This is a genomic window from Acidimicrobiales bacterium (genome assembly GCA_041394265.1).
Lineage (GTDB): Bacteria > Actinomycetota > Acidimicrobiia > Acidimicrobiales > SZUA-35 > JBBQUN01.
This window is the reverse complement of the sequence record JAWKIO010000005.1, coordinates 4,187,564-4,245,234: the sequence shown is the minus strand read 5'-3', so window position 1 is coordinate 4,245,234 and position 57,671 is coordinate 4,187,564. Positions and strand designations below refer to the sequence as shown.

The following is a 57,671-nucleotide window of genomic DNA, read 5'->3' as shown; positions in this document are numbered from 1 at the left end:
GGTGACGGGAGCTCGCCGGAGATCGCTGCGGCCGAGCGAGGGTCGATGAGCGGGTCGGGCACCGGGATGGCCGACAGCAGCACCTGGGTGTAGGGGTGGCGGGGTCGGGCGTACAACTCGTCGGGGTGACCGACCTCGCACACCTTGCCCAGATACATGACCGCCACACGATCGGAGACGTTCTTGACCACGGCGAGGTCGTGGGCGATGAACACCAGCGAGATGCCGTAGCGGTCCTTGAGGTCTTCGAGCAAGTTCAAGACCTGCGCCTGCACCGACACGTCGAGTGCCGAGACCGGCTCGTCGCAGATGATCACCTTGGGCTCGAGGATGAGCGCCCGGGCGATCGAAATGCGCTGGGCCTGGCCGCCGGAGAACTCGTGCGGATGCTTCGGCATGGCCGTGTCAGCGTCGACGCCGACGTCGTTGAGCACCTTGCGAACTCGCTCCATGGCGTCAGCCTCGAAGGCCTCCCGCTGGCCGCGGATCTTCAACATGCGAGGGATGGCGAAGAACGGCATGGCGATCACCAACGCCAACCAGATCGCCGACGTGATCAGGATGAGCGCAGCAGCCGGCGCCATGATCACGAGGCCGGCGACCATGCCGATGGTCCCGAGCGAACTCAGCGCATTGCCATCGCCGTCGGAGGTGACGGTGCCGAAGACGTAGGCGAACATGCCGACGAAGAAGGCGATCAGACCGATCCTCACGCTGAGACCGACAAGCCGCTGCTTCCACCGATCGGTGCCCTGGCGCTGAACTTCGGACGCTTCCAGGATCCGGTCATCGACGCTGCCCTCATCACCCAGCGGGCCACCGATGATCCCGACGTTCGCCGCCAGGCGGCCGAGGACATCAACCGCTCGTTCGGTGAGAACGTGTGGAACCTGTGGAGCACCTGGACCCTGTGGGGCATCGTGTCCAACCACAACGTCCAGGGCGTGACCGACGAGACCACCCCCGATGGCGACACCCGCCGCCCGGTCATCTCGGGTTCGCACCCGATGGTCGGCATCTGGTGTGTCGACGGCAACTGCAACCCCTGATCGGGTTGAGGTCGCCCGACTGACTTCCGTCAGTCGCACACACCGCCATCGTTAGCAGTACGTCGAGGTGCCCGGGCTCATCGAGCCCGGGCACCTCCGCGCTCTGCCACCTCCGAATTCGGTACCTCCGCGTTCGGGCACCTCCGAATTCGGGCACCGCTGCGTCCAGGCACCTCCGTGCTCTGGTACCTCCGGATTCGGCCGGTCCTCGCACGAGCTCCGGCTCTCGAGCCCGCAGGGATCCATCTCTCGGCTCTCGAGCCCACTTCCGGGCTCCACAGCCGACAGTTGATCAGCGGTGGGCTCCACAGCCGACAGTTCGTCGACGGGAGGGTCCCCGGCCGACCGATCGCCCCGAACCGTCGAGGCTGAAGCCCAGTTTTGCCATCTGTCGACACTGAAGCTCAGAAGCGGGCTCCAGTGTCGACAGTTCACCCAGTTGGGCTTCAGCGTGGACAGTTCAGGCGCTCGGCCGATGCTCGCGGTCGGCGAACGTGGAGTGGATGAAGAAGTCGTAAGGGCGCCGCCGGACCTTGTGCTGCCACCCTCGCTCGACCGCCTGGAGTCGCTTGAGGAGCGGCCAGAGCTTCCGATCCTCGTCGTAGATCGCCTGAGCTTCGCCCGCCTCGATCGGTGCCTCCCACTGCCAGCGGCGGTTCATGGCATCGATGGTCGGCTCGACCCATTCGGGCATTTGCTCCCGATAGAGGTTGGCGACGATGTCGACCGCCACGGTCCGAGGTTCGCGCCACCGCTGCACGGTCTTGTGCATCTCCCGAGCGACGATCGGCCGGAGCGGCGCCGACAGCATGCGCAAGAACGGCCCGAGGTCGAACTGGAGTGATCCGGTGTCATCCCACAGAAACGGGGTGCCGACGTCGACGAGCGTGAGTCGCTCGCCATCGAAGGAGAAGTTGGTGACCTGCGCGTCGACACTGAGGTGAGGGGTGACGATCGACAGGACCTCGGCGAGCGCTCGAAGGTAGGGATGGTCGGGGTCGGGCGTCGCGCCGCCGAGCACCCGCTCCCCCAGCGTCGACGGGTCGAGCATCGGCTGCACCAAGTAGGCATGCACGCGACTGCCGTGCTCGATCGATCGGACCGATGTGTCGACGACGTCGAGACCCGCTGCTCGGAGTCGATCGACGTACTCGACGACCGTGTCTCGGTAGGCAGCGAACTGCGGCGGTGTGAACGGCGGTGTCCGCTTGCACACGAACCGAGGTTCGTCGACCGGCCAACCCAACGCCACCGACAGCTCCCCGAACCCAAGCACCGCCAGCCCCGAGAGGTCGCCCGAGGCGAGCGCCCCACGAACCGCAAGATCCAGGGCCTCGAGCTCGTCGTCGGCAATCACGTCGTCGCGCATCCGACCATCCTCCCACGCCATGCCCCCACCCGCTCCCATGCACAGCCCACATCAGCGCCCCAGGGTCCAGCGGCGCGAGTTGGGAGCGCAGCGAGCAACTCCGTAAGTGCCGAGGCCCCCAAGGCCGAGGAACGACAGCGAGCAACTCGATAAGTGCCGAGGCCCCCAGGGCCCGACCTCATCACCCGCAGCGGCGCGAGTTCGGGCGCCCAGCACCCCGATACCTACGGGGAGTTTGCGGAGCAAACTCCAAGGAACTCCCGAGGCCCCCTGGGGCCGAAGAGTTCCAGTGGGCCCGGAGGGGATCGAACCCTCGACCAAGCGATTATGAGTCGCATGCTCTGACCACTGAGCTACGGGCCCCGATGACGGCCCGAGGGCCTCGGGCAAGGGTAGTGGCCGCCGGGCGAGGTCGGATCCCTCGGCAACTTTGGAGACTTCATGCCGCTCACCGGTGTGAAACCGCCAAAGTTGCGGTGGGTGGTGGGGAGTGAGACCTCGAGCGGCGGGTCAGATGCCGAGGTGGTCGTGGAAGCCGATCTGGCGCATTTGTTCGGCGTGGCGGGAGGCCATGGCGACGAACATGGCGTCGCCGCGCTCGGTCTGCTCCACGATCTGCGAGGCGGTGACGGCCATCAGGTAGCCGCTGAACGCACCGAGCACATAGCGATGCCAGATCGAGTCGAAGGAGACATCGACACCGTGACCCGCGAGGCCGTCGACGTAGCGCCGCACGAGTCGTTCGTCGTGCTCGACCCGGGTCTCGGGCAGCAGCCCCGAGCCCAGCATGTAGGCGAGGTCAGTCGGGCCGGAGCCGAGGCTGACCGTCTGCCAGTCGACGATCGTGAGCGGCGCAGCGCCGGGCTCGACCCCGAACAGCATGTTGTCGAGCCGGTAGTCGTTGTGCGCAAGGCAGAGGGCGTGCGCCGGATCGCCGTCGTCGGACAGCGACGCTTCGGCCAGCAGCATGATCTTGTCAGACATGGCTCGACCGAGTTCGATGTCGTCGGCGCTGAGCGCAGTGGCGTAGCGAGTGGCAAAGCCGTCGAACACCATGGCGTAGAGGTCGGCTCGTCCCTGCACCCGATCGAGGGTCGGCGGGATGATCCAATCGAGCTCGGCCAGACGCTCGGCCGCACCCCACGTGGGACCGTGGAGCGCGGCCGCCTGGTCGACGGCGAGCTCGGCCTGTTCGACCGTGCACCCAGCGAGCTGATCGCCCTGAACGGCACCACGGATGTCTTGCATGATGAGCACGAAGTCGTTGGCCTCGGGGTCGCCGGCCACATAGTGAACGGTGGGCACGCACATCGACACCGTCGACGCCAGGTCTCGGTAGAAGCCGACTTCGTGCACATACGTGCCGGTGAGTGCGGCTGTCGATCGGCTGATCTCACTCTGCGACGGGAACTTGCCAACGACCGTCGCCGGCAGCTCAGGGTCGTCGCTCGACCACGTCAGCACGAACCGCACGTTCTCGCCGACCTGACCGGTGCCGATCGAGGTGAGCTTCATGTCGGTGATGGCCGCTCCCCCGCCGATTCCGGCGTCGGCCAGGACGTCGGTGAGCCACTCGGTGGTCATCTCGCGGGCGGGGACGATGGCGGTGCGCATGACCGGTCAGCCTGCCACTTCCCACGCCAATGGTCCAACGGCGGTCGACCCGCCACATCACCGGAGTTCACCTGCCGGAAATGCTGTGATCACCCCCGGAATGGGCCACGATGGTCGCATGCACGACCCTGCCGCGCCCACACCCCACGCTCCGTTGGATCACACGACCGACACGGCGGCCGACGCCGTCGATCCGTCCGCACCAACGGGCCCGCTGGCGGGGGTCCGCATCGCCGATCTGACCACCGTCGTCATGGGCCCGATGGCCACCAGGATCCTGGGCGATCTCGGCGCCGATGTGATCAAGATCGAAGCGCCGGTCGTCGACTTCATGCGCGACTTCGACCCCAAACGATCGCCCGGCATGGGAGCAATGAGCCTCAACCTGCAGCGCAACAAGCGCAGCATCGTCCTCGACCTCAAATCCGAGGCCGGGCACCGGGCGGTCCTCGACGTGATCGCCTCGTGCGACGTCTTCATCTCGAACATGCGACCGGCGGCACTCGCGCGCCTCGGGCTCGACTACGACTCGGTCGCCGCCCGCAAGTCCGACATCATCTACTGCGGCGCCACCGGCTTCGACAGCTCCGGCCCCTACGCCGGCAAGGCGGCCTACGACGATGTGATCCAGGCTGCGTCCGGCATGGCGTCCATGGCGGCGTGGATGGGCGGGGAACCGGCCTACGTGCCCACCATCGCCGCCGACAAGATCAGCGGGCTCCACATCGTCTATGCCGTCCTGGCTGCGCTCTATCGGAAGGCCATGACCGGTCACGGTGACGCCATCGAGGTCCCGATGGCCGAGTCGGTCGCCAGCTTCAACCTGGTCGAGCATCTGAACGGCCATACCCTCGAGCCCAAGGAGCCGCCGTTCAGCTACCAGCGCCTCCTCACCCCGCACCGTCGCCCCCGCCGGTCGGCCGACGGTTGGGTGTGCATCCTCCCCTACAGCGACCAGAACTGGCGCGACTTCTTCGCGCTCGTCGGCGAGCCCGAACTGGCCGACGACCCCCGCTTCGCCTCGGTGAACTCACGGGTGGCCAACGTCGACCCGCTCTACGAACTCCTCGACACGTTCATGGCCCAGCACACGACCGAGGAGTGGATGCAACTCTGCGACGCCGCCTCGATCCCCGCCGTGCCCGTGGTCGACCTCGAACACATCGACGACGACCCCCACTTTGCCCAAGTCGGGATGATCGAACTGCATGAGCACCCCACCGAAGGTGCATACCGAGTGGTGCGTGACCCGGTCCGCTTCGCCTCCGGCAATCCGGGCGTGTGGCGCCATTGCCCGGTGCCAGGTTCGAGTACCGCCGAGATCCTCACCGAGCTCGGCTACGACGACGACGAGATCGCCGCCGTCGTCGAGGCGGGCGCCTGGCAACCCTGACCCGAGCGACACGATCTCGGAATACCTGTCGGCAGCCGACACCGAATTCTCGGCGAACCTCCGGGTTGGCGTACGGCTGAGCGTACGTAGGCCCGGAGGTTTGCCGTTTTGGGCACGGAACCGGTGAAAACGAACATCGCCGCCCCGGTGGAACCGGAGCGGCGATGTTGTTTGCTCGGGGGGTGAGGCTCGAACTCACGACCCATTGATTAACAGTCAATTGCTCTGCCAGCTGAGCTACCCCCGAAGGCGAATGCCGAGGATAGCAAGCCAACACCCGATCGTGGCGGTTTAGTCGAGATAGTCCCGAAGACGGTCGCTGCGCAGCGGGTGACGGAGCTTGGCCAGGGTCTTCGACTCGATCTGCCGGATTCGCTCCCTGGTGACGCCGAACTCCTTGCCCACCTCTTCCAGGGTCCGAGGCCGCCCGTCGACCAGGCCAAATCGCAGACGGACCACGTCGGCCTCGCGCTCTGAGAGATCACTCAGCACCTCGTTGACCGTCTCGGCCAACAGCTTGCGTGCGGTGATGTCGAGCGGCGCAGCGGCCTTGTCGGGGATGAAGTCGGCCATCGACGTGTCGTCTTCCTCACCGATCGGCGAGTCGAGCGACAGTGGGTCCTGCTGGGCGTAGCGCAGGATCTCGGCGACCTTCTCCTCGGACAGGTCGACCGCCTCGGCCAGCTCGGCCATGGTGGGCTCCCGCTCGAGCTTCTGCAGCATCGCTCGCTGCTGGCGGACGACCTTGTTGATCGACTCGACCATGTGCACCGGCACCCGGATGGTGCGGGACTGGTCGGCGATGGCCCGGGTGATGGCTTGGCGGATCCACCAGGTGGCGTAGGTGGAGAACTTGAAACCCTTCGAGTGGTCGAACTTCTCGACCGCTCGCATGAGGCCGAGGTTGCCCTCTTGGATCAGGTCGAGCATCGGCACGCTGCGCCCGACGTAGCGCTTGGCGATCGACACGACGAGGCGGAGGTTGGCCGAGGTGAGTTCGCTACGGGCCCGGTGGCCGTCGGCCACGATCCGACGCAACCGACGTTGCTCGGCGAGCGGCAGCGAGTGCCAGGTCTCGTTGGCGATCGCCTCGGCGACCTCGAGTGAGGCGGCCGCACCGGCGTCGATGCGGGTGGCGAGTTCGACTTCTTCGGCCGAGCTGAGGAGCGGGACCTTGCCGATCTCCTTCAGGTACATCCGAACCGGGTCGGACGAGCCGTTGGCCCGGGCCATGGCGATGGCGGCGACGCGGGCCGGGTCATCACGCAACCGAGACTTGCGGTGACCGTTGGCATCGACCGGGGACTCCTCGATCTCGACCGGGTCGTCGTCGAAGGGGATGTCGTTGGCGTCCAGCCAGTTCTTGACGGCGTCGAGCACCGCGGGCGTCAACTCGACCCGCTTCATGACCTCGATGACGTCTTCGGGGTTCAGGGAACGGCCACCGCGCGCACGCAGCACCAAACGATCCCGATGTTCCTCGGTGAACTCGCTCGGTAGCTCGGCGACGGGCCGGTCAGTCAAGAGACCTCCTCCTGGGGCTGGACCATCCAAGCTAGCAAGCCATCGACCACCGCCGCCTGCCGGTCTGGATCCATCAGCGCATAATGGTTCGTCATCAGCCAGGACAGCCGGTGATTGATGTCGCCGATGTCGACCGGATCGACCGCTCCCTTGGCCGCGCGTCGACCTTCGTCGATCTGGACGTCGAGGAACCGCCGCCACAGCAGGCAAGCGACGTCGATCGGTTCGCTCGTCGGCTCCTCGACCGACACGCGCTGGATGAGGTCGCCGACCTCGGGTCCGGCCGCGTCGATGGCCGCATGGATCGACGGCGTACCGATGACGGCGTCGTAGGCGGTGGCCAGTAGGTCCTGGGTGAACAGGTCGGGCAGGATCAGCCGAGCCATCTCGTCGCGCCGATGCACCACGAGCTTGAGGGCCTCGTACTCCGTGGGGTGGTGCACGCCGGACGACACGCGTCGGGGCGCAACCTCCGCCTTCGCTCGCTCGACCCGGGCGACACCGTTGGCCGCCATCTCCCGCACCAGGTCTTCCGAGATCCGGCAGCGGTCGGCGATCGTGTAGGCGTACTGATCGCGCACGATCCGGTCGGGATGCTCGGCCACCATCGCCAGGGCAGCCTCGGCGGTGCGGGCCCGCCCCTCGACCGACGACAGGTTGCCGGCGGCCAGCGCCCGCTCCACACGGAACTCCAGGAACGGCCGAGCGTTGGTGACGGCGGCCGCCAGCCGGGCCGGGTTCTCACGGGCGAGATCGCCGGGGTCGACCCCGTCGGGCAGATCGGCGACGAGCACTTCGAGATCGTGCGCCTTCTCCCACTCGTAGAACCGGGCGGCCGCGTTCTGACCGGCTGCGTCGGCGTCGAACGACAGCACGACCTTGCGGGCGAAACGTCGCAGTAGCTTCACGTGTTCGTCGGTGAGGGCCGTCCCGCACGTGGCGACGGCACGAGGCGCTCCGGCCTGGCCGAAGCCGATCACATCGGTGTAGCCCTCACACACGATGACCTCGTCGGCCGCGACGATGTCGGCCTTGGCCCAGTTGAGCCCGTAGAGCACGCGACTCTTGCTGTAGACGCCCGAGTCGGCCGAGTTCACATACTTGCGGGCGTCATCCGACCCCGGCAGGATCCGCCCGCCGAAGCCCATGGGGCGGTCCTGGGCGTCGAAGATCGGGAACAGCACCCGACCCCGGAAGAAGTCGTACTGGCTCTGGTTGCGGTTGATCCCGCCCAGCCCGGAGTCGACCCATTCCTTGTTCGACAACCGCAACGCCTTCGAGAGGTGGTCCCACCCTTCGGGGGCCCAGCCGATTCGGTACTGCCGAACGATGTCGCCGTCGTAGCCCCGCTGACGCAGGTAGCTACGGGCGGCACCCGCATCAGCACTGTGGAGCAGGCGGTCGTGGTAGAAGTCGACCGCACGCCCGAGGGCGTCGTAGAGCCGCTTGCGGGCCTTGCGCTCCTCGCCCTCGTTGGCGTCGGTGTAGCGCAGGGTGAGGTTGAACTTGTTGGCCAGCCACTCCACGGCGCCGACGAAGTCGAGCTGCTCCTTCTCCTTGACGAAGGTGATCGTGTCGCCCTTCGCCCCGCAACCAAAGCAGTAGTACAACCCCTCCTCGGCGTTCACCGAGAACGATCCGGACTTCTCGGAATGGAACGGACAGAGGCCGGTGAACCGGCGGCCGACTCGGCGCAGCTGGGTGTACTGCGTGATCACCGCGACGATGTCTGATTGCTCGCGAACGCGAACGATGTCTTCGTCGACGATCCCCACAGGAGGAAACTACCAGGGGGAGACGACAGCGAGATGGCCGCGCTCAGCCCTCGGAGCGCACGATGGCCTGGGCCGCAGCGAGACGGGCGATCGGCACCCGGAATGGTGAGCAGGAGACATAGTCGAGCCCGCAGCGCCAGAACAGATCGATGCTCGCCGGGTCACCGCCGTGCTCACCACAGACGCCGAGTTTGATACCGGGCTTGGTCTCGCGAGCGTCGGCCGCGGCCCGCCGCACCAGCTCACCGACGCCAGCCTCGTCGATCGTGTCGAACGGGTTCGCACCCAGCAGCTCGAGGTCGCAGTAGAGCCGGATGAAGCTGGATTCGACGTCGTCGCGACTGAATCCGAAGGTCATCTGGGTGAGGTCGTTGGTGCCGAAGCTGAAGAAGTCGGCGACGTTGGCGATTTCACCGGCCCGCACCGCAGCGCGAGGTGTCTCGATCATCGTGCCGACGCTGACCGACAGCGGCTCGGACCGGTCGGCGTTGACCTGTTCGATCTCGTCGACCACCCACGATCGGACCAGTTCGAGTTCCTGGCGACTCACGATCAGCGGGATCATGATCTCGACGATCGGTTGCCCTCCCCCGTCGGCCCGTTCGGCGGCGGCCGACAGCAACGCCTTGACCTGGGTTCGGTACAGGTGCGGTTTGAGGATGCCGAGGCGCACACCCCGGGTGCCGAGCATCGGGTTCTCCTCGTGGTTGGCCTGGGCGGCCGCCAGCAGCCGAGCCTCGGCCGCCGAGATGCCGGTGGAGGCCTGGCGGACCAGGAGTTCGGTGATGTCGGGCAGGAACTCATGCAGCGGCGGGTCGAGCAGCCGGACGGTGACCGGCAGCCCGTCCATTGCCTCGAGGAGAGCGATGTAGTCGCTGCGCTGCACCTCACCCAGTTCGACGAGTGAGTCGAGCTGCTCCTGTTGCGACTCGGCCAGGATCATCCGCTGGACGATCGGCAGACGCTCACCCAGGAACTGGTGCTCAGTCCGGCACAGACCGATGCCTTCGGCTCCGTACTCGCGTGCGACGAGCGCATCGTCGGGCGTGTCGGCGTTGGCCCGTACGGCGAGCTTGCCGGCGCGGATCTCGTCGGCCCACCCCAAGATCTCGTGCATCTCGGCCGGGACGTCACCCTCGGACAGGTCGACGGCACCAAGGAACACCTCGCCCGTCGCGCCGTCGAGGCTGATGATGTCGCCCTCTCGCACGACCAGGTTGCCGACCGTGAACAGGCCCTCGCCGATCGTGATGCCGCCGGCACCGCACACCGCCGGTTTGCCCCATCCCCGGGCGACGACCGCTGCGTGGCTCGCCAACCCACCCTTGGTGGTGAGGATGCCCTCGGCGATCGCCATGCCGTGCACATCTTCGGGCGACGTCTCGTCCTTCACCAAGATGACGTCGATGCCCTCGTCGTAGGCGTCGACGGCGGTGTTCGGATCGAAGTAGACCGCACCGACCGCCGCGCCGGGCGAGGCCCCGAGTCCGGATGCGATCGGCGACACACCGGGGCCGCTGAACTGAGGGTGCAGGATCTGGTCGAGGTGATCGGCGGTGACCCGCAACAGGGCCTCGCTTCGATCGAGCCCGAGGTCGTCGGGGTCGGCCAGCTGCTTGGCGATACGCACGGCGGCTGCTCCCGACCGGTCACCCGGTCGAACGCCGAGGAACTGCAGGGTCCCCTGTTCGACGGCGAAGTCGAGGCTGATCATGTCTCGGTAGTGCGATTCGAGGACAGCGAACGATGCCTCCAACTGGGCCCAGGCCTCAGGCAGCCGGTCACGGAGGTCTCCGATCGCGACGACCGGCGCGGTACCGGCATCGACGCCCTGGCCGCCGACTCGGAAGTCACCATAGGGTTCCTTCGCCCCGGTGACGGGATGGCGGGAGAAGGCGAGCCCGCTCCCCGATCGCTCGTCGCGGTTGCCGAACACCATCTGTTGCACGATGACCGCCATGCCCAGGTCGTGCGGGATGTTCTCCCGCTGCCGGTAGGCCCGGGCCTGTGGGGAGTCCCAACTCCGGAACACGGCCTCGACTGCGGCGAGCACCTGGCGTTCGACGTCTTGGGGAAACGGGGTGCCCCGCTGGTCGAGCATGGTCAGGAAGGTCTGGGCCAGCAGCCGTGACTCGGCGACACCGAGCTCGCTCTCGGTGGTGACGCCGGCCATGGTCTTGGCCCCGTCGATCCGGCGCTCGAACTCCTCGATCGGCACGCCACACACCACGTTGCCGTACATCTGGATCAGCCGCCGATACGAGTCGTAGGCGAACCGCTCGTCACCTGTGGCCTCGGCCAGCTCCACCACCGTCTCGTCGTTCAGACCGACGTTGAGCACCACCGGGGCCGCTCCCGGCATGAAGGTCGGCGTGCTGGGACGAACGCCGACGAGCAGCGGGAAGCCATCGGCCCGAGCGAGCCGGCGGGTCTCCTCACGAGCCTCGTCGATGTCGGCCTCGGCGAACGCCCCGGTGGCGAGGAACGACCGACACGCCAACGTGGTGACCACGAAACCCGGCGGCACGGGCAGTCCGAGGCCGACGCTGATGTCGGCCAACGTCGCACCGGTACGCCCGAGCATCGCAACCAGCTCGTCGAACGAGACGTCGTGGGCGTGATCGAGCGTGTAGATGGCGCGCATGGCGCCGAGACTACGAGCAAACTCGCCGGGTGTCTCGCCTCAGCGGCGCGATCGCAACGCTCAGGCGAGTCGTTCGGCGAGCCACGCCTCGATCTGATCGAGCGGCAGGCGCACCTGCTCCATCGAGTCACGCTCACGAACCGTGACGGCCTGATCCTCGAGCGAATCGAAGTCGAACGTGACGCAGTACGGCGTACCGATCTCGTCTTGGCGGCGGTAGCGCTTGCCAATGTTCTGGGTCTCGTCGTAGTCGCACATCCAGCGATCGGCGAGACGCTCGAACAGCTCGCTGGCCGGTCCCGACAACTCGGGCTTCTTGGACAGCGGCAGCACGGCCACCTTGAACGGCGCCAGCTTGTGATGCAGCCGGAGCACGATGCGGGTGTCGTCGTTGACCTGCTCCTCGTCGTAGGCCGCCATGAGGAAGGCCATCATCGTTCGGGTGGCGCCGGCGGCCGGCTCGATTACGTGTGGGATGTAGCGCTCGTTGTTGGCCTGGTCGAAGAAGTCGAGCTTGTTGCCCGAGTGGTTCGAGTGTTGGGTGAGGTCGAACTCGCCCCGGTTGGCGATGCCCTCGAGCTCGTCCCAACCCCACGGGAACAGGAACTCGACGTCGCTGGTGCCGGCTGAGTAGTGGCTGAGCTCGTCGGCGTCATGGGCCCGCAAGCGCAGCTTCTCGGCCGGGATCCCCAGGTCGAGGTACCACTGGAGCCGGGTCTGGCACCAGTACTCGTACCAGTCGGACGCCTCGGCCGGCGGCACGAAGAACTCGAGCTCCATCTGCTCGAACTCACGGGTGCGGAACACGAAGTTGCCGGGCGTGATCTCGTTGCGGAAGCTCTTGCCGATCTGGGCGATGCCGAATGGTGGCTTCTTGCGGCTGGTGTAGAGCACGTTCGCGAAGTTGATGAACATGCCCTGCGCGGTCTCGGGTCGCAGGAAGACCTCGTGGCCGGCTCCTTCGACCGGGCCGGCGTGGGTCTTGAACATGAGATTGAACTGGCGTGGCTCGGTGAACTCGCCTTTCGCGCCGCACGTGGGGCAGACCTCGGGATCATCGAGCTTGTCGAGACGATGGCGGCTGCCGCACTTGCGGCAGTCGACCAGCGGATCGCTGAAGTTGGCCAGGTGGCCGGAGGCTTCCCAGATAGCTGGGGGCGACAGGATCGAGGCGTCGAGCCCGACCACGTCGTGGCGCTTCTGCACCATGGAGCGCCACCAGGCGTCTTTCACGTTGCGCAGGAGCAGCACGCCGACAGGCCCATAGTCGTAGGTGGAGCGGAAGCCGCCGTAGATCTCGGCGGACGGGTAGACCACGCCACGCCGCTTCGACAGGTTGACGATCTTGTCGAAGAGCTCGGGGTCGTTTGCCACCGAATCGGTGGTCGGGCTCGTGTCGGTATCAGGGGCAGCCATGGCGTCGCAGGCTAACGTCTTCACTTGCAGCGTCGGAAAATTTTCCCGACGCCGACCGAATCTATTGTGCCCGGCCACCCCCGCACGGCCCTGCACCACGAGGCCCTACCGCATGCTCGATCCTGATCTCACCAACATCTTGAAGCGTCGCATCGGCGCGTCGCTGATCGACCTGGGCGTCGTCGGACTCATCAGCACGATCGTCTGGCGCACCCAGCTCATCGCCTTTCCCATCACCACCGCCGACCCGATCACCGGCAACCCGATCTTCGACGCCACCCAGCAGGCCCGGCTCGACGACATCGCCGAGAGCCTGAACACCTCGTTCACCCGCAACAACACGTTGTACGTGCTCGACCAATCCGGCTTCGTGCTCACCGCCCTCGCCGCCATCGTGATGTTCGTCCTCGTCTTCGTCCTCATCCCGGCGAACGTCGGCTGGTCACCGGGCAAGAAGCTGCTGTCGCTCGCCGTGGTCGACGCCGACGGGAACAACCCGTCGCTCGTCGCCCATGCGAAGCGCACCGCCGCCGGCATCATCGATGTGTTGCCCATCGTGCTGCCGGGTCTGGCGGGCTGGATCATCGCCAACACCCACGAGTATCGGCAGCGCCTCGGCGACCGGATTGCCGGCACCTACGTCATCGACAACCGAGTCGGAGCGAAGTTCATCGACCCTTCGGTCTACGCCCGACGCCGGGAGCTCCGCCGGGCTGCCACGGGTGCCGGAGCCGGCGACAACGACGAGATGGTCCAGATCGGCGACCGCCTCGGCGGTTCGCCGAGCGGACTGCACCGCCCCGAACCTGAGCCGGTTTCCACCGCGGCGTTGCCGGCGCTGCCCCCGCTCGACGCCCTCCCGCCCGACACGCTCGAAACCGACGCTCCACCAATCGGCGCTCTGCCGAACAGCACGCCGCCGACCGACGCCCCGCCACTCGGCAACCAGCCGACAACCGAGGCGATCGCTTCCCTCGCGTCGAATGACCTGCCCGCCGACGACGAGATCGACTTGTCACACCTCGCAAACATCGGTTCCCACCCGGTCGACCTTCCCCCGATCGATCCTCGTCTCGCCGACCTGCCTGCACCGAATCTGGCCGACCTCGACCCGCCGATGGCCGACGCTGCACCCCTGCCGACAACGCCATCCGGGAGTGTCGCTCCGGCGCCCAGCCACCGCTTTGCTGTCGACGCCGACGCACCGACCAATGAGCTGGGCTTCGTCGAGGCCGATCAGCCCGGACTCGGCCTCAATGACACGACCGGCTGGCACGATCCGGTGGCGGCGCCACCTCCTGCCCCATCGATCGATCCTCCGTTGCCGACGCTCGACGACACGACCCCGTTGGCGTCCCGCCTCGATGATCTCGACCTCGGCCGATCGCCGGCCACCTCGTCGGCGCCGCCACCAACCCATCGTGGCCTCGATGCTGCCGATCATTCAACGCCCGAGCACTCAGCGCCCGACGACATCGACCTCCCTGACACCGATGCGCAGTCGATCGAGGTCGACGAGCCCGAGAGCGACGAGCGTCGCGATGAGCCGACGTGGGAGCAGCCGGTCCCCGAACCGGCGCCAGTGTGGGAGCCCTTCGCCGAGCGGACCCCATCGCACCGGGAGTCGCCCGTCGATGACGCCACAACCGGCGAGCACGAGCTCGCCACGACACCGGCTGCCTCCATCGAAACACCCGACACCACGGCCAGCTCGAACACCCCCGCCGCCGATGGTCTGGTGTGGAACGAACAGTGGCAGGCCTGGCTGTTCTGGGACGCCGAGCACGAACATTGGCTCCGGCACGACATCGCCAACGATCGCTGGATCCCGATCAGCTGAGCGTCAAGACGCCGGATGCACCTGCTGATACAGCAAGGTCGAGGTGCGAAGTCGGCGTTCGAGATGCTGCTCGAGCATGCGCGACGCAAGGTGTTCGAGCTCGTCGGACACCGCCGGTGGCGTGGTGTCGAGCACATGCCGCACGTGACCGGCGAACACCATGATCAGCGTCTGACGTGCTGCCTCGCTGATCGGTTCGCCGCGCCGACAGTTGTGGCACAAGACGCCACCCTCGTGGATCTCGATTGCCACCAGCCGCTCGGTCGCACCACATGACACGCACGCGTCGAGCATCGGGGCCACGCCTTCGAGGGCCAGCACCTTGGCTGCGAACGCCGGGACCACGAGCGGATTCCCACCACGATCGAGTTCGGCCAGTGCGCCGGCCAGCAGTTTGTAGAGCGCCGGGTTGCTCTCACCTTCCTGGCCGACCTGATCGACGATCTCGAGCAGCACCGTGGCCCGGCCGAATCGATCGATGTCGGTACGCAGGTTCGGGTGGAGCTGTTCGGTCTCGACCTGGGTGATCACGTCGAGGTTGCGGCCCTCGTAGAGCTGGAGTGAGGCAACACAGCCGGGTTCGAGCCGGCTTCCGAACTTGCTCTTCGTACGACGCACGCCCTTGGCGACCGCCCGCACCTTCCCGTGCCCTCGGGTGTAGAGGATGATGATGCGATCGGCCTCGGCGAGCTTGTAGGTCCGCAGGACGACCCCGGTGGCCCGATAGAGCGCCACGATCAGTCGCCGAGCCCGCCGAATCGACGGTTGCGGCTCTGGTATTCGCGCACGGCGTCGGCCAGGTGGTGGCGCCGCACGTCGGGCCAGTAGTCATCGAAGAAGTACAGCTCGGCGTACGCCGCCTGCCAGATCATGAAGTTCGAGATCCGGTGCTCGCCTGACGACCGCATCCACAGATCGACCTCGGGAGCTTCGGGGTCGTAGAGCCGCTTGGAGATGTTCTCCTCGTTGATGTCGATGCCGTCGGCGACGAGCGACTTGACGGCGTCGACCACCTCGGCCCGTCCGCCGTAGTTGAAGGCGATGGTGAAGGTGAGCTTGGTGTTGTCCTTGGTCAGCTCGACCGACTCGTTCATCCGCTTGAGCAGGCGACGGGGCACTCGCCAGTCGCGCCGGCCGATGAAGCGGATCCGCACGCCCATCTCGTGCAGTTCGTGGCTTCGTCGCACGAGGAGGGACTCGTTGAACCCCATCAGGTAGCGGACTTCGTCGGTCGGGCGCCGCCAGTTCTCGGTGGAGAACGCATACACCGTCAACCACTCGATCCCCAGTTCGAGGGCGCCATGGACCGCGTCGAACAGGGCTTCCTCGCCGGCGGCGTGGCCTTCGGTGCGCTTGAGGCCACGGGCCTGCGCCCAGCGTCCATTGCCGTCCATCACGGCGGCGACATGGCGCGGGATCCGCTTGGGGTCGATTCCGGTCAGGTCCATCGGGGAGGCGGCGTCCACGGCAGTCACGGTACTCCGAGCAGTGGGAAGGTCGGCGGCAATCGTGTGGCCAGGGTCCGTCGCCTTCCGGGCCTAGGCTCGGGGGATGTCCAGCGCCGCCGCCCTGTTGGGGACCGTCACTCGACAGATCGCCGGCGGTGGCGAACTGCGCCCGGGCCAGGTCACCATGGCCGAAGAGGTCACCAAGACCCTGACCGGCCCCGACACGCTGCTGATCGAGGCCGGCACCGGTACGGGCAAGTCGGTGGCCTACCTCACCCCGGTACTCGATGCCCAGAAGCGAGCGGTCGTGGCCACCGCCACGATCGCCCTGCAGAGCCAACTCGTCGAGAAAGACGTGCCGATGGTGGCCGCCGCCCTCGGCCGTGAGGTCTCGGTCTCGGTGCTGAAGGGCCGTGGCAACTATCTGTGCCGCCAGCGCGTGGCCGAACTCGAACGGGCGTCGCACACCGAGCAGCTCGAGCTCATGGGCGGCCGATCGCAGTCGGAGGCACTCGGCGATCTGCTCGACTGGGCGAACGACACCGAGACCGGCGACCGCGAGGAGCTCGAGACCCAGCCGGCGTTCGACCTGTGGCGGGCGTTGAGTGTGGGCCCCGACGAGTGCCCTGGCGCCGCTCGCTGCCCGTCGGGCGAACACTGTTTCGCCGAGATGGCACGGATCCGGGCCCTCGAAGCCGACGTGATCGTCACCAATCATCACTACTACGGCCTCAACCTCGCCACCGGTGGTGCGCTCCTCCCCGACCACGACGTCGTCATCTTCGATGAGGCCCACCACCTGGCCGACGTCATCAGTGCCACGTGCGGTACCGAGGTGTCCGGCGGCCGCTTCCGCAATCTCGGGCGCCACGCCCGCCGGTTGCTGACCGACGACCGAGCACCCGAACTTCTCGACAAGTCGGCGAGCGATCTCGACAACGCACTGCGACCACGGCGTGGCATGAAGGTGGCATTCGACGCCGAACTCGTCGCGCTCCTGGTAGCCGGCCGGGATCGGGCCGACCGGGTCCTGGGCGCCGTCCGCAAGATCTCGGCGGCCGACGGCAGCGACGTTGCGGCCCGCGTGGAGCGGGTCATGACCGCCGCCACCTCTCTCGTCGATGCCATCGACAACGTGCTCGAGTCCGACGATGACGACGTCGTCTGGGTCGACGGGAGCGACAGCGCGCCGGTCCTGCGACGCACGCCGCTCGACGTCGGATCGATCCTGCAGGCATCGCTCTGGGGTGAGCGATCGGTCGTGCTCACCTCGGCCACCCTGCCAAGCGGCATCGTCACTTCTCTGGGTCTCCCGTCGTCCACCGAAGTCGTCCGAGTCGGGTCGACCTTCGACTACGCCAACCAGGGTCTGCTCTACTGCGCCACGCACCTTCCCGAGCCACGGCGTCCCGAGGCCCGGGCGGCGGTCCGAGACGAGATCACCGATCTGATCCGCGCCGCCGGCGGTCGCACCCTCGCCCTGTTCACCAGTGCGGCGGCCATGAACGAGGCCGCAGACCACTTCCGCGACGAACTCGACGTGCCGGTGCTCGCCCAGGGTGAGCAGTCCAAGACCGCACTCATCGAGGCGTTCATGGCCGACCCTCGTTCGGTACTGGCGGCCACCATGTCGTTCTGGCAGGGCGTCGACCTTCCCGGCGACACCCTCACCCTGGTCACCATCGACCGCATTCCGTTTCCCCGTCCCGATGAGCCGGTGCTGCAGGCCCGGCGCGATCTCGCCGGTGCCTCCGCCTTTCGCGTCGTCGACCTGCCCAAGGCGCAGATCCTGTTGGCACAAGCGGCGGGACGCCTGATTCGGCGGGCGACCGACCGTGGCGTCGTGGCCGTGCTGGACACCCGGCTTGCCACCAACAAGTCCTATCGCTGGGACCTCATCAACGCCATGCCCGAGCTGCGCAGAACCCGCGATCGCGACGAGGTGATGGCGTTTCTTCGCGATCTCGACATCGACGCAACCGCCAAGGCCGACCTGGCGTGAGGTCGGTGCCCTGGATCACGCTGTACGTCGGCATCTTCATCGCCGGCGGCTACGTGCTGGGAAGCGTCGTTCGCTGGCGGTTGTGGTCTGCGCCATCGCTTCGCCCGGCCGCTCGACTCGATCTCGACCGACCGCTGGACGACGACGCCGGCCGTCTCGATCCAGGCGTGATCATGGCGGCAATCGAAACGGTCGCCGCGGTTGGCTGGTCGTTGTTCGTTCTCTGGGTGACCGATCGGCTCGCACCGGGAACGACGACGTTTCGCGACTCCTCCGCTGTCGGGTTCCTCGCGTCACAATCGCTGACCGCATGGGAATCGGCCTCGCTGTGGTCAGGGCTTGCGGTCGTCGTCGGCATCGCCTTCCCGCCTCCGGTGCGGGTCGATCGCGGCCGATCCGGGGTGGCACCGACCGCCGGCCTACTGCTGTTCCATCTCCCGATCGCCCTGTTCGTCGCCGCCGGTGCGTTCTTCGGCGCCCAGTTGGTTCGTGGCCGCCAGCGTTGGTCACACACCGTTGCCCTGCTGGCCCTTCCCGTCGCCGAGTGGACCGCCTCGATGCTGCAGGTTCGTTCCGTGTGGGGGTTCGTCCACGGGCCGGAGACGGCGCTGTGGATGGTGGGCGTTGCCGGCGTGCTCGCCGCTCGGCGAGGACGCTCGACCTGGCAGCAAAATGAGTCGATCGGCCTCCCCTGAACGGGGACCTCAACCACTCATCTCACTTTCGAAAATGCCGATGATCAGGGGGAATGGGTTCCACTGGTCCGACACAGGGAGCGGAACGACACGAGGCGGCCGTGAACCGCTGGACGTCGCACCCGCATCTGGCACGACTCCTGCGAGTCGGGATCGTCGTCGCGCCCCTGATTGCCTCCGTCGCGTTCACCTTGGTCGCGGGGCGTGTCATGCCCCCCGAGCGGATCGGCATCCATCGCTGGTGGTGGATCGCACTCGTCTTCGCCTGCTCGAACATCCTGCTGCTCGTCGTCAGTCGGCTCACCAAGAAGCTGATCCCACTCGTCGCCCTGATGAAGCTGACGCTGGTCTTCCCCGACCAGGCCCCGTCGCGCACGAAAGCCGCCCTCCGGCAGTCGAACTCTCGCACGATGCTCCGCGACATGGAGGCGGCTCGGGCCCGGGGCGAAACGCTCGGCGCCGCCGCCCACGGTGACTACCTCGTCCAGCTGCTGAAGGATCTCAACGATCACGATCGGCTCACACGTGGCCACTCCGAGCGAGTTCGGGCCTACGCCGAGATGCTGGGCGAAGAGATCGGACTCAGCGACGACGACCTCGGCAAACTGCGGTGGGCGGCCTTGCTGCACGACGTCGGCAAGCTCTCGGTGCCGTCGGCCATTCTCAACAAGAACGGGCGTCCGACCGATGCCGAGTGGAAGCTGCTCTCTGGGCACCCGGCTGCGGCGAATCCGATGCTCGCCCCGTTGTCGGACTGGCTCGGCGATTGGCTGCATGCGGCCGATCAGCACCACTGCCGGTGGGACGGAAAGGGCTACCCCTCCAAGCTCGCCGGCACCGACATCTCGCTGGCCGGCCGGATCGTGGCGATCGCCGACGCCTACGACGTGATGACGAGCACGCGGAGCTACAAGAAGCCCCTCAGCCCCGAACTCGCTCGTCAGGAACTCACCAGCTGTGCGGGAACCCAGTTCGACCCCCACTTGGTGCGAAGTTTCCTCCAGATCGGTCTCGGCCGCCTCCAGACCGTCACCGGGCCGCTCGCCTGGATCGCCAACCTCACCGGCTCGGCCCAGATCCCGCTTCCCGCCACGACCGCCATCACGACCACCGTCGTGAACTCAGGCGTTGCCGCCGCAGGTGTGGTGGTCGCCACCGTCTCCGGCGGGCTGCCCGACCTGTCGCCTGATCCCGCGCCGGAGAATCTGGCGCTCGTCGAAGAGGCGCCGTCAGGCTCCATCATCGACATCGACGACATCAGTGGCCTCACGGCGTTTCAAGGGGAACCAACGGACATCACGCTGACCGCCAAGCTCATCGGCGACCAGGTCACCTTCACCGTTGGCGCCCCGGCCCACGGCACCGTCACGCCCGCATCCGAACCGGTTGTGGGCGAGGTCGCAAGCATCTGGTCCGCCACGACGACCTACCAATCAGATCCGAACTTCATCGGAGCGGACTCGTTCCAGTTCGAGGTGTGCAGTGCGAGCGTGTGTGAACTCCGCTCAGTGGCGCTGCTCGTCGAGACCCGACCGGTCGTGACCACGACGACCGAGACGACCACGACCACCACCACCGAACTGACGACCACCACGACGACCTCGACTGCGGCGCCGACCACCACCACGACCACGGACGCACCCGCTACGTCCACGACCACCGAGGCGCCGACCACCACGACCGAGCCGACCACCACGACGACGGAACCGCCGACGACGACAACGACCGAAGCACCCACAACGACCACCACAACGACGGCGCCGACCACCACCACGACCACGGTGCCGCCGAACGATCCGCCGGTGGCGAACGACGATGCGGCCACCACACCGGAAGACGCCTCGGTAGTAATCGACGTGCTCGGCAACGACACCGATCCCGAGTCGGATGCGTTGACGATCGATGGCATCGGTGCCCCGCTGCACGGCACGGCCACTCTCGAAGCCGGACAGATCCGCTACACCCCCGATGCCGACTACCACGGTGCGGATCAATTCGGCTACACGATCAACGACGGCACCAACCCGTCGGTGGCCGCGCTCGTCACCATCAACGTGAACAGCATCAACGACGCACCATCGGCAACCGTCGACCCGGCCGTGGTCGTTGAGAACGCCGCCGTCGGGACGCTCGTGGTGAACGTGGTCGCCGATGACGTCGACGGCGACTCGCTGACCTACGCCATCACCGGCGGCAACGCTGCGGGCCGGTTCAGCATCGACTCGACTGGCGCCGTGCGTCTGGCCGGTGCCCTCGACTACGAGAACACGCAAGCCTACTCGCTGGTGTTCTCGATCTCCGATGGGATGACCTCGGTCATGCGGGTCGGCAGCATCGATGTCACCGACATCGACGAGACCCCGACCGCCGGCGACGACACGGCGAACGCGGTCGAGGACACCCCGACCACGATCGATCTCACGACCAACGACAACGATCCCGAGGGGTCCACACTCACCTGGAACGTGCCCGGCACCAGCAGTGCCGGTGCGTCGCTCACCCAGACCGACGGCATCGTCACCTACAGCCCGGCGGCCAACGTGTCGGGCATCGACACCTTCACCTACACCGTCACTGACGCCACCGGCCATGTCTCACCGGTCGCCACCGTCACCGTGTCGGTCGCCGAGGTCAACGACGCCCCGGTCGTGGCGAACGATGGTGGCGTGGGCTACACCACCGCCGAGAACACCGCACTCACCACGGGCGATGTGCGAGCCAACGACAGCGATGTCGACCACCCCCTCGATCCGGCCGCGATCACGATCGACACGACCGACACCACCGGCAGCGTTGTGAACAATCTCGACGGCACCTTCGATTACACCCCTGCGCCCGACTTCGCCGGCACCGACACCTTCACCTACACCGTCACCGACGGGGCGGGCGCCGTGTCAAACGTGGCGACCGTGACCATCACGGTGACGGTCGCCAACAACCCGCCCGTCGCGAACGACGACCCGACGCTTCTGGCGTATTCCGCCACCGAGGACACGCCGTTCACGACCCCCAACGTGACGGCGAACGACTCAGACCCCGAGGACGGCTCGATCGATCCGTCGACCGCGACCGTGTCGACACCGCCGAGCCACGGAACGGTGGTGGCGAACGGTGACGGCACCTTCACCTACACCCCCGACCTCAACTGGTCGGGCGGAACCGACACGTTCGAGTACACGGTGTACGACTCCGGCCTCCGTCTGTCGAACCCGGCGACGGTGGCGATCTTCGTCTGGCCGGTGAACGATGCGCCGACCACGGTCGGCGACACGCTGTCGGTCGAACAGGGCGACAGCACCACCACGGTGGATGTCCGCCTGAACGACTCCGACCCCGAAGGCCAATCGTTCACCGTCACCTCGGTCACGAACGGTGCCCACGGCACGACGACCCGCCACCCCGACGGCACCATCACCTATGTGCACGACGGCAGCCCGACGGCGACCGACACCTTCACCTACACGGTGACCGAGTCCGGCTTGCTCCCCAAGTCCAGCACCGGCACCGTTACCGTCACGATCACGCCTCGTGAGGACAACGATGGGGTGGGCGCCGGTGACAACTGTCCGTACGACTTCAACCCCGATCAATGGGACACCGACGGGGACGGCATCGGCGACGCCTGCGATCCTTCGCCCACCGTGGCATCGAGCGCAATGTTCACCAAGACCGCGCAGTCGCTCGAGACCAAGCAGTCCTACGGCGTCGCCAGCGGCGATGTCGACGGCGATGGCGATCTCGATGTCGTGTTGGCGAACCTCAACGGCACCAACTCACTCTGGTTGAACAATGGCGCCGGCATGTTCACCAAGATGACGCAGTCACTCGACACGAAGAAGACCACGGCGGCCGAGTTCGCCGATCTCGACGGCGACGGCGACCTCGATCTGGTCTTCGCCAACGACAACGGCGAAGGCAATACCGTCTGGCTGAACGACGGTGCCGGACTCTTCACCGACACCGGACAGTTGCTTGGCGACCTCGACACCCAGCACGTGGCCGTCGGTGATGTGAACGGCGACGGCACCATCGACCTGGCCTTCGCGAACGCCGACACCGGCGGCACCGTGTGGTTGAACAACGGCGTCGGCCTGTTCACCGATTCAGGCCAGGTCCTCGGACAGGACAAGGGCGCAGGGGTCGCCATCGGCGACATCGACAACGACGGCGATCTCGACCTCGTCGTCGCCCACGACGGACGAACCGATCGGCTGTGGCTCAACAACGGCCTCGGGGTCTTCAGCGACAGCGGTCAAGCTCTCGCCGCCGGCCGTTCGCACGATGTTGCCTTCGCCGATCTCGACGGCGATCTCGATCTTGCCGTCGCAGGCGACGACGACCGGGACAGCATCTGGCGCAACACCAACGGCGTGTTCACCCGCACGGTGCAGACACTCGGCAACGGGCACAGCCGCGCTATCGAACTCGGCGACATCGACGGCGACGGCGACATCGACATCGCCTTCGGCGATCACTCGCAACCGAACTCGATCTGGCTGAACAACGGCAGCGGAACGTTCACCGGTCACGTGCAGTCGCCGACCGCCGAGAAGAGCGAGGGGCTAGAACTCGCCGACCTCAACGGCGACGGCAAACTCGACCTGATCATGGCGAACGACGGCGAGGCGAGCACCGTCTGGCTCAACAGCTGACCTCGTCCCGACAGAGCGAGACGGGCCACCGAATCAGTAGCCGAGCTCCTCGATGCGAGCCGGGTCGTGGTGCCAGTTCTTGTCGACCGTGACGAACAGCTCCAGGTAGGTGTTGGCGGGCAGCCGTTCACGGGCTCGCTCCCCCACCTCCTTGAGCATCTCGCCGCCCTTGCCGATCACGATCGCCTTCTGCGACTCTCGCTCGACGAGGATCTCGACCCGCACATACGGCGGCTCCCACTCGGCGACCCGGGTGGCCACCGAGTGTGGCACCTCGTCTCTCGTGGCCCGCAGCAACTGCTCCCGCACCAACTCGGCCACCCAGGCGGTCTCGCTGCGATCGGTCATCTGCCCCGGCGGATACCAATGCGGGCCCTCGGGCATGGCGGCGGCAAGGTGTTCGACCAGGGCGTCGATCCCCTTGCCGGTCTGCGCCGACACCGGGAAGTACGCCGAGGCGTCGAGCGGGGCCACCAGCATCAGCTGCTTGGCGATCTGCTCGGGTGAGAGGTTGTCGATCTTGTTGGCCACCACCACCGTCTTGGCCGGATCGAGCCGCTGGGCCAAGAAGGCATCGCCGCGACCGTAACCCGACCGAGCGTCGAACACGAAACACACCAGGTCGACGCCGCTGTTGGCCTCGCTCGCGGTGGCATTGAGCCGTTGCCCCAACGCGCTGCGAGGCTTGCCGACGCCCGGCGTGTCGACGAACACGATCTGGGCGTCGTCGCGATCGAGCACCCCGCGGACCTGATGCCGCGTGGTCTGGGCCTTGTTCGAGGTGATCGACACCTTCGACCGCAGGATCTTGTTGAGCAGCGTCGACTTGCCCGTGTTGGGCCGCCCGTACAGCGACACGAACCCCGACCTGAACACGCTCACATTGGCTTCGCTGTCGCTCAGCGGATCCGCCGACTTGTCCTCGTTCTTGCTCATCTCATTCAGCGTTTCGTAGTCTCGGCGAACTCGTCGTCGGGCTCGCGCTGTTTCGGCAGGATCTTCACCTTCATGATGCGCCGGCCCTGCACCCGCTCCACCCGCAGGTCGAAGCCGTCGACCACACATGACTCGCCTTCGGTCGGCACCCGACCGAACGAGTCGAACACCAGGCCACCCACGGTGTCCCAGTCACCCTCGGGGAGGTCGAGTCCGGCGAGATGGTTGATCTCGTCGACGAGGATGCGGGCGTCGACTCGCACCGAACCGTCGCGGAGGCGCTGGATGAGCGGCTCTTCCTTGTCGTACTCGTCGACGATCTCGCCGACGAGTTCCTCGATCAGGTCTTCGAGCGTGACCAGTCCCGCGATGCCGCCGTACTCATCGACCGCCACCGCCATGTGGAACGAATCGCGCTGCATCTCTCGGAGCAGCTCGGCCACCTTCTTGGTCTCGGGCACGAAGTGAGCGGGCCGCAGCATGTCGCCTACGGGGGCCTCGGTGTTGTCGTCGAGCTCGGCTCGGATAAGGTCCTTCACGTAGACGAGGCCCACGACGTCGTCGATCGACTCGCCGACCACCGGGATGCGCGAGTAGCCGTGTTCGGAGGCGATCTCGAGTGCTTCGTCGACCGTGACGTCCTTCGGCACCGTGGTCATGTCGGTGCGGTGCACCATGACCTCGCGCACCACCGTGTCGCCGAACACGATGACCGACTCGATCAGGTCTCGCTCGGTCTGCTCCAGTACGTCGTCTTCGACTGCGGCGTCGGCGAGCGCAATGAGCTCCTCGGGCGACGCGAACGGACCCCGGCGAAGGCCCTTGCCTGGCACGATCACGTTGGCGAGTCCGATCAATCCGTATGCCGTCCACCGCACCGGGAAGAAGGTGGCAACAGCAGCGACGGGCCGGGCCAGCGCCACCGCCATTCGCTCGGAGTGGAGAATGCCGAGCGTGCGAGGCACGGCCTCGCCGATGACGAAGATCACCGCCATGTTGACCGCGGCGACCACAGCCACGCCCCACGGTGAGAGCCAGCGCGCCGCCATCACCGTGACCAGCACCGTCTCGGCGACCTGCACGATGACGGTCAGCAATCGGAGCGGGTTGAGGAGCGCCTCGGGAGTTTCGAGCAGTTCGGCCGCCCGCTTGGTCCGCGCCGGTTGCTCGGCAGCCAACGCCTCGACTCGAACGGGGCTGGTATGGGTGAGCGCCGACTCGACCGTGACGAGCAGCAGCATGAGCGCCACCAGCACGACGACCACGACGCCCTGCGTGATGTCGGCGCTCGTGATCGCACCGACGAGAAATGCGGGTCCGACCATCACGGTGCTGGTGGGTCCGTGGGCTCGGCCGGGACGGGGTGCACGTGCCCGAGTTCGGAGAGATGGCGGCGCTCCCGGGCTTGCATGTCGATCGTCTCGTCGAGCTCGGCGTGATCGTGGCCAAGCAGATGCAGGACGCCATGGATCACGAGCAAGGCGAGTTCGGCGTCGACCGTGCCTGCGTGTTCGGGTGCTTGGGCCACGGCCACCGATGGGCACAGCACGAGGTCGCCGATGATGCTGGGTTCGTCGTCGGGCAGAGCGAACGGGTCGTCGTCGAGGGGGAAGGACAGCACGTCGGTGGGTCCGCTTGCGCCCATGTGCTCGACGTTCAGCTCGGTGATGGTGTCGGCATCGACGAGATGGAGGTCGATCCGTCCCTGCGGTACGCCCTCACCCGAGAGCACGGCGACGGCGATGGTGCACAGCGCTTCGACGTCGATCTCGATGTCGGTCTGGGCATCGAACCCGGCAACAAGCAACCGGCCGTCGGCCACGAAGGCGTCGGGCAGATCGGGGGCCTCGGGCTCGACGCCCTCGGGCTGGTCGGGGTCGTCGCTCATCGTCGGGCCTCCTCGGCGCGACTGTAGGCGTCGACGATGTCCTGCACGATCTTGTGCCGCACGACGTCTCGACTGTCGAGGCGGACGAACGCCATGTTCTCGACGCCCTGGAGGATGTTGTGGACACCCAGCAGGCCCGAGGCCGAACCTTTCACATCGACCTGGGTGGTGTCGCCGGTGACCACGACCTTGGAGTTGAAGCCGATGCGAGTGAGGAACATCTTCATCTGCTCGGGCGTGGTGTTCTGAGCCTCGTCGAGAATGATGAAGCTGTCGTTGAGGGTGCGGCCTCGCATGAACGCGAGCGGCGCCACCTCGACGGCGTTGCGCTCAAACAGCTTGGCCATGCCCTCGGCACCGACCATGTCGTGGAGGGCGTCGTAGAGCGGGCGCAGGTAGGGGTCGACCTTCGACATGAGGTCGCCCGGCAGGTAGCCCAGACGCTCACCGGCCTCGACGGCCGGGCGGGTGAGCAGGATGCGATCGACTTCCTTGGCCTGCAGTGCGGCGACGGCACAAGCCACCGCCAGCCAGCTCTTGCCGGTGCCGGCCGGACCGATGCCGAAGGTGACGATGTTCGAACGGATGGCGTCGATGTAGCGCTTCTGACCACCGGTCTTCGGCAGCACCGGCTTGCCGCGGGCGGTGGTGACGATCCGGTCAGTGAGGATCTCGGACGGCCGCTCGTCCTTGGCCACCATGACCAGCGCCCGCTTCACGGTCGAGGCCTCGATCGACTGGCCGCGTTGGAGCACGAGCACGAGTTCGTTGATGACGTGGGCCGCCTGCTCGGCATCGGGCCCGTCGACGGTGATCTCGTTGCCTCGGACGTGGATGGTCGCGTCGAGTGCCTTCTCGATGACTCGTAGGTATTCGTCTCGCTCACCGAGCAGTCCAGCCATCAGCTGGTTGTTGGCGACGTCGATCTTCACAGGGCTGGTCATGTTCGCAGCAAGACTACCCGCTCACGGCGACGGCAGATCGTGGTTTCCCCACCGGGGCCGACCGAGACGCGAGGACCCAAGGGCTTGGCGGCGGAGTGACCGACGACTACGCTTCGTGATCTCGCCGGTGGCGGCCTCGATGACCGCCGTCACCTCGGTGCACTCCTCGGTGCACTCCTCGGCTCAGTGCCACGGGCTTGGTCCACCGGCCCGACCCGGTCGTCCGAATCGACATCGATCGCTGCACCACTGGTGCTCGATCACTTCGAGTTTGGAGACAACCGTGGCCACACGCGTACAGCTCATCACCCTTCCCGACGGCGAACTGGGTGTGGTGAAAACCCCACTCGCCGGCGACCGTCGCGACCGCAGCGCCGAGGCCCACTGGCTCGAGCGAGCCGCCGCCCTCGTCGTCGACCCAACGTCAGGCAGTGCGGGGTCGACCGACCTGGTGACCACCGGCCCGGTGTCGACCGACCAGGTGCCGGATGAATTCACAGCCGGTGCGGCGGCCAGCGGGTCTCGACTGCGGGCCGGTGTCGTGCCGCTCGTCGGCATCGAGTCCACCCCGGGGATGCCGGCGACCGCCGTCACCATCATCACCGAGCGGGTCCCTGGCGAAACGCTTCGCACGACCTGGCTGGCACCCACCGGGGTGGCGTCGGCGCTGGTCCTCGTGGCCGACTTCCTGGCCGATCTCCATGGGCACGGGATCGTCCACGGCAACCTCAGCGCCGACCACATCATCCTCGACGCCGATGGACCCAAGCTCTGCTCGCCCCATGGCGCCGTCACCGACCCCGATGCCGACTCGATCGGTCTCGGACACTGCCTGCGATCGATGCTCGACCGCTGGGCCCGACTCGATGTCGAGGTACCGCAGCGGAGCGAATGGGAACGGCTGGCCGAACGCCTCGGCACCGGCAGCGAACCGGCGGGTGACCCGTCGACCCCCGCACCTTCGCCGCTCCCGCTGCGCCGCGCCGCTCGGGCACTCGAACGGCTCGCTACGGCCGACCCCGGCCACCAGCGCCCGGGAGCGGTGCCGGGACACGACCGCCGAGCGCGACGTCCATGGGGTCTCGTGGCCGCAGGATCGGCCGGTGTCGTCGGTGTGCTCGGATTGGTGGTGGCGAATCTCCTGCCGACCGAGGCCGCCGACGTCGAGGTCGGCGGTCACCGCTACCAGCTCACCGCGCCTGGTGGGCCCGTCGTCGTCGTCACCGGCGCGTGCAACGATCAGCCCGACCTCGTCGTACTCGACGCCGACCACGATCTGGTCTGGCAGTTCACCACCGATGAGATCTCGGCCGAACCAGGGAGCCAGACCCGTCCGTCAAGCGTGATCGAGGTCCCGGGCGCGGAACGGCTCACCGTCGAAGAAGGTGAGCCGTGTCCGACGATCTGGGTGATGGGCCCGGCCGGACGAAGCCCGTTGCCCAGCTCCGGCTGAGGCCGGCCGTGAGGCTCAGGTGCGGGGGCTGGCGGTCAGGCCGAGGTCGCTGAGGCGGTCGATCGCCGCGTCGAACTCGACCCCGAGGATGCAGGCGATGGCCCGAAGGTCGTCTTGGCGAACGGTGAGCACCCGCCCGTTGAAGTCTTGGCGCTGCACCTGGATCATGCCCAGGTAGCGACCGAGCATCTCGCCTTCGGGACCGGCGACCCCTTCGAGCTGGGTGAGTTCGAGGGTGACCCCGGCGCGTCCGGTGCGCTCGGTGAGATCGAGGGTGCCGGGCGTGATGCCCACCGTGGTGGCACGGGGCAACAGCTGGTCGACCGGCACGCTGTAGAACGCAGCGAGACGCTCGAGGCGAGGCACCGAGATGGCCCGCTCACCGCGCTCGTAGGCACCGAGCACCGACGCCTTGAACTCCTGGTCGGAGGTGGCTTCGACGTCTTGCAGCGAGAGCCGCTTCTGGCGACGGATGGCACGCAGCCGCTCGCCGACCCGGCGACCGTACTCTGAGCCTGCTTCTGAGAAATCGTCCTCGCCCATACCTCTCCTCTGTTGGGCGGATGCGCCGCCTTGGAACACGCAGGCGTCAACCTAATCGCCTCATAGTGCAGGTTCAACCACCCCACGCGTTCATTTGTGTTTTGCCTCGGCGACGCTGCGGTGCAGCGCCATGATCGACGCCGCAGTGAGGGCCGCCGTCTCGGCCCGCAAGACCCCGCCGGGAAGCGCGACGAGTGCACGCCCTTCCCGCTCCGACGGCGCCCATCCGCCTTCGGGCCCGATGACGACGAAGCGATGCTCTGCCCCCAATGGGTCGCCATCGGGATCGGCCAACGCCAGGTCGGGGGCGCCGACGAGCGAGGCGAACGAGGTCACGTCGTCGATGACGGGAAGGCGGACGCGACGGCTCTGCATCGCCGCTTCACGGGCGATGCGTCGCCACTTGTGCAGTTGCTTGTCGCCGCGCTTGGCGTCCCAGCGAACCACCGAGCGCTCGGACTGGATCGGCACGATCCGATCGACGCCGAGTTCGGTCAGTTTCTGCACGGTCCATTCGGGACGATCGCCCTTGACCGGGGCGAAGGCCACCACCAGCTCCCAGGGTGGAGGTGGCTCGAAGCAGATGGCGTCGAGCACCTCGGCGACGGTGCCGACGGCGTCGGCCGCAAAGGCGATGGTGCACCAACGCCCGGCGCCGTCGCACGCGGTGACCTCGGCACCGTTCGCCAGACGCAGTGCTTTGGCCAGATGGTGATGATCGTCGGGATCGACGACCGGGCGGTCGAGGTCGTCGACGAACACCATCGGACGATCCCGCCGGGCGCGCCGACCTTCGACGGACCCGATCGCTACGGCACCACCGCCGGACGATGCGGCGTCACCGGCGGGTGATGCCGTGCTGCTGCCGGGTGATGGGGCCGGACTCAGTGGAACGCCGACTTGATCTTCGAGAACAGCTTGCCGTCACTCGCCGGCTTGACCGCTTCGCCCCGCAGCTCGGCCAGCTGTCGCAGCAGCGCCGCCTGCTGATCATCGAGCGAGGTGGGCGTGTCGACGACGACGGACAGCACCATGGATCCTCGGCCGCGGCCACGGAGCCGAGGGATGCCGTGCTCCCGCAGGGTGAAGGTCTTGCCGGTGAGGGTGCCGGCCGGGACCTCGACGTCCACCGGACCGTCGATCGTGTCGAACGAGATAGTGGCTCCCAAGGCCGCCTGTGTGGCGGCGACGTGGAGCTCGGCGTGCAGGTCGTCGCCATCGCGAGTGAAGACCGGGTGACGGGCCACTCGCACCTCGACGTAGAGGTCGCCGGCGGGACCGCCACGAGGGCCGACCGCACCCCGACCACTCAGTCGGAGCGTGGTGCCGTGGGAGACGCCGGCCGGGATGTCGATCGTGTAGGTCTGTTCCTTGACCTGGCGGCCTTCGCCGCTGCAGTCGTGGCAGGTCTCGGACACGACCTCGCCTTCGCCCGCACATCGGGGGCAGGCCGCCGTGGTGACCATCTGGCCGAGGATCGACTGGCGGACCTGTCGGATCTGGCCGGTGCCGGCGCACTGCAGACACTGGTTGACCTCGGCGCCGGGTGCAGCCCCCGACGCATCACAGGTATCGCAGGCGACGGCCGTGGTGACGCTGACTTCCTTGGCCAGTCCGCGCACGGTGTCTTCGAGCGTGAGGTCGGCGACGATCTGGAGGTCGGCGCCGCGGTTGTTGACCGTGCGTCCACCACCGCCGCCCCCACTCATGTTGAAGAAGGCATCGAAGATGTCGCCGAAGCCACCGCCGAACGGATCCCCACCACCGCCGCCACCGGGACCGTTCGCCGACCCGAATCGGTCGTAGTTGGCCCGCTTCTGCGGATCGCTCAAGGCCTCATACGCCTCGGCGACCTGCTTGAACTTCGCCTCGGCCTCGGCGTTGCCGGGGTTGGCGTCGGGGTGCAGCTCGCGTGCGAGCTTGCGGTAAGCCTTCTTGATCTCGTCTTGTGACGCCGAGCGGTCGACGCCCAGGAGTTGATAGAAGTCAGCCATACGTTGCGGCACTCACCCTTCGCTGAGACGGCGACCGAGTTGGCGTGACACCACGGCCACGGTCGCCATTGCCTGCGGATAGTTCATTCGTGTTGGCCCGAGCACGGCGATGGAGCCGGCCCGTTCGCCGTCGATCTCGTAGGGCGAGACGACGACACTGCACTCGCCGAGCCGGTCTTCGCCGGTTTCGGTGCCGATCGCCACGTTCAAGCCTCGGTCGAGCATCCCGCTCATGACGTTCACTACCACCAACTGTTGTTCGAGGATCGTGAGGACCTTCTTGACCGACTCGATCGCCTGGAACTCGCCGGCCACACGCGACGCACCATTCACATAGATTCGGTCGGAGTCGGGTCCGTGTGAGGTGAGCGAGGCGAACATCGCCTCGGCGACCGAGTCGAGTTCTGGCTGCCCGGTCGGCTGGAGCGGCAGCGGATGCGACAGCGGGTGATCGATGATCGAGGCTGCCAGCACCGTCTGGAGCCGGGCCATCTGGTCATCGGTGAGTGGGGTGTCGAGGTCGATCGTGTGCTTGTCGATCGTGCCGTTGCTCATGACCACCACCACGAGCACGACCTTCGGCGTCAGGCCGACGAGCTGCACCGAACGGGCCGTGACGGTGTCGGTCGAGTGGTCGACGACGACGGCGGCGTAGCGGGTGAGGTCGCTGAGCAGCGAGGCGGTGTCTCGCATCATGTGCTCGATCTCGCCGCGGACCTCGGCGAAGAAGCTCGAGATCTGGTGACGCTCGGGCAACTGCAGTTGGACTTCGCCTGCGGTGTCGACGAAGTAGCGGTAGCCCTTTTCGGTCGGGATCCGTCCGGCACTGGTGTGGGGTTGCGCCAGGTAGCCCTCGGCTTCGAGGGCCGCCATCTCGTTGCGGATCGTGGCGCTGGAGACGTTCAGATCGGCGGCCGCGCCGACCGAGCTGGACCCGACCGGCTGGGCGGTGTCGATGTACTCCTCGACGATGGCGGTGAGGATGGCAGCTTTTCGTGCATCGAGCATGAGCGGTGCCCTGGTTCGGGTGATCCTTGATCGGGTCGGTGATGATCGAGGTCGCAGTCTACTCGCAGGACTGACTACTCCCAGGACGCCTACTCCCAGGTCGTCTTGAGCCTGTCATACCGCTCGAGGCTCTCCGCTCGCTCGGCGCCGTGGTCGACCATGGGCGCGGGATAGTCGGCGGGGCGATCGAGCCCTGCGTCCCATGGCTCGTGGATGCGCTTGGCGTCGAGCCCGGCGAGTTCGGGCACGTACCGCCGCACGTAGTCGCCCGACGGATCGAACTTCTGGGCCTGACCCGTCGGGTTGAAGATGCGGAAATAGGGCGACGCGTCGGTGCCGGTACCGGCCACCCACTGCCAACCGTGCTGGTTCGAGGCGAGGTCGCCGTCGACGAGGTGACGCATGAAGTGGCGGGCCCCCCAGGTCCAGTCGACGTGGAGGTCTTTCACGAGGAAGCTGGCGACGATCATCCGCACCCGGTTGTGCATCCACCCCTCCGCCAGGAGCTGGCGCATGCCGGCGTCGACGATCGGGTAGCCCGTCTCACCCCGACACCAGGTCTCGAACCGCTCCTTCGCCCCGGCGTCGGTGTCGACCTCCATCGCCGTCATCTTCTCATTGAACGCGTGGTGCGCCGTTTCGGGCCGGGCGAACAGCACGTCGGCGTAGAACTCCCGCCAGGCGAGCTCCTTGCGGTAGGTCTGGTGCCCGGCCCGGCGGCCGTCGAGTTCGGCCAGCAGCTGGCGGGGATGGACCACGCCCCATTTGAGGTACGGCGACAGCCGGCTCGTCCCGTCGATGGCCGGACGATCCCGAGCCTCGTCGTAGTCGGCGATGGCGTCGTCGAGGAACCAGCGGAACCGGTCCCATGCCGCCTGCTCCCCCACCGGCGGCAGCTCGGCCTCGACCTCGGGAGCATCGGGGAGGCCGTCACTGTCGACGCCGGTCACCCAATCGACATCGACCTTCCCGCCGGGCTCGGCCCAGCCGACGTCGGACCACGCCCGAAAGAAGGGGGTGAAGACCTTGTAGCTGGTGCCGGATCCGGTCTTCACGGTGTCGGGAGCGATCGCATAGTTCGAGTCGAGGTAGTGCACCTCCATCCCCCGGTCGGCGAGAGCCTCCCCCACTCGGTCGTCTCGCCGGCGACCGTAGGGTCCGTGGTCGTCGGTTGCGTAGACCGCCGTTGCTCCCGTCTCGTCGGCCACTGCGGCAAGGACCTCGGCCGGGCCGCCGGAGCGGACGACCAGCGCGCCGCCGAGCGAGTTGGCATCGAGGTCGGCGAGGGAGTCGATGAGGAAGGCCATGCGGTTGTCGCCGGCCGGTGCGGTCAGGGTGTCGTCGAAGATGAACACCGGCACGACCGGTCCTCGCTCGGCCGCGGCGGCCAGGGCCGGATGATCGGTCACCCGCAGATCACGACGAAACCAGAAGATCACAGGCGACGACTCGGACATCCGCCCACCATGCCACCCCCGACGACCGCACCCCACACCGAGCACACCAAGCACCCGAGCCGAGCGCCTCATCCCCACCACCCCTCAGCAACTTTGGCGAGTTGATGCCGCTGAGAGGTGTCGGGACGCCAAAGTTGCGCCCCCGAGAGGTGTCAATCGTCGAGGCGAAGGGCTCGGATGAAGGTGTCGGGCGGGATGTCGACCCGGCCGATCGACTTCATTCGCTTCTTGCCTTCCTTCTGCTTGTTGAGCAGCTTGTTCTTCCGGGTGACGTCGCCGCCGTAGAGCTTGGCGGTGACGTCCTTGCGGTAGGCCTTGACCGTGGCCCGGGCGATGATGCGTCCGCCGATGGCGGCCTGGATCGGCACGTCGAACTGCTGACGGGGAATGATCTCCTTCAGCTTCTCGGTGATGTTCTTGCCGTAGTCGTAGGCCGAGTCGCGGTGGACGATGGTCGAGAAGGCATCGACCTGTTCACCGTTGAAGAGGATGTCAACGCGGACCAGGTCGCCGGGTTCGTAGTCGACCGGTTCGTAGTCGAGGCTGGCGTAGCCCTGGGTGCGGCTCTTGAGCTGGTCGAAGAAGTCGACCACCACCTCGGCGAGGGGAAGGGTGTAGACGATCTCGAGTCGCTCCGGCGAGAGGTACTCCATGCGTTCGAGCCGGCCCCGACGCGACTGGCACAGCTCCATGAGCGTGCCGGTGTACTCCTTCGGCGTGATCATCGAGGCCCGCAGGTAGGGCTCGGTGATCTGCTTCCAGTCGCCAGAGGGCGGCAGGACCGATGGGTTGTCGATGAACCGCTCCTGACCGTCGAGCATCGTGATCTGGTAGGACACCGACGGCGAGGTGGCGATGAGGTTGAGACCGAACTCCCGCTCGAGTCGTTCCCGCACGATCTCCATGTGCAAGAGGCCGAGGAACCCGCAGCGGAAACCGAAGCCCAGTGCGGTGGAGGTCTCGGGGTCGAAGGTGAAGCTACCGTCGTCGAGTCGGAGCTTGTCGAGGGCGTCGCGGAAGCTGTCGTAGTCGTCGCCGTCGACCGGGTAGAGACCACAGAAGACCATCGGCTGGGGTTCGCGGTAGCCCTCGAGCGGTTCGGGGGCGCCGTCGTGGAAGGTGGTGATGGTCTCACCGGAGCGGGCTTCGCGAACGTCTTTGATGCCGGCGATGAGGTAGCCCACCTCGCCCGGGCCGAGCTCCTTCACCGGCTTGCTCACCGGGAGACGGACGCCGACCTCGTCGGCGTCGTAGCTGGAACCGGCCTGCATGAATCGGAGCTTGTCGCCGGTGCGGAGCTTGCCGTTGACGACTCGGACGCTGGAGACCACACCGCGGTAGGTATCGAAGTGCGAGTCGAAGATCAAGGCCTGGAGCGGTGCATTCTCGTCGCCCGAGGGCGGCGGGATCCGTTCGAGGATGGCGTCGAGCAGGGCTTCGACGCCCTGGCCGGTCTTGGCCGACATCTGCAGGACGTCTTCGGCCGGGAAGCCCAGGATCTTCTCGATCTCGGCGGCGTAGCGCTCGGGCTCGGCGGCGGGCAGGTCGATCTTGTTGAGGACCGGAACGATCTCGAGATCGTTCTCGAGGGCGAGGTAGGTGTTGGCCAGCGTCTGGGCCTCGATGCCCTGGGCCGCGTCGACCACGAGGATCACACCCTCGCATGCCACCAGTGACCGGCTGACTTCGTAGCCGAAGTCGACGTGACCCGGGGTGTCGATCAGGTTGATGATGTGGTCTTTGTAGTTGAGACGCACGCTCTGCAACTTGATCGTGATGCCGCGCTCACGCTCGATGTCCATCGAATCGAGGTACTGGGCCCGCATCTCTCGCTTCTCGACCGCACCGCAGATCTCGAGCATGCGGTCGGCAAGGGTGGACTTGCCGTGATCGATGTGCGCAATGATGGCGATGTTGCGGATCTTCGAGCGCTCCATGATGGACCAAACGCTATCTGTTGCCCGCCACGACTTGGGCAGCCTGATCCACGCCACCATGACGGCGCTGCGATGGATGCGTCACGACGGCGGCGCAAACCAGGCGCCACGAGGGCAGCACGATGCACGCCGGACTCCGCCGGGCTGCCTGCAGCGAGTCGGCGCTCGACATTGCTCGCAGAAGAGCCGCACCACCGGTCGGAATCACCCGACGCCTCCGTTATCCTCCACGGGTCCGACGTACTGTCAGAGGTTATTTCTCATGGCCAACATCAAGAGCCAAATCAAGCGCAACAAGCAGAACGAAAAGCGCCGCCTGCGCAATCGCGCCGTCCGTTCCGAGCTCAACACTCGTGCCAAGACTGCGGCCGCCGCCGTCGGCACCGAGAACGAGGCCGAAGCCCTCCGCATGGCGATCAAGAAGATCGACAAAGCCACCCAGAAGGGTGTGCTCCACAAGAATGCGGCCGCTCGCCGCAAGAGCCGCCTGATCGCTCGCCTGCGTCAGCAGGCCGCCGCCGAGGCCTGATCGCCTCAGCCACCCGGTGACCCGGTCGCTGCCGAGTCACCACCCAAACGCTCGATGAACGAGGGGCCTCCGGGCCCCTCGTCCGCGTTCCCCACCACCCTCACCCCTCGCCCGCCTGTCGAGCATTCTGTGCGTCAGAGCCACCGCGGTCTTCGTTCTGTGCGTCAAACTTCCCGGCTGCGGAAAGTTCGACGCACAGTTCGGGTTTGGCGACGTGTTTGACGCACAGAACGAGTGGGTGGGTGCGGGCGTCGGCGCTGGTTGGAGCAGGCGAGGTCACATGTCACACCGCGGATGTGACGGTTCCGTGACGAGGCAGGGGTAGCTTCCCCCGAACGCCACTGCCGAAAGCGAACACCAGTTCGCACCGGCGACTGCCCTCGCGAGCGCCCGCTCGCCGGTCGCCGGCTCGTCTCGCCCAACGCTTGGGGCCCGGCACTGGTGACATCGCCGCCGGAGGTTGCTTCATGAGCGCTCGCATTGCCGTACCCACTCGACTCAAACGCGCCGTGGCCGCCGCCACTCGCCCCGCCATCGCTGCCCTCTTCACACTGGCCACCCTGATCTCGGTCGCCGCTCCCGCCACCCCTGCCGGCGCTGCCGACGCCCCCAACGTCGGCTTCCTCACCCTCTCCGACGGCAGCGTCGCCGTGTCGACCACCTCCAGCTCGACCGCCGCCATCCAACGCCTCTACCACGGCGTTCTCGGACGTGAGGCCGATGCCGCAGGGCTCCTCCACTGGCAGACCGCCAACATGGCCCTCGAAGACATCGCGCGTGACTTCGTCCGCTCCGAGGAGTTCATCAGCCGCTTCGGCTCCTCGAACGAGGCCATCATCGCCAACCTCTACCGCAACGTCCTCCAGCGCGATCCCGACGCCGCCGGTCTCACGTACTGGGCGAACGAGATCACCCGCAATCCGGTGGAGCGAATCGTGGTCGGCTTCACCGAGTCGGCCGAGTTCGTGGCCATTCACCCCGGTTCCTCGACCACCACGTCGGAGATCCGCTGGAACGACCAGCTCACCCCGGCCGAGGCTCGCGAGATGGCGAGCCGCTTCTTCACCGGGCTTCGGCTCGAGCAGGCGCTCGTGATCATGGAGTGTGAGTCGCAGCGTCACACCACACAGGTCGCAACGAACAACCACGGCAGCTTCTCCAGCTACGACATCGGACTGATGCAGATCAACAACTACTACAACGGTCCGGAGATCAAGGCGGCGTTCGCTGCGGCGCCCGCCGACATCGCTGCGATCATCAACGCCATGGGCGGTGGGGACGAAGCGTTGCTCCATCCCCTGGTCAACCTCTACATGGCCCGGTGGATCGTCGACCACAGCGATTGGCGCATCACCGGCAGCAGCTCGTTCCGCAATCAGCGTTGGGGTGGCTGGACCTGCGCCGCCCAGCTCAACCCGGCCGAGTACTGGTACTGAGGACCGCTGCCAGCCGGACCGATCGAGCGGTCGAGGCTCCCCTGAGCTGCTCCGCCGTTCGCCGGCCACGGCCTGACTCGACCTCACGAGCCGACTTGCTCGTCGGCCACCACGACCGAATCGTCAGCGCGAGATCCGGGCGAGACGGGCGATCAAGACCTCGATCACCGCATCGTGGGGCATGGCCGAGGCGCCACGCAGATCGAGGTCGGCCTGGGCCAGCAGCAGCGTGATCTCGCTCAGCCGCTCGTGTCCGAGTTTGCGAGCGAGCGTCATGGCCTTCTTGGCCGGGAAGGTCGAACCCTTGATCCCGAGCACGTCGGCGGCGGCCTTCTCGTTGTTCAGTCCGAGCCCGTCGAGCGCCAGCGCCCGCTGGTAGTGGCCGTGCAGCGTGGCCATGATCTGCAGCGCATGACGCTCGCCGCCACGCACCATGCGGTCGGCCTTGTTGAGCGCCAGGGCGATGTCGCCGGAGTCGATGGCGTCAGTGAGCTCCCACGGCGGCACATCGGAGGCCATCCCCAGGAAGGGCTCGACGTCGGCGAGACCGAGCGCTGCTCCCTCACCGAAGCTCGAGATGAGTGCCTCGACGATCGGCTGGACGCGCCCGGCGTCGTCGCCCAGGTGGTCGATGATGCGGTTGCGAGCGGCAGGGTCGAAGCGCAGCGGTGCGTCGTACAGCCGCTGCTCGACCAGCGCCTTGCGACCCTTGCCGCTCGGCGCGGCGTCGACTTCACGCCCTCCTGCGGCCTTGATTGCGTCCTTCAGGCTCTTCGGGATGGCGCCCATGCGTGCGCCGCTGGCCGACGACTTCTCCCACACGAGCACTAGGTCGGTGGTCTCGAGCGGCGCTTCGAGCCAGCGAACAAGGGGCGCCACCTGATCGGCCTTGGTGAACATCGCCAGGTTGCGACCGATGACGATGCGGCGCGGCGTGAGGAACCCGGGCGTATGTGCGGCGTACACGAGCGGATCGATGACCGCATCGGCTCGATTGCCGAAGTAGTGCTCCTCGGCAACCTCTTCGACCATGAGCGAGCGGTCACCGTCGCCCAGCAGTTCCTTGACCTCACGCTGCAACGCCTGGGCGACGAGCGACGGATCGTCGCCCTTGATCAGCACCACGGTCATGGTCAGGTCCGAACGGGTGTCCGCAGTACGTCGGCCATCAGATCGGCGATCCGGCGCGAGCCACGAACGTCGTGGGCCCGCAGCACGCGGCAGCCCTTGGCGATGCCGACCACATGCGCCGCCATCGTGCCGGCGGCGATGTCGTGACGGTCGGTGTCGAGCAACTCGAACAGGAACCGCTTGTTCGACGCCGAGAGCAGTAGCGGATAGCCGAGCGTGGCCAGGTCGTCGGACCGGTGCAGCAGCTCGATCGACTGATCTCGGATCTTGCCGAGGTCGAGTCCGGCGTCGACGATGATCCGAGTCGGGCGGATGCCGGCGGCCAGTGCCTGGTCGGCCCGGTCGGCGAGGAAGTCGCGCACGTTGGCGACGAGGTCGGAGTAGACGGGATCGGGATCGGCCACACGCGGGGCGAGTCGAATGTGGGTCGCCACCACCGTGGCGTCGCCGGCAGCGGCCACCGCCAAGTAGTCGGGATCGGCGAACCCGCTGATGTCGTTGCCGACGTCGGCGCCGACAGCCAGTGATTCACGCAGCACCTCGGCCCGCCAGGTGTCGACCGAAATCGGCAGGTCGAAACGTTCTCGAAGGGCGGCGATCGCGGGCACGACCCGCTCGAGCTCTTCCTCGAGGCTCACCTCGTCGCCCGGGCCGGCTTTGACCCCACCGACATCGAGGAAGTCGGCACCGTCGTCGACGAGCTGCTCGGCCTTGGCCAGGAATTGGTCGAACCCCCAATAGGCCCCGGCGTCGTAGAACGAGTCCGGGGTGCGGTTCAGAATGCCCATCACCAGTGCCCGATGCGTGACGTCGAAACGATGGGTGCCCAACTCCAATAGCACCGTGCAACGTTACCGTTCGCTGCGGCCTTCAGTGCTTGGTCAGGCGAGGTGGGGACCGCTCAGAGGCAGGACCATGGCGAGACCCTGCTGCACCTCGGGGTCCACGGTGTCGGCTACGAAGCCGAGACTCAGCGTGAGCAGGTACCAGGTCACCACGTGGTGGGCGAGTCGATCGGCATCGGCCGAGAATCGAAGCAACCCGTCGACAACGGGCGGCGCCGCACGCGATACCAGATGGACCAAGCCTTCGGCGCCGGCGGCACCGAGCTCGTTCGCACCCTCGGCGATCGCTTCGAACGCAGTGCTCACCAACTCGTGTTCGGGCACGACGATGCCATTGCGTTCGGCCATGCCGGGGTCACCCGAGCAGACCACGAGGGCGGTCTGGCACGAGCCGAGCATGCCAACGGTGAGGCGGCTACGGATACGAGAATCCTCTTCGAGCTCCTCGAGCCCGACGCCTCCGGTCGGTAGCTCGGTCGCCAAGTACGCACCGACCGCACCGACGGCCAAGCGTGGCAACGGCACCATCGACGCAGGGCGCAGATGGCGGTAGGCGTCGAGGATCTGCTGCTGACCCTCGTCGGGCTGAATCTCCACATCGGGGAACCCGGCGGTGAACCGATTGATGCGCATGGTTGGCATCTGACCAGCTTCGGAGCCGATCGCATGCCGGTGATAGGTCGCTCGGCCCTCCGCTGGCAGACTCGACAGGTGCGCTTCGCCTCGACCATCGCCACCTCCGCCGCGCCGGGATCGCTCCCGCGTCTGTCGTTGATCTTCGCCCAGGAGGAGACGCCGGTCGACGCACTCCCCTCCCCCGACACCTTCGTCGAGTGGTCGATCGGCGCCGCAGTCCTCCTTACCGGCTTCCTGGTCCTCCACAAGCTGGTCTCGCTGATCGTGCGCTCGACACTCCGTCAGCCGAGCATGTCGCGCACCGTACTGGTGAGGACCCGGGCGCCGATTCGGGTGATCCTCATCGGCAGCGTGCTCATCTGGTGGGTTCGGCACTCTTCCCTCCAGCCCGAGACCGACGCCAGCGTGATCCACGCCAGCCGCATCGTGGTGATCTGCGGCTTCGGGTTCCTCTTTGTTCGCCTCCTCGGTGTGGTGGCCGACGGCCTGGTCATGAAGCTGCCGCTCGACGAGGCCGACAATCTGCGATCACGCCGAGCACAGACGCAGGTCAGCGTGCTGCGTCGAGTGGGCACCGTCGGCATCGTCGTGCTGACCAGCGGTGTGGTCATGTGGACCTTCCCCGAGATCCGGGCCCTCGGCACCTCGATCCTGGCCTCGGCCGGTCTGATCGGCGTGCTCGCCGGTGTGGCGGCTCGGTCGACGTTCGGCAACCTCGTCGCCGGGCTGCAGATCGCCTTCGCCGAGCCGATCCGGCTCGACGACGTGGTGGTGGTCGAGGGCGAGTACGGCACGGTCGAGGAGATCACGCTCACCTACGTCGTGGTCCGGGCGTGGGACATGCGGCGCCTCGTCATTCCGTCCGCGTACTTCGTCGAGAACCGGTTCGAGAACTGGACCAAGACCACCTCGGAGCTGATCGGGTCGGCGCACTTCCATCTCGATCTCACCGCCGACGTCGCCGCGTTCCGGGCCGAGGCCCTGCGGTTCATCTCGGTCCGACCCGAGTGGAATGGCGACGTCGCCGCCTGCCATGTTGTCGACACCGACCTCCACGCCCTCCGGGTCCGAGTGCTCGCCAGCGCAACCGACAGTGCGCTCACGTTCGAGCTGCGGGCCGCCATTCGTGAGCACATGCTCCATTGGCTCCGGGAGAACCGACCACACGACCTGCCGAAGGTCCGAGGTCAGCTCGTGGATCCCGACCCCCGAGGGACCGAAGGCTGACCCTCTCTCGTCTCGAATGGGACAAATTCGGCCGTTCGTGGTCGGTTTTGTCCCATTTCGAGTGCGCGAGGCGTCGACCGGGCCCCTGACCGACACCCAGGTCCTGTGAGCTTGCCTCCCGGTCCGGCCCGGCGCGAGTCGACTGCTCGGGGCTCGGTATGAGAGCGAATCGAAGAAATTCGTCAAGTTTGTCTCTAGCGCGTCGATGCATTGGTTGCGGCAATGTTCGAGCCCTCTCAGGGGGCGAACTGAGCAACAGGAGCAACGACATGACCGAACAGATCGAGACCGCCTCCGATCGGCGGCGCAACCGGAAAGTCGCTGCGGCGATCGTGGCCGGCGTGGCCATGTTCGGCGTGGTCGGCGCATCGGCAGCATCGCTCGGCGGCATCACCAGCACCAGCCTCGGCGCCGACGCCACCGTCGTGTCGAGCTGTGACACCGACGGCATCAACCTGGCCTACACCAACACCTACTCGGCGACCCTCGGCAAGTACACGACCACGTCGGTCGCAGTCAGCGGCATCAACGCTGCCTGCAACGGCCTGCCGATCTCGCTGACCCTCTTCAACTCGTCGAACGCCAGCCTTGGCGCCGGCACGGCCACCGTCACCGGCGGCGCAGCGACCATCCCCATGTCGGCGGGACTCGCCAGCGACCTGGTGGTCGGAGCGGCCGCTGTGATCGGGGGCTGACCCTGAACGATGAGCCGCCCACCGCTCGTCCGGTGGGCGGCTCGTCCGCACCTCCTGGATGCGGCCCGCTCGCATCAACCTGACAAACGTGTCCGCGAGGATCCGATGACCGCTTACCAGCAACCGGAGCGAACCCACCGAACCCCATGGTTCGTTTTCGCCGCGTTTGCGCTCGTGGTCTCCCTCGCCGCCGGGGTCGTCAGCGCCGACGCCGCTGGGCTCGGTGGCATCACGTCGCGAACACTGTCGGCGAGTCGACAGATCAAAGCCGCCCAGGCGCCGACGGTCATCGCCTGGGACAACTTCAACGCTCCCAACAACACCAACCTGAACGGACGTACGACGACCGGCGGCGGCAAGACCTGGATCGCCCGTCGCGGCACCTGGACCATCCAGGGCAACCGGGCCGACACGAACTCGGGCGACGTCGCCCTGGTTCTCGATGCCGGCACGCCGTACGCCGCCGTCGAAGCGACCACGTTCCGGGGTGGAACGACGTTCGACATCGGCGTGGTGACCAACATGAACTCGGCAGGAACCCAGTTCCTCACCGCCGAGCTCCTCAGCACCAACAGCGGCGAACTGCAGGTGTGGAAGTACGACGGAGGGTGGACGCTGCTCGCCAACGTGACCAACCTGTACAGCGGGGCGGCCACGGGATGGCCGGCCTCGACCACGGTGAGGATGTCGTCGTCGACCGGGGGCGTCATGACCGTGACGATCGGAGGCGCCGTCGTCAGCACCTTCACCCTGAGCGCGGCCGATCGCACCACGTTCCAGAACGCCACCCACCAGTTCTTCGGCCTCTATTCCTACTTCGATGGCGTATCGGTCTGGGACGACGTCCATGTGGACTCGGCATGACAGCGACGTCGCGATCCTGGCGAGCGATGCTCATCACCTCGCTCGGAGTCGTCGCGTTCGCAGCGGCGATCGCCGCGGTGTGGCCCACCCGATTTGGCGGCTCGGCGGTGTTCGTCGTCGTGCGGGGTGAGTCGATGGAGCCGACGTATCACACGGGCGACTTGCTCTACGCACGGGCGAGCGACGACATCGGCGTCGGCGACATCGCCGTCTACGAGACCCCGGCGCCCGACGACACCACGTCGCTGGTGGTGCACCGGATCGTCGCCGAGTACGACGACGGCACGTTCGGGTTCCAGGGCGACAACCGTGACTCACCGGACCATCACCGGCCCGGGCGCAACGAGATCGTGGCCACGCCGGTCGCAAACCTCGGGCCGTTCCCGACGCAGCTGCTGATCCGTCTCCCGTTCCTTCTGGCACTCGTGGCCGCCGGCACCGTGACGTGGGCACTGTGGCCACGCAGCGACGAGTTCGATGCCGACGATCCCACGGAAGCTGCCTCCACTTCGGCGGACCCGACTTCGATCGACGCCGGCGATGGTGGCGCCAGCTTGGGTGAACGGGTGAGTGTCACGTCGTCGGCATCATCACTCGCCGAGCGCCTCGTCGCCTACCACTCGTAGCCGGCGGCGCTTCGACGCGACCGGGCGCCGATCCCACGGCAGACTGCGGACATGCAGAACGGCGTCACCACCCGAGTGCTCGTCCTCGCCGACACACACCTGCGAGGTGATCGCACCGGTCAGCTCGTCACCTTGCTCGCGCCCCATCTCGAGCTCGCCGATGTCATCGTTCATGCCGGCGACATCACCGACCACGGTCTGCTCGATGACCTCAGACGCTTCGCACCCGTCCATGCCGTTCTGGGCAACAACGACGTCGGTCTCGACCTTCCGGAGCGGCTGACCCTCGAGGTCGATGGTGTCCGCCTCGGGATCGTTCACGACAGCGGCCCGGCGAAGGGCCGTGGACCGCGCCTCGCGAGTTGGTTCCCCGACGCCGACGTCGTCGTGTTCGGCCACTCGCATCTCCCGTGGCACGAACGCCTCGAGTGCGAGGGGCGGTTTCAGATCCACTTCAACCCGGGCTCGCCCACCCAGCGCCGACGCGCCCCGAGTCGCACGATCGGCTGGATGGTCGTGGATGCCGGCGGGCAAGCCGTCTGCTCGCACGTCGAGGTGTAGAACGTCGCCCCGGGCGACTGTTCACTTCTTGGTTATGGGGGCGCCGCCGTTGCCACCTCGAGCCGCTCCTTCGAGACCGGTCGGATCACGAGGACGCCGCCGCCGACCCGAAGGTCGGTGGCCGACTGGACCCGGCGCCCGCCAACGACCCGATGGAGCGGAGGCGCCAACACCAACCCCACCGTCGCAACGTCGGTGAGTTCGGTGGTCAACGATGACATGGTTCGGTTGCCCGACTCGAGCACGACGACGTCGATGCTGAGCAGTCGTCGCTCGACCAGCGCGTCGACGAGCCGATCGTCGGCACCGGCCGACACCACCAAGACCGAGACAATGGACCCGTCGTCGACCTGCGCAGCGCTGCCGGCGCCGCCCTTGTTCGCGGCTGGCCAGAATCGACCGCCACCCTCGAGGTCGACCGGGCTCGTTGGCTGCCGCGGCACCGTCACCGCCAACATCACCCCGCCAGCAGCGAGGCAGGCCCATCGGGCTGGGCGCAGCGCTGGCCCGACGAACCATGCGGCGGCCAGGGCGAGCATCGCCACCAGGCTGGCGCCGCCGCCGATCATCGGCGAGGGCATCCGGAGCGCCACCGACGCCACCGTGTCGATCCACCACATCGCCGCAACCGCCGGCCACTGGAGCACGCCAGCCAGACCGTCGCCGACCAATCGACCGAGCACACCGGCCAGTACCCCTGCGGTGAGGCCCCAGGTCATGACCAGACCCGCCGCCCAGCCGGCCAACAGGTTGGCGGGTATCGAGACCAGAGCGACCGGGCCGAACAAGGAGACCAGCAGTGGTGTCACGCCGGCCTGGGCGCCGAGGGTGACGGTCAGCGGGGTTCGCCACCATCCGCCGGTCGAGGACCCGGCGCCCGGCAGTCGTTCCTCGATCAGCGGCCCGACCAGCAAGATGCCGGCCGAGGCTGCCAGCGAGAGTCGGAACCCGACCGAGGAGACGAGGAACGGGTCGATGAGCACCAGCGCCGTGGCAGCAAGGGCCAGCGCTCGCACCCCGGAGGCGCGTGCACCACTCGACAGGGCAACGACCGATGTCAGCGCCGTGCCCGTGGCCCGCAGGACCGATGGCTCGAGCCTGGTGGCCATGGCGAACACGACGAGCGCCAGCACCGTGGCGAGTCGACGGCTCCACCAACCACGCCGGTTGACCAACGGCTCGGCAACGGCGAGCACGAACGCGACGTTCTGCCCTGACACAGCGAGCAAGTGGGACAGCCCGACGGCGCGGAAGCGGGCTTGTTGTCCCTTCGACTGGAACCGGTCGTCGCCGATCACGAGCCCGGTGTAGAGCGCACGCCAGCGGGTCGGCAGCTGGTCGGCACCGCTGTTGACCACCGCTCGGAGACCTTGTGCTGGACGCTCCCACCAGCGAACATCTCGACTGGCACCGAGCTCGTCGATCGACAGCCGCCCGGTCAGGTGTCGCGAGCGTGCCCACTCGGTGGGGTCGATCGAACGCAGGCGGCCAGTGACGTGCACCGACTCGCCTGCCTGCAACGAGGCCAGCCCGGGCTGATCGAACCCGGCCGACACCGACACTCGGCGCCCGTCGGCGAGGGCCGCCTCGGCGATGGTCCCGAAGCGTCCGGGCTCGGGGTCGGTCACCAGCCGGACCCATCCGCTGTGCGAACCGACCGACACCGCCTGATAGCGCTGCTCGGCCACACCGGATCGGCCCAAGGCGAGCAGCCCGACCGCCACGACGACGATCCCGGGACGCCGCCACGTGAGCGCGAGCATCAGCATCATGACGCCGACCGCGATCGAGAGCACCGGCTCGATCGTCACCGGGGCAGGCGCAGCAGTCGACTGCGCCGACCAGGCGGCGCGACCGAGAACGGCGCCGATCCAGACGGCGGCCACCATCAGCGCCAACCATCGCTCGCTCATCCGACGACCACCTGGTCGGCCATGGCGGCGAGCTTGGCCGGGCCGATGCCCGGCACATCGAGCAACTGGTCGACGGAGACGAACGGCCCGTTGTTCGTCCGCCACGTGATGATCGCTGCGGCGATCGCCGGTCCGACGCCAGGTAGGCGTTCGAGGTCGGCCGCCGTCGCCTGGTTCAAGGACACCGGCGCGTCGGCCGCCGGGGTCGGCAACCCTGGCCCTCCTCCCCCACCGACCGGACCGAGAGGTGCCGGTGGGGTCTCGCCCTCGAGCGGGATGCGGACTTGGCTGCCGTCCACCAGCGGCGCCGCCAGGTTCATGGCCGACAAATCGGCACCGTCGAGGGCGCCACCGGCGGCGTCGACCGCATCGACCACTCGCGCCCCGACGTCGAACTCGTAGACACCCGGCGACCGCACGGCACCGGCAACATGCACGGTCATTGCGTCAGGTACACCGCCGGCGTCCTCATCAACGCTCGCCTCGCCCGTCGAGCCCCCACCCATGGAACTCGCCGACGTTGATGGCATTACTGGATCGCTCGCCCCGGCCGCCACCGTCGGTTCGAGGGTCACCATCGGGATTTGGTCCTCGATCGACCCCGATAGACGAGGCCGAACCGCCCACCAACCACCAGCGAGCACGACGGCAATCGTCACCAGCGCCGCAACGGTGCGCGACACCAGGTGACGGCGCCGCTCGATCCACACGACGATGTCGTCGAACAGGTCGACCAGCCGCGCCGGCGTCGACTCGCCGGGATCGTGAGGACCGGGTGTGTCCATGGCCAGTTCCATCGCCGAGCTGGACCGTGGTCGCAGCAGCTGTCGTCAGGGGAAGTGTCGACGGAGCCCCGGGGCTCGATGGATGCTGGGTGGCAGCGTAACGTCGCTCGGGCCGGTTGTCCTCGCCCGGCACGGCGTGGTGTCAGCTCGCCCTGGTGTCAGCTGGTGCCGATCAAAGGGCCAGCAGGTGGCGGCGCTCAGAACAGTCGGGTGCTGAGCTTCTTGCGCCAGGCGGCGGTGTTGGGGTGATCGTTGCCGAGCACGGCGAGCAGATCGACGAACCGGCTCCGGGCCTCGTCATCTTCCTTCACCCGATCGAGCAGCTGCTCGAGCTCGGCCTCGACCTCGAGGTTTTCGGGCGAGCCGTTCTGCAGACCGACCCGAGCGAGGGCGCCGACGACACGAGCAGGCTCGGTTTCGGGAATCTTGGCCAGGGCGTCGAGTGCCTCTTGGTAGCGATGCTCGTCGACGTAGTGCTGGGCCAGGGCGACGGTGGCGTCGTGGTGACCGGGCTCGAGTTCGAGCACCTGGAGGAGATCGGCCTCGGTGCCCGACTGCAGCAGTGTGGCGATCTCGAGCGCCTTGCCGCTCGGCACCAGCTTCGACACGAACTCTCGGATCACCTGCTCGGGCTGAGCGCCGGTGAATCCGTCGACGATCTGGCCGTTCGACAGGGCGTACACCGCGGGAATCGACTGCACTCGGAACGCCTGCGACGCCATGGGGTTTTCGTCGACGTTGATCTTGGCGAGCACGACCCGCGGGGTCTCGGCGCCGACGTTGGCGTCGTCGATCACCTTCTCGATCATCGGTCCGAGCGTCTTGCACGGACCACACCACGGCGCCCACAGGTCGACCACGACCGGGATCTGCATCGAGCGCTGGAGTACGTCGGTTTCGAAGCTGGCATCAGTGACGTCGATCAACACCCCATCCACGGTATCTGCGCCTCGTTCGGTCGACCACGGCGCGCCGAACCGCCCCTCCCCGTTCTGTGCGTCACAGTTCCCGCCCCTCCCCGTTCTGTGCGTCAAACTTCCCGCAGGCGACGCGAATGACGCACAGAACGGGTGATCCCGGTGGGTTTGACGCACAGAACGGGGTGCCGTTTCGAGCGGCGGGCGTTCGGTCGCTAGTGTCGGCAGCCACGGGTGAGCACCTCACCCCCGACGGTGCCGCAGGGGCGTCACCACGTCATCGATGCGATCGGAGCAAGCATGAAAGTCGACGGAGGACTCGGGTACGGCGGAGCCGCAACGAGCGGGATGGCCAGCATCGCCGCGTCGGCCAAGGAGCAGGAGGAAGCCGGCTACTCCGGCCTGTGGACCGCCGAGACGTCGCGCGACCCGTTCCTCCCGCTGCTGATCGCCGCCGAACACACCGAGAAGATCGAGATCGGCACCTCCATCGCCGTTGCGTTCGCCCGCAACCCGATGACCCTGGCCAACACCGCCAACGACCTGCAGGAACTCTCCGGCGGCCGCTTCATCCTCGGCCTCGGCTCGCAGATCAAGCCGCACATCACCAAGCGCTTCTCGATGGAGTGGTCGAAGCCGGCTGCCCGCATGCGGGAGATGATCCTCGCCATGCACGCCATCTGGGACAGCTGGGAGAACAGCACCAAGCTCGACTTCCGGGGCGAGTTCTACACCCACACCCTCATGACCCCGTTCTTCGATCCCGGGCCCAACCCCCACGGTCGTCCGAAGATCTTCCTTGCTGGTGTCGGCGAGCTCATGACCCAGGTGGCGGGCGAGGTGGCCGACGGCTTCATCTGCCACGGCTTCACCACCGAGAAGTACCTGCGTGAGGTCACCATCCCCGCCCTCGACAAGGGGCGGGCCAAGGCGGGCAAGCCGTCGCTGGCCGACTCGCCGGCCGAAGGACCCGACAGCTTCCAGATCGTCGGTCCGTCGTTCGTCGTCACCGGGTCCGATGAGGACCAGCTGGCCAAGGCCGCCCAGGGCACCCGCCAGCAGATCGCCTTCTACGGCTCGACCCCGGCGTATCGGCCGGTGCTCGAGATCCACGGTTGGGGCGGCCTGCAGGACGAGCTCAACACGATGTCGAAGCAGGGTCAGTGGGTCGAGATGGCCGACAAGATCGACGACGAGATCCTCAACACGTTCGCCGTGGTCGGCGAGCCCGAGGCCGTCGCCCCCGAGTTGAAGGCCCGCTACGGCGATGTCATCCAGCGCATCAGCTTCTACGCCCCCTACGCCAGCGATCGCGAGCGCTGGTCGAAGGTCCTCGCCGACATCAAGTCCTGATCCCGCCGATCACCGTCCCAAGCTGAGATCCAGAGCGACACCCTCACCCGTTCTCGAGACGCCACACGACAGATCTGTCGCTCTGGGTCTCGAGAACGGTGGGGTGTGTCGTGTCGGGTCTCAGGAACCGACGAGTTCGAGGGTGCCGTCGATGAACTGTTGACGGCAGAGCTGGCGCTGCAGCTTGCCCGAGCTGGTCTTGGGCAGGCTGCCGGGACGTACGAACACGACGTCGCGGGCCGGCACACCGACCGCTTCGACCACGCTGTGCCCGATGAGTGAGCGCAGCGGGTCGGTGTCGTCGGCTCGGGTTTCGGCCACCACGACCACGGCTTCCTTGCCCTTGCGGCCAGGCACGCTGAAGGCGATGACGTTGCCCGATCGGACACCGTCGACCATGCCGACCGAACGCTCGATGTCTTGCGGGTAGACGTTGCGGCCGCCGACGATGATGACGTCTTTGATTCGGCCGCACATGACCATCTCGCCGTCGATCTGGTAGGCGAGGTCGCCGGTGCGGAGCCAGTCGCCGTCGAACAGTTCGGCGTTGGCGTCGGGCCGCTGGTAGTAGCCGGTCGTGACCGAGGTGCCGCGAATCTGCAGCTCACCGACCTCGCGTTCCCCGACCGAGACGGAGGTGGCCGGGTCGACGATCCGGAACTCGAGCCCGGGCACGGCGTGGCCGAGCTTGACCATCGCCCGAGCGTTGGGGTGGTCCGCCGGCACGGGAACGGCACGATGCTCGAGTTCGAGCGCCACACCATCGACGGTGTCGAGCGCCATCCCGCTCAGCGGCTTGGGGAAGCTGCCGGCAATGGCGACCTCGGCCATGCCGAACGCCGGGAACACGGCGCCCGGTCGCATGCCGTGCCGCTCGGCGGCGTCGATGAACGCCTGGACCGAGGCCGGATCAACCGGTTCGGCGCCGTTGAGCGCGATACGAAGACGGGAAAGGTCGAGCACCTTCTTCGACCGTTCGAGCGCCCGAGTGGCCAGCACGTAGGAGAAGTTGGGGCCGGCCGTCGCGGTGCCGCCGTATTCCGAGATCCACTCCATCCATCGGGCGGGCGAGGCGAGGAAGTCCTGCGGCGCACCGAGCACGAGGTCGATACCGGCCGACATCGGCAGGATGCAGAAGCCCACCAGGCCCATGTCGTGGTAGAGCGGGAGCCACGAGACCATGACGTCGTCCTCGACGTCGACCTCGGCTGCTTCGAGAATGGCGTCGAGGTTGGCGGCCACCACATGGTTCGGCAGCATCACGCCCTTGGGCGCCGAGGTCGAGCCGCTGGTGAACTGCAGGACGAACAGGTCGTCTTCGTCGTAGTCGGGCCGGATGAAGTCATCGGCGGTCGGGCGGCCCTCACCCGGCATGAGGTCGGCCATGTTGTAGACCGGCGGGTCTTCTGGGCCCACCTCGACGAACGGGGCCAGGTCGGGATCGACGATCACGGCCACACAGTCGGCCCGGTGAATCCGTTCCTTGGTGGCGGTGACGAACTCGTCGAGCGAGGCGAGCCGCATGGGCAGGGGGAGGACCACGAGGGTGGCGCCACACAGCCACACGGCCTGCAGCGACGTGACCAGTTGCTGGGTGGTGGGACCGAGCAGCGCGACATGATCACCGTGTTGCACGCCGCGGGCCTGGAGCGCTGCTGCTGCGCCTTTTGCCTGCTCATGGAGCTCGGCCCAGCTGAGCGAGACGGGCTCTGCGCCCGTGACGAAGGTGATACGGCCGCTGCCTTTGGCAGCGTGCTCGATTCTGCTCACAATGGTCTTCACGGGACTGTTTGACCTCCTGTCCGCCGTGAAGGTTACGGCCCGGTAACAACTTTGTGGTGCTTGGTGTCACTCCGACCACGGCGGCGATGGACCAACCGCCGCCACTCGCGCAATAGGCCGAACGGTCCCATCTCCAACGCAACCGGCGGCGACCCTCAATCTGCGACGTGATTGTGCCGATATTGCGGCGTCCACGTTCGCGCCCGCAAGGAACCTCCGATGGCTCGCACTCGCACACTCCGCCCGCTCTCGGCCGTCCGCTCGCACGGACGCCGCATCGCTGCGGTGGCAGCCAGCGTCGGTCTCGCCACCGGTGGGCTGTCGCTGGTCAGCGCCCCGGTGTCGGCCGAGGCCCCCACCGGCTGTGGCGCCGTGGGAGCAGCCGGCGTCATCCCCATCACGTTCCCCAACCCGACCGGAGCGACGATCAACCAGACGACGACCACGGTCGGCGCCACTGCCACCTATGCCAACGTCGGCACCGTCGATGGCGTGTCGATCGACGCCCGGGCCACCCTCGACGCCATCAGCGGCGGCGACATCAAGTTCGAGGACTCCGTCAGCGACGACGCCCGATTCCTCCTGGGCCGGTTCGACTCGACCATGAGCGCCACCATCACCTGGGAGTTCTATCGCTCGGGTGATCCCTCCGCTCCCGTTCCCGTGCTCTCCACCTGGGTGATCGGCGACATCGACGGCAGCAACCGGGAGAGCTTGTCGCTGGCCAAGACGGGCCTCACGTCGATGCAGGCCGTCGCCACCAATGGCGTGATCGTCGATGCATCGTCCGACCCCGCCACCGTCACGGGCAACCTCGTCCACGACTCGTGGAGCGGTACCCCACCCGAGGAGTCGTGGGTCCAGCTCGACTTCGCCGGCGTGAGCTCGTTCACCATCACCTACAACTTGGACAGCGGCTCGACGGGCGCCCGCTACACCCATACCGGCAACGGCGATCTTGTCTTCACCCAGGCCACTACCTGCCTCGGCGTGTCCGACTACGACGGCGACGGCATCGTCGACATCGACGACCCCGACGACGACAACGACGGGATCACCGACGTCGACGAGGGTGACGGCGACACCGACGGCGACGGTACCCCGGCCTACAAGGACCTCGATTCCGACAACGACGGCATCAGCGACGCCACCGAGAACGGTGGAGCCAGCGGGCTGGCCGACTTCGACAACGACGGCGTCCCCACTCACCTCGATCTCGACTCCGATGGCGACGGTCTCTACGACGCCGACGAGGCGGGCCACGGCATCACCAGTGTCGACGGCGAGATCCCCGGCCCTTACGGCGTGAACGGCATGGCCGACGCCGTCGAGACCAGCGACTCGACCGATGGCACCATTGCCACCGAGAACTACTCCCTCCAGAACGCCGACGGCGGGACCGTCGACTATCTCGAGAACGCCGACGTCGAGCTCGTGTCGATCTCGTCGGCCAGTGTCGTGCCCGGCGAACAGGCCACGATCACGATGACATTGCGCAACAACGGCATCGGCGAGGCCGGCGATGTCACCATCGCCCATCCGCTTCCGGCGGGCACCGCCCTGAACACCGGCGCATCCCCCGGTTGCATCGTCGTGTCCGGTGACGTTCGCTGCACCATTCCCGGCACGATCGCCGACGGGGCCTCGCCCACCGTCTCGTTCGTGCTCGACACTTCGCCGTCGGCCACCGCCGGCACTGCCGCCACGTCGGCGACGATCTTCGACACCGCCACCCCTGACGCCAACGCCGGCAACAACGCCGCCGCCGGGACGTTCGAGTTCCTGGCACCGATCGCCGATCTCGCCGTCACCGGCGTCACCAGCCCCACGGTCGCTCCCGGCAACTCGACCACCGTGGTCGTCGACTACGTGAACAACGGCCCGTCCGACGCCCAGAGCTTCGAGGTGCACTATCCGCTCCCGACCGGCGCAACGCTGAACCCGACCGGGACCACGAGCGGGTGCGCCGTTGCCGCCGGCGACATCGTCTGCACCGTCAGCGGGCCCCTCGCCCCCGCCGGCACCGGTTCGGTGACCGTTGCGCTGGACGTTGCCGGCACGGCCACCGCCAACACCCAGAACGTCAGCGGGTCGATCCAGAACCAAGCCGTCACCGATGACGACAGCGCCAACGACACGATGGCCGCCACCTTCGAGGTGACCGACGCCGTCGCCGACATCGAGGTCTCGGCCTCCGCGCCGACCATCGTCCCCGGCGACACCGGCGACGTCACCCTCACCGTCACCTACCAGTCGGGTCCGTCGACGGCGACCGACGTCGAGGTCGTCTACGTCCTCCCGACCGGTGTCACCACCAACGGCCCGCTCCCCGCTGGCTGTGTCGAGACCCCGACCGGCACCATCACCTGCGACGCCGGTGACCTCGCCTCGGGCTCGGTCGACTTCGTGATCGGCGTGAAGGTCGACCAGGCCGCAGCCCCGTCGTCGACGCTCAACGGCACGGTCACGGCCACCACCACGGCCGACGACGCCGACGGTGCGAGCGGCCCGGCCGACGTCGCCACCGGCGCAGCAACTGCCGATCTGGTCGTGGTGGTCACCGATCCGGTTTCCCCGATCACCCCCGGTTCGACCGGTGTCGTCACGATCGACGTCACCAACAATGGTCCGTCGCAGTCTCCCGGCACGAGCGTGGTCTATGTGCTGCCAACCGGCGTGGAGGTCGACACCGACACTGGCCTCCCCGCCGGCTGCACCGAAGCCCCGACCGGCACGGTCACCTGTGTCGTCGGCTCCATGGCCAACGGTGCGACCGATCAGTTCGTCATCCCCGTCCGGGTCCCCGCCGATGCAGCCGGACCGGCCAGCCTCGACGACGGCACGGTCACCGCCACCTCAACCGGCGCCACCGACCCGGTCCCGACCAACAACGTCGATGTGAACTCGACCATCGAGACCGGCGCCCCGAAGGCCGACCTCGGCATCGTGGTCGACCCCTTCCCGGCGCTCCAGCCCGGCGACACCGGAACGATCACCGCGACCGTGACCAACCACGGTCCCTCCGATGGCGGCCCGGTCGACGTCGTGTTCGAGCTCCCCATCGGCATCGACTTCGATGACGCCGCCGCCAACCCCAACGGCTGCTCGGTTGCCAACCGCACCGTGACCTGCCCGATCGCCGGGCCGATGCTCTCCGGCGACGCCGTCGACGTAGCGATCCCCGTCGTGATGGTGCGCAGCCTGGCGTCGTCGGGCCCGATCGCCGTCGCACCGGTCGACCTGGCGAACCAGTCGGTCATCGACCCGAATGCGTCGAACGACAGCGCCGACGGCATGTTCGTCCTCGACCTCACCGGCGACTCCGACGGCGACGGGATCAGCGACGCCGACGAGATGGACCCGAAGCACACCGGTCTGCCGGTTGACACCGACGGCGACGGCACGCCGGACTACCTCGATCTCGACTCCGACGGTGACGGCATCCCGGACACCACCGAGCGAGGCAGCTCGGCAACGCCCGTCGACACCGACGGCGACGGCACCCCCGACTACCGCGACCTCGACTCCGACGGCGACGGCATCACCGACGCCACCGAACGAGGCACCGGCGCCACCCCGGTCGATACCGACGGCGACGGCACCCCCGACTACCGCGACCTCGACTCCGATGGCGACGGCGTGACCGATGCGGTCGAGCGGGGGACCTCGGCGACTCCTGTCGACACCGACGGCGACGGCACCCCCGACTACCGCGACCTCGACTCCGATGGCGACGGCTTCACCGACGCCGAGGAGCTGGTGTTCGGCGATCCATCGGCCGACGATGACGGCGACGGCATCCCGAACCGGAACGACCCCGACGTCTCGACGATCTCGGGCACGATCACCGACCCGACCGGCAAGCCGCTCGCCTTCGTGAAAGTGACCATCACCGCCGCCGACGGCAAGCAGTACACCACGACCACCAACGCGGTCGGCCAGTACATCTTCTCGTCGGCACCCGGTCAGGTGCTGCCCGCAGGCAAGGTGACGATCACCGCCACCCTGTCCGACGGATCGGCGCTCGTCGCCGGCGCCACGATGGTCGCCGGGCGGACGGTGCAGCAGGACCTCCAGCAGAACGACGCTCCGCTGGTGCTCGCATTCACCGGGTCGTCCCGCACCGTCTTCAACACGGGCCTCGTACTGCTCTCGGCCGGCACGCTGCTGGTGCTGTTCACCAGCCGCAAGCCCAAGCCGGTCCGGGTGCGAGTCGACCGCCGGTGATGATCGAGCGCTGACTCAGGGTTGGCGGCCTACGAAACCGAGGAGCTTGTCCTGCGCGCTGGCGTCGGCTGGCACCTCGACCTCGGGGCCGAACATGCCCGACGAACGCATCATCTGGGGCGGCATCCGCTGCAGTCCGAGGTGCACCGCCTCGACGGCTTCGTCGGGGAGGGTGCGGTCACCGTCGATGGCGACCGCCAGATCCCAGCTGTGGATCAGGAGGTCGCCGACGGCGATCCCGAGCAGCTGGTGCTTCGGCATGCCGTTGAACGGCCCACCTTCGAGATTGCCCTCGAGGTTCGACGGATCTCCCAACGCAGCGGTGATCTTGCTTCGCACATCGGACCACTCATCGGTGGGTGCGGTCGATGCGCCGATTGCCCCGCCGATCCGAGCTTGCGAGTTCACGGTGTGGTCGACCAGATCCTTCACCGTCCACTCACCACAGTTGGTGGGGGCACTCCACTGATCGTCGGTGACCGCCTGGAGATGGCGATCGAAGTTGTCGGCGGCCTGCTGCCACACTGCACCTGGTCCGTTCATCATGCACTCCTGTCGTCGGCCCGCAGACGGCGGGCGCGTTCGGCCCGACCGTAGTGGTGTCGCCGCCGGCGCACACGCCGGCCCGGCATCGGCTCCGCCATCGGCCACGGGGCTGAGCGGTCGCCTAGAGCAACGCTCGCAGACCCTTGCTGACGGCGTTGCCGATGCAGTTCGAGTGGCCGTCGCCGGCAAGCACCGTCGCCGTGGCCCGCAGGTTCGGGTAGCCGCGGCCGTTCAGCGTGTCGACAAACCCGAGTGCGTCGTCGACGATGCTGAAACCGCTGTCGCGCTCGTGCTCGCCGCCCGAGACGAACAGGTCGACGGCGAGATCATCATGCTCGTCGGCGTAGGCCTGCTCGAGCTGGAGGATCGCTCGGTCGTCCCACCAGATGGAGGGGCTGGCGAGCAACCACTTGTCGAACAGGCTCGGCTCGGTGAGCATCGTCCGCACCCCGAACAGTCCGCTGAAGCTGTGGCCGACGAACCAGCGCTCGCTGATCGCATGGTCGGCCATGACCGATGGCAGTACCTGGTCGCGCACGAACTCGTGGAGGACCGAGGCTCGACCGCAGTCGTCGGCCACGAGGCCCTTCACCCCGCTACCGGGTGGCGGCTCGAACGGGGTCGGGGTGAGCCACCGTGCCCGCTGGCGCAGGTACTCCCCCATCGACTCCTCGGCGAACCCGATCCCTACCACCATCGCCTCGGGTGCCTCACCCGACATCGACATGATCCTCGTGGCGTCGAGCACCGTGCCGAACGTCCACGGGGCGTCCATGCACACGATCAGCGGCATCTCGTCCATTCGGTCGTGCCGCACCGGCAACCCGGTCGAGATCGTGTGTGCGGTCCCGCTGCGGTCGCAGACCGTCGTTTCGGTCGTGGTGGTCCAGGCCATTTCGTCACACTGACCGATCCGAGTCGGCCCGGGCAAGCCGGGATGCAATCCGCCGGTCAACGGTTCCTGAGCGCCGACACTCGGCAAGTTCTACGATCTGCCCGCGACCGCGCCGATGCGGTTGGCGGCACCGACCTTGGAGGGAACCAATGGCCGACATCCGGCAGAAGATCATGAACAACGCCGCGCCGCACCTGCAGCCGGGCGAGACGGCGCTCACCGCCTTTCCAGCCCAGACCAAACCGTGGTGGTGGCTGGCCATGGGCGCCGTGTTGTTCATCGTGTTCAACGAGTACCGCACCATCGTGATCACCGACCGTCGCATCCTGGTGTTCGACAGCGGCAAGTGGTCGACCACGAAGGCCAACTCGCTCGTGCGTGAGGTGCCGAGATCGTTGAAGATCGGGCCCGCCAGTGGCCTGTGGTACAAGACCGAGATCCTCGGCGAACCGCTCCACATCCACAAGCGGTTCCACAAGGACATCGCCATGGCGGACGGCGTGCCCGCCTGACCCTCGATCCGGCCCTCGTCGCCGGGCTCCGAATGGGACAAAACCAACCACGAATGGTCGGTTTTGTCCCATTCGGGACGAGCGTCAGGCCGTGGAACCTCCGGTGATGAGCGGGTAGAGCCCGTCGGCGCCGGCCGCCACCGCGGCCCGACCGACCACCTCCGCCCACTCCGCCGTGCCGCCGTACTCGCTGCGCCAGGCCCACAGTCGACGGCTGGAGTGATGCAGCGGATACTCCTGGGTCATGCCCATGGCGCCGTGGGCCTGGTGGCAGGCCTTGGTGGCGCGGGTGGCGGCCTGGTTGGCGTTGAGCTTGGCCGAGGCGATCTCGAACTCGGCCGGTCCTCGTGAGGCGGCCAGCCCGGCGATCTCGGCGACCGACCGGGCGAGCGCCGCATCCTGCGCCGCCCACACCAGATGCTGCTGCACCGCCTGGAACCGCGCGACCGCCTGGCCGAACTGCTTGCGTTCGTTTGTGTAGGTGACCGTCAGCTGGCTCATCTTCTCGATGGCCCCACCCATGAGGGCCACCCGACTGAGCGCTCCCCGCAGCCGGAAGGCTGCGTCATCGACACCGTCGGGTGCTGGTGCGGACTCCACGGTCGCTCGG

General features: G+C 67.3%; 46 protein-coding genes, 2 tRNA genes and 1 pseudogene (2 of these 49 running past the window's edge). 18 read left to right on the top strand and 31 right to left on the bottom strand.

Annotated elements, in window-relative coordinates; translation table 11 throughout:
* Positions 1-713, bottom strand: the 5' portion of a protein-coding gene (locus tag R2733_20440) for an ABC transporter ATP-binding protein (protein MEZ5378879.1). It extends 181 nt beyond the left edge of the window; only the first 713 of its 894 coding nucleotides appear in the window; its start codon is at positions 711-713; its stop codon lies beyond the left edge, outside the window.
* A 168-nt stretch (positions 714-881) separates the two neighbouring features.
* Between R2733_20440 and R2733_20435 the strand changes: the two genes are divergently transcribed.
* Positions 882-1,049 carry a hypothetical protein gene (locus tag R2733_20435; GenBank protein MEZ5378878.1) on the top strand — a complete coding sequence of 56 codons (168 nt, stop codon included), beginning with the start codon at positions 882-884 and terminating at the stop codon, positions 1,047-1,049.
* A gap of 460 nt (positions 1,050-1,509) precedes the next feature.
* On the opposite strand, the gene R2733_20430 is transcribed toward R2733_20435, so the two are convergent.
* The 3 genes from R2733_20430 to R2733_20420 all read right to left on the bottom strand — a co-directional run bounded on the left by R2733_20430 (position 1,510) and on the right by R2733_20420 (position 4,032).
* Positions 1,510-2,418: a DUF6206 family protein gene (locus R2733_20430; GenBank protein MEZ5378877.1), complete on the bottom strand. Its 909-nt coding sequence runs from the start codon at positions 2,416-2,418 to the stop codon at positions 1,510-1,512.
* A gap of 290 nt (positions 2,419-2,708) precedes the next feature.
* Positions 2,709-2,781, bottom strand: a tRNA-Ile gene (locus R2733_20425).
* Positions 2,782-2,928: 147 nt separating this feature from the next.
* A complete protein-coding gene (locus R2733_20420; GenBank protein ID MEZ5378876.1) occupies positions 2,929-4,032 on the bottom strand; it encodes a phosphotransferase in 1,104 nt (367 codons plus the stop codon).
* A 118-nt stretch (positions 4,033-4,150) separates the two neighbouring features.
* Here R2733_20420 and R2733_20415 point away from each other — a divergent pair, with 118 nt between their 5' ends.
* Positions 4,151-5,425 (top strand): CoA transferase, encoded by a 1,275-nt coding sequence (locus R2733_20415; GenBank protein ID MEZ5378875.1) that lies wholly within the window; start codon positions 4,151-4,153, stop codon positions 5,423-5,425.
* A 174-nt stretch (positions 5,426-5,599) separates the two neighbouring features.
* Here R2733_20415 and R2733_20410 read toward each other — a convergent pair.
* From R2733_20410 to R2733_20390, 5 genes are all read right to left on the bottom strand, one after another.
* Positions 5,600-5,672, bottom strand: a tRNA-Asn gene (locus R2733_20410).
* A 44-nt stretch (positions 5,673-5,716) separates the two neighbouring features.
* Positions 5,717-6,949 (bottom strand): RNA polymerase sigma factor RpoD, encoded by a 1,233-nt coding sequence (gene rpoD, locus R2733_20405; protein MEZ5378874.1) that lies wholly within the window; start codon positions 6,947-6,949, stop codon positions 5,717-5,719.
* Positions 6,946-8,724 carry a DNA primase gene (dnaG, locus tag R2733_20400; protein ID MEZ5378873.1) on the bottom strand — a complete coding sequence of 593 codons (1,779 nt, stop codon included), beginning with the start codon at positions 8,722-8,724 and terminating at the stop codon, positions 6,946-6,948. The genes rpoD and dnaG overlap by 4 nt, the downstream gene beginning before the upstream one ends.
* A gap of 43 nt (positions 8,725-8,767) precedes the next feature.
* Positions 8,768-11,368, bottom strand: a complete 2,601-nt coding sequence (gene ppdK, locus R2733_20395) for a pyruvate, phosphate dikinase (protein ID MEZ5378872.1) — start codon at positions 11,366-11,368, stop codon at positions 8,768-8,770.
* A gap of 60 nt (positions 11,369-11,428) precedes the next feature.
* Positions 11,429-12,784, bottom strand: a complete 1,356-nt coding sequence (locus R2733_20390) for a glycine--tRNA ligase (protein ID MEZ5378871.1) — start codon at positions 12,782-12,784, stop codon at positions 11,429-11,431.
* 112 nt (positions 12,785-12,896) lie between these two features.
* On the opposite strand from R2733_20390, the gene R2733_20385 reads away from it, so the two are divergent.
* Entirely contained in the window at positions 12,897-14,624 is a 1,728-nt protein-coding gene (locus R2733_20385; protein ID MEZ5378870.1) for an RDD family protein, read from the top strand.
* Between the two features lie 3 nt (positions 14,625-14,627).
* On the opposite strand, the gene recO is transcribed toward R2733_20385, so the two are convergent.
* Both recO and uppS read right to left on the bottom strand, forming a co-directional pair.
* The gene (recO, locus tag R2733_20380) at positions 14,628-15,359 is read right to left on the bottom strand and encodes a DNA repair protein RecO (GenBank protein MEZ5378869.1); all 732 of its coding nucleotides are present in this window, start codon (positions 15,357-15,359) and stop codon (positions 14,628-14,630) included.
* A gap of 2 nt (positions 15,360-15,361) precedes the next feature.
* Entirely contained in the window at positions 15,362-16,090 is a 729-nt protein-coding gene (uppS, locus tag R2733_20375; GenBank protein MEZ5378868.1) for a polyprenyl diphosphate synthase, read from the bottom strand.
* Positions 16,091-16,175: 85 nt separating this feature from the next.
* Here uppS and R2733_20370 point away from each other — a divergent pair, with 85 nt between their 5' ends.
* From R2733_20370 to R2733_20355, 4 genes and pseudogenes are all read left to right on the top strand, one after another.
* Complete coding sequence (locus tag R2733_20370) at positions 16,176-18,074, top strand: ATP-dependent DNA helicase (GenBank protein ID MEZ5378867.1); 1,899 nt, start codon at positions 16,176-16,178, stop codon at positions 18,072-18,074.
* Complete coding sequence (locus tag R2733_20365; protein ID MEZ5378866.1) at positions 18,071-18,769, top strand: hypothetical protein; 699 nt, start codon at positions 18,071-18,073, stop codon at positions 18,767-18,769. The genes R2733_20370 and R2733_20365 overlap by 4 nt, the downstream gene beginning before the upstream one ends.
* Positions 18,770-18,822: 53 nt before the next feature.
* A pseudogene (locus R2733_20360) lies at positions 18,823-22,275 on the top strand (Ig-like domain-containing protein).
* A gap of 150 nt (positions 22,276-22,425) precedes the next feature.
* Complete coding sequence (locus R2733_20355) at positions 22,426-23,421, top strand: VCBS repeat-containing protein (protein MEZ5378865.1); 996 nt, start codon at positions 22,426-22,428, stop codon at positions 23,419-23,421.
* Positions 23,422-23,454: 33 nt separating this feature from the next.
* On the opposite strand, the gene era is transcribed toward R2733_20355, so the two are convergent.
* From era to R2733_20335, 4 genes are read right to left on the bottom strand one after another with little or no spacing between them, the layout of a single operon-like run.
* Positions 23,455-24,357 (bottom strand): GTPase Era, encoded by a 903-nt coding sequence (gene era / locus R2733_20350; GenBank protein MEZ5378864.1) that lies wholly within the window; start codon positions 24,355-24,357, stop codon positions 23,455-23,457.
* A gap of 5 nt (positions 24,358-24,362) precedes the next feature.
* On the bottom strand, positions 24,363-25,682 hold the full coding sequence (locus R2733_20345) for a hemolysin family protein (protein ID MEZ5378863.1): 1,320 nt from the start codon (positions 25,680-25,682) through the stop codon (positions 24,363-24,365).
* Positions 25,682-26,245: an rRNA maturation RNase YbeY gene (ybeY, locus tag R2733_20340; protein ID MEZ5378862.1), complete on the bottom strand. Its 564-nt coding sequence runs from the start codon at positions 26,243-26,245 to the stop codon at positions 25,682-25,684. Before ybeY ends, R2733_20345 begins: the two co-directional genes overlap by 1 nt.
* Positions 26,242-27,189 (bottom strand): PhoH family protein, encoded by a 948-nt coding sequence (locus R2733_20335; protein MEZ5378861.1) that lies wholly within the window; start codon positions 27,187-27,189, stop codon positions 26,242-26,244. The genes ybeY and R2733_20335 overlap by 4 nt, the downstream gene beginning before the upstream one ends.
* Positions 27,190-27,472: 283 nt before the next feature.
* Here R2733_20335 and R2733_20330 point away from each other — a divergent pair, with 283 nt between their 5' ends.
* On the top strand, positions 27,473-28,642 hold the full coding sequence (locus R2733_20330) for a hypothetical protein (protein ID MEZ5378860.1): 1,170 nt from the start codon (positions 27,473-27,475) through the stop codon (positions 28,640-28,642).
* A gap of 15 nt (positions 28,643-28,657) precedes the next feature.
* Here R2733_20330 and R2733_20325 read toward each other — a convergent pair whose 3' ends face one another.
* From R2733_20325 to lepA, 6 genes are all read right to left on the bottom strand, one after another.
* Positions 28,658-29,185, bottom strand: a complete 528-nt coding sequence (locus tag R2733_20325) for a transcriptional regulator (protein MEZ5378859.1) — start codon at positions 29,183-29,185, stop codon at positions 28,658-28,660.
* Between the two features lie 90 nt (positions 29,186-29,275).
* Entirely contained in the window at positions 29,276-29,950 is a 675-nt protein-coding gene (locus R2733_20320; protein ID MEZ5378858.1) for an RsmE family RNA methyltransferase, read from the bottom strand.
* Positions 29,951-30,069: 119 nt separating this feature from the next.
* Positions 30,070-31,179 (bottom strand): molecular chaperone DnaJ, encoded by a 1,110-nt coding sequence (gene dnaJ / locus R2733_20315; GenBank protein ID MEZ5378857.1) that lies wholly within the window; start codon positions 31,177-31,179, stop codon positions 30,070-30,072.
* A gap of 12 nt (positions 31,180-31,191) precedes the next feature.
* Positions 31,192-32,187, bottom strand: a complete 996-nt coding sequence (gene hrcA, locus R2733_20310; GenBank protein ID MEZ5378856.1) for a heat-inducible transcriptional repressor HrcA — start codon at positions 32,185-32,187, stop codon at positions 31,192-31,194.
* An 89-nt stretch (positions 32,188-32,276) separates the two neighbouring features.
* Positions 32,277-33,644, bottom strand: a complete 1,368-nt coding sequence (locus R2733_20305) for a deoxyribodipyrimidine photo-lyase (GenBank protein ID MEZ5378855.1) — start codon at positions 33,642-33,644, stop codon at positions 32,277-32,279.
* 152 nt (positions 33,645-33,796) lie between these two features.
* The gene (gene lepA / locus R2733_20300) at positions 33,797-35,581 is read right to left on the bottom strand and encodes a translation elongation factor 4 (GenBank protein ID MEZ5378854.1); all 1,785 of its coding nucleotides are present in this window, start codon (positions 35,579-35,581) and stop codon (positions 33,797-33,799) included.
* 262 nt (positions 35,582-35,843) lie between these two features.
* On the opposite strand from lepA, the gene rpsT reads away from it, so the two are divergent.
* Both rpsT and R2733_20290 read left to right on the top strand, forming a co-directional pair.
* Positions 35,844-36,110: a 30S ribosomal protein S20 gene (gene rpsT, locus R2733_20295; protein MEZ5378853.1), complete on the top strand. Its 267-nt coding sequence runs from the start codon at positions 35,844-35,846 to the stop codon at positions 36,108-36,110.
* Positions 36,111-36,577: 467 nt separating this feature from the next.
* The gene (locus R2733_20290) at positions 36,578-37,546 is read left to right on the top strand and encodes a DUF4214 domain-containing protein (GenBank protein ID MEZ5378852.1); all 969 of its coding nucleotides are present in this window, start codon (positions 36,578-36,580) and stop codon (positions 37,544-37,546) included.
* A 123-nt stretch (positions 37,547-37,669) separates the two neighbouring features.
* Here the strand turns inward: R2733_20290 and R2733_20285 are convergent, their stop codons facing one another.
* The 3 genes from R2733_20285 to R2733_20275 are packed head-to-tail and all read right to left on the bottom strand — an operon-like array spanning position 37,670 to position 40,164.
* On the bottom strand, positions 37,670-38,677 hold the full coding sequence (locus tag R2733_20285) for a hypothetical protein (GenBank protein MEZ5378851.1): 1,008 nt from the start codon (positions 38,675-38,677) through the stop codon (positions 37,670-37,672).
* Positions 38,678-38,679: 2 nt separating this feature from the next.
* On the bottom strand, positions 38,680-39,519 hold the full coding sequence (gene folP, locus R2733_20280) for a dihydropteroate synthase (GenBank protein ID MEZ5378850.1): 840 nt from the start codon (positions 39,517-39,519) through the stop codon (positions 38,680-38,682).
* 39 nt (positions 39,520-39,558) lie between these two features.
* Positions 39,559-40,164 (bottom strand): hypothetical protein, encoded by a 606-nt coding sequence (locus R2733_20275; protein MEZ5378849.1) that lies wholly within the window; start codon positions 40,162-40,164, stop codon positions 39,559-39,561.
* Between the two features lie 69 nt (positions 40,165-40,233).
* On the opposite strand from R2733_20275, the gene R2733_20270 reads away from it, so the two are divergent.
* The 5 genes from R2733_20270 (at position 40,234) to R2733_20250 (ending at position 44,131) form a co-directional block, all read left to right on the top strand.
* On the top strand, positions 40,234-41,385 hold the full coding sequence (locus tag R2733_20270; GenBank protein ID MEZ5378848.1) for a mechanosensitive ion channel: 1,152 nt from the start codon (positions 40,234-40,236) through the stop codon (positions 41,383-41,385).
* A gap of 269 nt (positions 41,386-41,654) precedes the next feature.
* Positions 41,655-42,080 (top strand): hypothetical protein, encoded by a 426-nt coding sequence (locus tag R2733_20265; GenBank protein ID MEZ5378847.1) that lies wholly within the window; start codon positions 41,655-41,657, stop codon positions 42,078-42,080.
* Positions 42,081-42,185: 105 nt separating this feature from the next.
* The gene (locus tag R2733_20260) at positions 42,186-42,944 is read left to right on the top strand and encodes a hypothetical protein (protein MEZ5378846.1); all 759 of its coding nucleotides are present in this window, start codon (positions 42,186-42,188) and stop codon (positions 42,942-42,944) included.
* A gap of 26 nt (positions 42,945-42,970) precedes the next feature.
* Entirely contained in the window at positions 42,971-43,570 is a 600-nt protein-coding gene (locus R2733_20255; protein MEZ5378845.1) for a S24/S26 family peptidase, read from the top strand.
* A gap of 51 nt (positions 43,571-43,621) precedes the next feature.
* Positions 43,622-44,131 (top strand): metallophosphoesterase family protein, encoded by a 510-nt coding sequence (locus tag R2733_20250; GenBank protein ID MEZ5378844.1) that lies wholly within the window; start codon positions 43,622-43,624, stop codon positions 44,129-44,131.
* 32 nt (positions 44,132-44,163) lie between these two features.
* Here the strand turns inward: R2733_20250 and R2733_20245 are convergent, their stop codons facing one another.
* From R2733_20245 to R2733_20235, 3 genes are all read right to left on the bottom strand, one after another.
* The gene (locus tag R2733_20245; protein ID MEZ5378843.1) at positions 44,164-46,044 is read right to left on the bottom strand and encodes a ComEC/Rec2 family competence protein; all 1,881 of its coding nucleotides are present in this window, start codon (positions 46,042-46,044) and stop codon (positions 44,164-44,166) included.
* Complete coding sequence (locus tag R2733_20240) at positions 46,041-46,829, bottom strand: ComEA family DNA-binding protein (protein ID MEZ5378842.1); 789 nt, start codon at positions 46,827-46,829, stop codon at positions 46,041-46,043. Before R2733_20240 ends, R2733_20245 begins: the two co-directional genes overlap by 4 nt.
* Before the next feature lie 197 nt (positions 46,830-47,026).
* The gene (locus R2733_20235) at positions 47,027-47,758 is read right to left on the bottom strand and encodes a tetratricopeptide repeat protein (GenBank protein ID MEZ5378841.1); all 732 of its coding nucleotides are present in this window, start codon (positions 47,756-47,758) and stop codon (positions 47,027-47,029) included.
* 288 nt (positions 47,759-48,046) lie between these two features.
* Between R2733_20235 and R2733_20230 the strand changes: the two genes are divergently transcribed.
* Positions 48,047-49,099 carry an LLM class F420-dependent oxidoreductase gene (locus tag R2733_20230; protein MEZ5378840.1) on the top strand — a complete coding sequence of 351 codons (1,053 nt, stop codon included), beginning with the start codon at positions 48,047-48,049 and terminating at the stop codon, positions 49,097-49,099.
* Positions 49,100-49,219: 120 nt separating this feature from the next.
* On the opposite strand, the gene R2733_20225 is transcribed toward R2733_20230, so the two are convergent.
* On the bottom strand, positions 49,220-50,881 hold the full coding sequence (locus tag R2733_20225) for an AMP-binding protein (protein MEZ5378839.1): 1,662 nt from the start codon (positions 50,879-50,881) through the stop codon (positions 49,220-49,222).
* 219 nt (positions 50,882-51,100) lie between these two features.
* Here R2733_20225 and R2733_20220 point away from each other — a divergent pair, with 219 nt between their 5' ends.
* Positions 51,101-55,108, top strand: coding sequence for a carboxypeptidase regulatory-like domain-containing protein (locus tag R2733_20220; GenBank protein ID MEZ5378838.1), 4,008 nt, complete (start codon positions 51,101-51,103; stop codon positions 55,106-55,108).
* Positions 55,109-55,123: 15 nt separating this feature from the next.
* Here R2733_20220 and R2733_20215 read toward each other — a convergent pair whose 3' ends face one another.
* Together R2733_20215 and R2733_20210 are read right to left on the bottom strand one after the other, a co-directional pair.
* A complete protein-coding gene (locus tag R2733_20215; GenBank protein ID MEZ5378837.1) occupies positions 55,124-55,654 on the bottom strand; it encodes a TIGR03086 family metal-binding protein in 531 nt (176 codons plus the stop codon).
* Between the two features lie 121 nt (positions 55,655-55,775).
* Entirely contained in the window at positions 55,776-56,549 is a 774-nt protein-coding gene (locus tag R2733_20210) for an alpha/beta hydrolase-fold protein (protein MEZ5378836.1), read from the bottom strand.
* 149 nt (positions 56,550-56,698) lie between these two features.
* On the opposite strand from R2733_20210, the gene R2733_20205 reads away from it, so the two are divergent.
* Positions 56,699-57,061, top strand: coding sequence for a hypothetical protein (locus tag R2733_20205; protein MEZ5378835.1), 363 nt, complete (start codon positions 56,699-56,701; stop codon positions 57,059-57,061).
* Positions 57,062-57,145: 84 nt separating this feature from the next.
* Here R2733_20205 and R2733_20200 read toward each other — a convergent pair whose 3' ends face one another.
* Positions 57,146-57,671, bottom strand: the 3' portion of a protein-coding gene (locus R2733_20200) for an acyl-CoA dehydrogenase (GenBank protein MEZ5378834.1). It continues 536 nt past the right edge of the window; 526 of the gene's 1,062 nt are visible here — the last part of the coding sequence; the start codon falls outside the window, past its right edge — the gene reads right to left on this strand; its stop codon occupies positions 57,146-57,148.

Excerpts from the sequence above, each read along its gene's own strand:
- R2733_20285 (MEZ5378851.1), bottom strand. The coding sequence starts at position 38,677 with ATGACCGTGGTGCTGATCAAGGGCGACGATCCGTCGCTCGTCGCCCAG.
- R2733_20205 (MEZ5378835.1), top strand. The coding sequence starts at position 56,699 with ATGGCCGACATCCGGCAGAAGATCATGAACAACGCCGCGCCGCACCTG.
- R2733_20240 (MEZ5378842.1), bottom strand. The coding sequence starts at position 46,829 with ATGGACACACCCGGTCCTCACGATCCCGGCGAGTCGACGCCGGCGCGG.
- R2733_20210 (MEZ5378836.1), bottom strand. The coding sequence starts at position 56,549 with ATGGCCTGGACCACCACGACCGAAACGACGGTCTGCGACCGCAGCGGG.
- hrcA (MEZ5378856.1), bottom strand. The coding sequence starts at position 32,187 with ATGCTCGATGCACGAAAAGCTGCCATCCTCACCGCCATCGTCGAGGAG.
- R2733_20305 (MEZ5378855.1), bottom strand. The coding sequence starts at position 33,644 with ATGTCCGAGTCGTCGCCTGTGATCTTCTGGTTTCGTCGTGATCTGCGG.
- R2733_20320 (MEZ5378858.1), bottom strand. The coding sequence starts at position 29,950 with ATGGTGTTCGTCGACGACCTCGACCGCCCGGTCGTCGATCCCGACGAT.
- R2733_20260 (MEZ5378846.1), top strand. The coding sequence starts at position 42,186 with ATGACCGCTTACCAGCAACCGGAGCGAACCCACCGAACCCCATGGTTC.
- R2733_20220 (MEZ5378838.1), top strand. The coding sequence starts at position 51,101 with ATGGCTCGCACTCGCACACTCCGCCCGCTCTCGGCCGTCCGCTCGCAC.
- R2733_20390 (MEZ5378871.1), bottom strand. The coding sequence starts at position 12,784 with ATGGCTGCCCCTGATACCGACACGAGCCCGACCACCGATTCGGTGGCA.
- R2733_20415 (MEZ5378875.1), top strand. The coding sequence starts at position 4,151 with ATGCACGACCCTGCCGCGCCCACACCCCACGCTCCGTTGGATCACACG.
- R2733_20420 (MEZ5378876.1), bottom strand. The coding sequence starts at position 4,032 with ATGCGCACCGCCATCGTCCCCGCCCGCGAGATGACCACCGAGTGGCTC.
- R2733_20355 (MEZ5378865.1), top strand. The coding sequence starts at position 22,426 with ATGTTCACCAAGACCGCGCAGTCGCTCGAGACCAAGCAGTCCTACGGC.
- R2733_20370 (MEZ5378867.1), top strand. The coding sequence starts at position 16,176 with ATGTCCAGCGCCGCCGCCCTGTTGGGGACCGTCACTCGACAGATCGCC.
- R2733_20255 (MEZ5378845.1), top strand. The coding sequence starts at position 42,971 with ATGCTCATCACCTCGCTCGGAGTCGTCGCGTTCGCAGCGGCGATCGCC.
- era (MEZ5378864.1), bottom strand. The coding sequence starts at position 24,357 with ATGAGCAAGAACGAGGACAAGTCGGCGGATCCGCTGAGCGACAGCGAA.
- R2733_20215 (MEZ5378837.1), bottom strand. The coding sequence starts at position 55,654 with ATGATGAACGGACCAGGTGCAGTGTGGCAGCAGGCCGCCGACAACTTC.
- R2733_20345 (MEZ5378863.1), bottom strand. The coding sequence starts at position 25,682 with ATGGTCGGACCCGCATTTCTCGTCGGTGCGATCACGAGCGCCGACATC.
- R2733_20385 (MEZ5378870.1), top strand. The coding sequence starts at position 12,897 with ATGCTCGATCCTGATCTCACCAACATCTTGAAGCGTCGCATCGGCGCG.
- ppdK (MEZ5378872.1), bottom strand. The coding sequence starts at position 11,368 with ATGCGCGCCATCTACACGCTCGATCACGCCCACGACGTCTCGTTCGAC.
- R2733_20275 (MEZ5378849.1), bottom strand. The coding sequence starts at position 40,164 with ATGCCAACCATGCGCATCAATCGGTTCACCGCCGGGTTCCCCGATGTG.
- R2733_20250 (MEZ5378844.1), top strand. The coding sequence starts at position 43,622 with ATGCAGAACGGCGTCACCACCCGAGTGCTCGTCCTCGCCGACACACAC.
- rpsT (MEZ5378853.1), top strand. The coding sequence starts at position 35,844 with ATGGCCAACATCAAGAGCCAAATCAAGCGCAACAAGCAGAACGAAAAG.
- R2733_20230 (MEZ5378840.1), top strand. The coding sequence starts at position 48,047 with ATGAAAGTCGACGGAGGACTCGGGTACGGCGGAGCCGCAACGAGCGGG.
- R2733_20290 (MEZ5378852.1), top strand. The coding sequence starts at position 36,578 with ATGAGCGCTCGCATTGCCGTACCCACTCGACTCAAACGCGCCGTGGCC.
- dnaJ (MEZ5378857.1), bottom strand. The coding sequence starts at position 31,179 with ATGGCTGACTTCTATCAACTCCTGGGCGTCGACCGCTCGGCGTCACAA.
- R2733_20430 (MEZ5378877.1), bottom strand. The coding sequence starts at position 2,418 with ATGCGCGACGACGTGATTGCCGACGACGAGCTCGAGGCCCTGGATCTT.
- lepA (MEZ5378854.1), bottom strand. The coding sequence starts at position 35,581 with ATGGAGCGCTCGAAGATCCGCAACATCGCCATCATTGCGCACATCGAT.
- R2733_20325 (MEZ5378859.1), bottom strand. The coding sequence starts at position 29,185 with ATGGGCGAGGACGATTTCTCAGAAGCAGGCTCAGAGTACGGTCGCCGG.
- R2733_20335 (MEZ5378861.1), bottom strand. The coding sequence starts at position 27,189 with ATGACCAGCCCTGTGAAGATCGACGTCGCCAACAACCAGCTGATGGCT.
- R2733_20265 (MEZ5378847.1), top strand. The coding sequence starts at position 41,655 with ATGACCGAACAGATCGAGACCGCCTCCGATCGGCGGCGCAACCGGAAA.
- R2733_20245 (MEZ5378843.1), bottom strand. The coding sequence starts at position 46,044 with ATGAGCGAGCGATGGTTGGCGCTGATGGTGGCCGCCGTCTGGATCGGC.
- ybeY (MEZ5378862.1), bottom strand. The coding sequence starts at position 26,245 with ATGAGCGACGACCCCGACCAGCCCGAGGGCGTCGAGCCCGAGGCCCCC.